Raw genomic sequence first — 50508 nt, 5'->3', positions numbered from 1 at the left:
GCGCCAGGTAGAAGCCGTCGTTCGGGGGGCTTGTACACAATTTGGGCGAACGGCCGCAACTGGCCGATTGGGTGAGGCCACCAACGGCCGCTTACCGGCATTCCAGTCCGCAAACCTGAAATTGGCTGACTGACCGGTTTAGAGCAAGTTGTCTGACCGGAGTGGGTGGCGACTGCTGCCTTATCTGGCGTCCGGCCCGAGCATCTGACGCTGCTCGCACGCGGCGCGTCTGCGCAGGCGGCCTCGAGCAAAAGCCCGGAAGCCCGCGCAAGAACGGTCGCAAGTCCCGACGACGCCGTGCTTGTGCGAACCGTCTCAGTGAGAGCATACCCAGCCCGAATGTTGCGATTGACCACAGTCATACGAAGCGTTGTCTGGGAATACGAACATTGCCCGGCTTAACAAGAAGCTTCGTCTCAGAATGCGAACGCCGCTCGGCGCAATCTGAGACGGAGCACCTAAAGTAGGGCGTCCATGAGCCGGACAATACCCTCGCAGCAGATACAGACATTGCTGATTGGGAAACGCCCCAGCAAAGGAACCCATTATGAAAGTCACATCCACTAGCACCAATACCATTTCTGGCAATTCACGGGAGAATCATTCCCAAACACCGACTGTGCAACCCAGAGCGCGGTCTCAATCATTGGGACCACTATCCGGACTCAGCGCCCGCCGTCAGAATCGGTCGACTGGCGGCGAGACGAACGCCACGATGGGGATGAACCGCACTACGGCGTTCCACGCGGGAACCCATAATGACTGTGGCTTGCACACCATCGCGTCCATGACGGGAATGTCGGAGGAAGCGGTCGTCAAAGCTCTGGGGCTGTCGCAACGGGACATCGAACATATCAGCGCGCACGGCATCGAGCCCGACCAGTTTACTGCGATGATGTCATATCTCAACAACGGCGATGTAATGCATCGCCACGGCACGGCTGCAGAACTAGTTAACGATTTCTTGCCGAACGTTCCCGACGGTCATCAGTTCGCTGTCGGGATGCAGCGCCCGGATGGAATAGGGCACCTCGTGGCCGCGGAGCGTGTAGGCGACCATCTGCAGATCCACGACAGGCAGATCGGAACACGGACTGATCTCCATAGCCAAGAGGAACTCAACGATTACATGTGGCGACAGGGTGCAACGCGTGTCCATACTTGGTACAACAAGAATTACTCAGGGACACCGAGCAACGCCGGCCACCCTCAAGCAGGCCACCCTCAAGCAGGCCACCCTCAAGCCTACCCTCAAGGAGGCCACCCTCAAGCCTACCCTCAAGGAGGTTACCCTCAAGCCTACCCTCAAGGAGGCTATCCTTACGGCGGTTGGAAGTAATTGTCAGTAAGCTCGAATTTGAGCACACCTAGAATTCCATGCTGAATGCGGGCAGGCTTGCGTCCGCAACCACAACTTGCGGACGGAACCGATAACAGAGAACTAGGTTGATGTCTTTCCGCTGCGCGTGACGGTGTTTATCCGATTGCCGAATGCTGGTGACGTTGGAGATAGCGGAGCCCGAGATGGACGATGCAGGGCTTGCTTTGTATGTCCGGTCTGCCGCTGCCGCAACCCATTGACCGCGCTGCCGCGTAAGAGCCCTGACGACCCATTGGAACTGGAGCGACTCCGCGACCAGGCATAGATCTCCGTCAGCCACGGATTGTTTCCGGGGCCGGGAAGGGCTCTGTCGCATTAACGCGGGAGAGGTAAAATTCGAGATTGAGGAAAACGCTTTGGCCACACGATGAAGAAGACACTGACGCCACGAACGAAGCTGGATCCGGGCATCGCCAAGGTGCTGAAGCGGCTGCACTATCCGCTTGAAGTGATCCTGCTGTGCGTGCGATGGTACGTTGCGTACTCGCTGAGTCTTCGCAATCTCGAGGAAATGATGGCTGAGCGCGACATTGGCGTCGATCATTCGACGGTGCATCGCTGGGTCGTCAAGGTCGTGCCGCTATTCGAAAAGACATTTCGCAAGCTCAAGCGTCCGGTCGGCAAGAGCTGGCGGGTTGACGAAACCTATATCAAGGTCAAGGGCTCGTGGAAGTATCTTTACCGGGCAGTGGATAAGGCGGGCAACACCATCGATTTTCTGTTCAGAGCCAAGCGGGACAAAGCTGCTGCGCGGCGCTTCTTCGAGAAGGCAATCGGTCGGAACGGCTCGCCCGAGACGGTAACCATCGACAAAAGCGGCTCCAATCTGGCCGCGCTTAACGCGATGAATGCCGACCGAGAGATGCCCATCACGGTTCGTCAGATCATGTATTTGAACAACATCGTGGAGCAGGATTATCGGGCCATCAAACGCCGAACCCGACCGATGCTCGGGTTCAAGGATTTCAACTGCCGCGGGTCATTCTGAGTGGCATCGAATTGATGCACATGATCAAGAAAGGACAGGTGAAATGTTCGGGCAGAACTTCGCTGTCTTCCGCCTAGCAATTTTACTCGTTGGCTTCGTAAGCTATCCTTCGCATATCACCTTTGCTTGACCCGCTTTCCTTACAGCGCCAGAACCTTGCGTGCTGCCAACCGTCGGAGCCGCCGAGCACAGGATCGGTACGGGGTTGGCATGAGGCCGAGGCCGGCCAACGGGCAGAAGGTCACCGCCGAGCTTGACGTAACCAGCAAGCAGTTGGCTGAACTCACCGCCGAACGATCGAACGATTACGGTGACCTCCTGAAAATCGCGAAGATGAAGGAGCGCCCTGAGGCGGCCTTCGTGCTCAAGGATGAGGGCGAGGTGAGCCGCGCGGCGTGCGCAATCTGCCCAACGCCTCGGACGACTACCGGGGTAGCGGCGTCCCACATCGGCAACTGGAAGCGCCATCGCCGTACCCAGTGGAAAGCCGTATCGCATGACTGAACGAAAGGCTGGCAAGGATTCCTTGCCAGCCTTTTTCTTTTGTAGCCCAGCCGTCGCGCGCGAGTCGCGCTCAAGCCGCTTTGCGACAGACCAAAGACGGCGGCGAGGACAGTCAGTTCAATGTTGACCACAAAGGAACAACGATTCCATCGCGAGCCCGCAGGCGCATAGATGCCTTCTTATGCCTATTTTCAACCGTCCGCGCGGTCCATCACCATCAGGCGCCGGGGACGACTGGCACGATTGGCCTGTTCAGCAGGGTTTACGAGATTGAAGCCGCGTCGAACGGCAGCACTAAGATTAGTCATAAGACGACGATCGATGCGGCTGCTTCCACTGAAGTAACTACCGTGCGTGATTTCCATCTTCAGCAGCCGGTCGAAGCGGGCTCGCCGAATGTCACTCCGATGAACTGTGACTCGAGCAAAAACGGCGACTGGATTTGCAATGCCGTAGTCAACAACGAATAGGCTCCCTGCACATCGGGTCCCCTTTTCATTGATCACTCGATCAAGGAACCGATATGTCCAATTCCAAAGCATCAGCTCATCTACCCGTAATCTCGCGTCGCGCAATCCGCATCGCATGCGAACGCGCCGTTGCAGTCGCCACGTTCGTTCTGCTGTCAGCGAGTGCGCCGCAAGCAGCAAGTGCGCCGCCGTGGATGAATACCGCTCTTGCTCCCGAGCAGCGAGCGGCATTGCTGGTCAGCGCGATGACATTGGATCAGAAAGCCGCGCAGTTACATGGCCAGAGCGGCACGATAGCCGAGGTGCCGGCGTGTGGAAACAGCATTCGCCACGTCCCGGGCATACCGGCGCTGAGCATTCCAACGTTTCGGATTACGAACGGACCTGTCGGTATTGGGGCGGGCGACTGCGTGCCGCAGGATCGGGCGACCGCACTGCCGATGTCGATGGCGCTGGCAGCGAGCTTCGATCCCACCCTTGCCCGAGCGTACGGCGCGCTGTTGGGCCGCGAAGCACGCATGCTGGGCACGCACGTGGTCGAGGCGCCCGGCATGAACGCAGTCCGCGTGGGACAGGGCGGCCGGAACTTCGAGTACCTTAGCGAAGACCCCGTGCTCGCCGGTGTTATCGCCGAGAACGAGATCCGCGGTGCGCAAGAGACTGGCGTCATTGCGATGTCAAAGCATTTCATACTCAACGATCAGGAGGCGAACCGTAACACTGTCAGCGCGGTCGTCGATGACCGTACGCTTCATGAAATTTATCTGCTGCCATTCGGCGTGTCCGTGAGAAGGGGCAACGTCGATTCGGTGATGTGTTCTTATAACCGGATCGGCCCGACGTACGCCTGTGAAACCCCGCGAACGCTCAATGCAATCTTGCGCGGTGAATTAGGATTCACCGGCTACGTGCAGTCCGACTTCGGCGCAACGCATTCGACTGCACCGTCGATGAATGCCGGTATGGACCTCGAGATGCAGTCGGGTATCTGGTTCACGCTGCCAAACATCAATCAGGCATTGGCGACAGGCGCGTTGACTATGGCGACGGTCAACCAGGCGCTGACGCGTCGCTACACGCAGATGTTCAAAGCGGGTATTTTCGATCGTCCGGTAGTCCGCACGCCGCTCGATTCCACGACGATCCAAAGTGACGGCGCCGAGGCCCGTGCGATCGGCGAACAGTCCGCGGTGTTATTGAAAAACAGCGGCAATCTGCTGCCGCTGTCGGGCGCGGTGAAATCGATCGCGATCGTTGGGCACAATACCTATGTGGATAATGCAATCGCTGGCGGAAGCGGTAGTTCGCTAGTGCTGCCTACCTACACGGTCGGCCCACTGCAGGGGATCACGAATGTGCTCCGGCAGCTAGGCTCCGGTGCGACCGTGAAGGTGCTCGCCGCGCCGAACGACGGGAGCATGGACGCCGCGGTCGCTGCGGCTGCGGCGAGCGCCGACGTCGCGATCGTGATGGCGGGCGTAGTGACCGGAGAGGGAACTGACCGTAGCGATCTGTCGTTACCAAAAGGGCAGGACAAGTTGATAGCGGCTGTTGCGAACAGCAATAAGCGAACGATCGTCGTTCTGAAGGACGGCGACCCGGTTCTGATGCCGTGGATCGATCAGGTCCCGGCAATCGTGGAGACATGGTATTCGGGACAGGAAGACGGCAACATTGTCGCGCGATTGCTCTTTGGACTGGCCAATCCTTCCGGCAAGCTGCCGGTGACGTATCCACGACTGGCTACGGATACTCCTACCAGCACGCCGGACCGCTACCCCGGAACGTCCGGGTCGGATCCCGTTGTGCAATATTCGGAGGGTCTACTGGTCGGTTACAGGTGGTATGACACGCGACAGATCAAACCGTTGTTCGCGTTTGGTCACGGCTTGTCGTATACCTCGTTCAAGATTTCCGACGTCCACGTTTCGCCGCGTGGCTATACCGGCAACGGCCCAATTCAGGTCGCGCTGACCGTGGAGAACACCGGGCTGCGGGAAGGCGCAGAGGTCGCACAGGTCTACCTGGGCTTGCCGCCCAACCTCGGCGAACCCGCGAAGCGGCTGATCGCGTTCCAGAAAGTGCTGCTCAAACCGGGCGAGAAGAGGGCGTTCTCGCTGTACATCTATCCGATTAACGGTTTTCACGCGCTTAGCTACTGGGACAGTCCAGCGCAGAGCTGGAAAATCGCCGCGGGGACTTATACGGTTTATGTCGGCAATGCATCCGACAACATAGTTGCACAGAGCACCTTTACGGTTAACGTGGCGATGCGCGACTCCGGCGATGGCGATGACAATGTCAGCCGTGATCCGGCTCCGTTCGGATGGGACTGGGCCCGACGGCCATGAATCGGCATGGTCGGCGCGATGGCACGGACGTCGCTTAATCGTCCGGTGAGTATGGCTGCGATAAGCTCCCGCCGATCGCTTTTCCCGCCGCAAGTCACTGCAGTGCGAGCTCGCAGCGACTCTGTTCTGGCGGTCTGTTTTTAAAGCATCTGTTGAGGCGACGATGATGCGCAGCTACGAATATGGAAGCTTCAACCTCGAGATCTGCGTTGAGTCTGATTTCAGTAGCGTCGCGGATAAGAACAAGCGCAAGCGCGTTCGATATTTCGCGATCGTCCGTATCCATGGGCCGTCCGGTACGACCGCGCCGGCGTCTCCGCTGCGTTTCGCGGATGTCGGCAGTTGGGCATTCGTAACCCAGGCCGATGCACTGATGTGCGGCTATAGTTGCCATTTGCTGCCAGTCGCCGAGACGAACATCATGTCATTCAAGTGGCTGCTGTCGTGCAAACAGAGGTCAGCCTTTTCCGAGGAAAGAGAGCACCAGCGAATGTCTCCTCCAATAGGAGAATGACCTACCCGTCCAAGTAAGCGCAGTCTGAATTAGGTGGTCGGGCAGCTGCCCGAGCGAACAAGGAAGACCGTTTTGCGATGAAGTCCCGCGTGCCTCATTTTCCCCATCGCTGCTTCACGAAGCTGGCGATTTCAGACTGCAATTCACGGTCTTCTGGCGTCATACCTCCAAAGCCGCCGTGGGGCATAGCTTCAAAGATGTGGAGGTCGGCCGATACGCCCGCCCGGCGCAAAGCACGATGCATTCGCACCGCATTGGAGAGAAACAGATCGCGTGTCCCCGATTGGATAAAGGTCGCAGGTAAGCCCGTGAGATCGCCAAACAGGGGCGATAAATACGAATGCGATAAATCTGCACCGGCCGCGTAGAGGAGGTTGTTCGACATCAGCGAGCCAGGCAGCACCACGTCGACAAGCCGATTGGTCTCGAAGCTGTCGCCGGACTCCGTTAGATCGGCCTGTGGTGACAACAGGACTAGGCCGGCGGGCAGAGGCAAGCCTTCGTCCCGTGCCCGCAGCAACGTCGCAACCGCAAGATTCCCGCCTGACGAGCGACCGCCAATGACGATGTTTTCCGGCGCATGTCGCTCCAGGACATGGCGATAAGCAGAGAGGCCATCGTCCAGGGCGGAAGGATACGGGTGTTCGGGCGGCGTCCTGTAATCGACGCCGTAGCACCGCACACCATGTTGATCGGCCTGCAACTGCGCGCCGAAGCGACATGCGTCGCCTCCACCGAACACCAGCGCACCGCCGTGGAAATCGATAAAAGCGCGGTCCATATTGAATGGCGCTTCGGGCGTGGCGACATGGATGGTGGCATGGTCGGTTCTGATGGTCTCAACGGTAGAACGTAGGCGACCCGTCAGTCCCTTTACCGCCGCCGCATACTGCTTGTTGACCGTAGCCTTGATGCGCAGCCAGCCCCCGTAATCGTCAGGTCCTGGCATAACGAAGCCTGTGTTGAGCACGGTTCCATCATTACCAACGAGCCGCTCGAGGGCGACGCGCGCCTCGATGCTTATCGAAGCAGGAAACGGGACGGTGTGTTCTGGTATAACAACGCCGCGTTTTTGATCGTCCATCAGCATGGAACCCTACCTGTGTTTACATTCTTCAAACCGCGCCGCTCTCGTCCGAGGCCTTAGGTGGACGGCGGCAAAGTGCCACGCAAGCGTGGCTCGTGTACGGTCCACCGCGGTGTCTGGCGCGGTCAACGCTTGGCGTCAGTGTGTCAGCCGCGCGATGGAAGGGTGTCGTTCATAGACCGCTTACGATCATTTGAGATCTTGTTAGCGGATCGTGTTACCACCATCGAGCCAGTCATGCGCCAGAACTCGCCGCTGGTCAGCGTCACGAAAGATTGGAACACAGCGCGATCATAGTCCTGGACGTTGACTACCGTCGCACCGTTCGACTCTTTCCAACTTACAGCGAAAAGACTGTCGCCGATCGGTGCGACCTGAATTTCAACCGTCTCGGTCCGAGCAAACCTGCCCTCCCTAATCGCGAAGGTCAGTTCGGTCGCCGATTGGATCCTCAAGTACACCTTGAAGGGCGGGTAGGAAACTTCCATCTCCTGTCCGACGGGAAAACCTTTTATCGTCATGTTCACAATTCCTTTAGCGAGAACGGCACTGACAGTCAGAAACGGCTGCGGTTTTGCTGTGTTGGCCGGGCCACGAACGTAATGCGAAGAGAATGACCCGCCACGGCCGACCGACTGACATAGGTAGTCGAGCGCGCGCTGTGTCATTCCCTCTGAGATTGGAGTCAGGCGGAAACTGGCGTGTTAAGAAGCTGTTGCTCCCAGAAATAGGCAATGCCGCTACCGGCAGCATGCTGGCTCAACACCTCAGTCATCGCGCCCGCAGTTTCGGTACGAGCCCAGTCGCGTTGCCACTCGGCTGCCAGCGCCAGCCAGGTCATCATGTTCGCCCCAGCCGCGATCATGCGCTGTATAGCGACCTGGTGCGCTTCCACCGATGTACCGCCTGATGCGTCTGTGATGACCGTGGTATCCCAGCCTTCGCCGAGCGCCTGGATGACCGGCATCGCCACACAGATTTCAGTCCACAGACCAGCGATGATCAGTTGCTTCCGCCCCGTCGCTTTGACGGCGTCAACGACTTTTTTGTCTTCCCATGTGTTAATGAGAGTTCGGTCGATCACTTCCTGGTCCGGGAAAACGTCGGTGATCTGCGGAAAGAGCAGACCGCCGCGCGCGGCGACCACACTCGTGAGGATAGTTGGAACGCCAAAGAGCTTGGCCGACTTTGCCAAAGCAGTCGAGGCGTTGACCACGGCCTGGGGATCGTGGCTGTTCAGGTTAGCGAGTTGGTATGGCTGGTGGTCGATTAAGACGAGTACAGAATCTTCCGGGCGGAGGAGCGAATTGAGGCCATTGCGAAATGCCATAAAAATCCTCGGTGTTTAAGAAAATGATGGGGGTATTCGTTGGAGACTCGCCGACAAGCAGCGGTCAATCGGATGTTGGCATTCCCTATTACGCGACGCTAGGCTACAATTCGGCGACGCTCTGTCGCGCCAAGTGGAACGCAGAATTGGACATCGAAGAACTTCAGACGTTTGTTGAGGTGGCGGACTCGGGCGGCGTTTCGCCCGCTGCGCGCCGTTTGGGGGTCTCAAAATCCATCGTTAGCCGAAGACTTTTGCGGCTTGAATCAGAGCTTGGCGTCCAACTCCTGGCAAGGACAACCCGTGGCGCTGCTCTGACTGAAGCGGGCACAGCCTTTCGCGACCACGCCGCCCGCGTCGTTGCCGAGATCGACGCTGCCAGGGAGACAATTTCACCAGCCGGCCACCTGCGCGGCCGCTTGCGAATCGCAGCACCCCTCACGTTCGGCCCGACTCATTTGTCACCTGTTCTGGCTGAAATGGCGCGGCGTCACCCGCTGCTGCACATCCACACCTGCTACAGTGACCGCGTAGTCGACCTGGTTGGCGAAGGATATGACTGCGCTATTCGGATCGGCTACCTTCAGGATTCAAATCTCATCGCGAAGTGCGTTGGACCGATCTACGGAAAGCTCGTCGCAAGCCCTGACTATGTCAAAGCGCACGGCGCGCCTGAAACACCGGACGAACTTCTCGGTCACCAGGCTCTAATGCAGGGGACGGAAAGCTGGCGGTTTACGGATGGCGACAATGTCATAACCGTTCATCCGCGGGGGCGTTTCAAGGCTGACAACGCCATCGCTATCGCTTCCGCCGCAGTGGCTGGGCTCGGCCTCGCATGGCTTCCCGACGGCGTAACGGATCAATACGTAGCTTCTGGCGCGCTCGTGCCGGTCATGTGTCGTTTCCCACCGCCGACCGCGGGTATATATGTTGTGCGCCCGCCCGGTCTTAACCCATCAGCGAAGGTCCGGGTCCTAACTGATATGCTCGTCGAATGTTTTGACCAGCACGCCTAGACGCTTCGCGTCTCTAGGCACTTCGAGGGCAGGACGCCAGCCGCACCTATGTTCCAGCTAGCGCGATGCGCTCGATCGGGATCTCCAGGAGCGCTTCCGTTGCCCGGACTAGTTGGAACAGCGGGTAGCTAACGCGGGTGCGCCGCTTGCCGGAACACGAGATGTTGGCGCAATCGTCGACCGGCGTGTACCGATGACGTGGTGAACTGGCAAAGATCCCAAAAACTTTCCGGCCGCAGCTCGGACGGCGGTTTGTCTGCACCTTCGACCAGTCCGATAGTGCCTATTGTGGCGTTATTCAGCGGGGCGAACCACTACCACGGTCGCTGCCGACGCTCGTCGTCGAACCCACTCGTGGTCCGTTCGTACCTTCTCAACGGCCGTTCGCGCCGTTGGATCGATGTGGCCGAAGTGGGTCCGTACTGAGCCAACAGCGTCATGCAGGGGGCGGCCACAATCGGAACTTTGTCAACCGCCCTTCAGAACGGCTGGACGTCCGCAGATCCGTCGACAACGGACATTGACCGGACGACGTAACCCCGATAGCGGGTCCACAGCGGCGGTTCCGGTCGCATAACAAGTACCGGTTGTGAATGCGGTTTTGCCCTCGACGTCCCGGTCGGCCAACAGCACATTCAGATTTCACGGCGGCCTTTTTCGATTGGTAAGTCGGTCCTCCTTCCACCGAGGCGACGAGTAGGAAACCAGTGATATGTCCTTCCGCGCCATCTGCGAAGCCGGACATAAACTGGCCGCTTCAGGCTTTCGCCATCACTCTCACATCAGGCCTAGCACCTAGCGTGGGATATCACCGGGTGCGCCGTCAAAGCGGACGCGCGCGGCATGGATCTCGGGATAACGACGATCGGCCCAATCGATGAGGGCCGCCATCGGTTCCAGCAGGGATTGGCCTAGCGGAGCCAGACGATATTCGACGCTTGGCGGGCTGGTGGGAAAAACATGGCGGGTGATGAGTCCGTCGCGCTCCAGATCGCGAAGTGTCTGGGTAAGCATGCGCTTGGAAATGTCCGGGATGGCTCGGTGAAGCTCACTGAAGCGCTGCGATCGCGTCGCGAGCTCCATGATCATAAGCATGCTCCATTTGTCGCCGATGCGGTCAAGCACGTCGCGAACCGCGCAGTGTGCGGGCTGGGCGTCGCCTAATTGACGTTGATATCGGCTGAATCTCTCGATCGCATTCTGGGCGGTGCTCATTCGGGTTCCCTTTAACTCTTCTGGTAACAAAAAACTGCCTCCTTACAGCGCGAGGCATAGGTCTCTATGATAGACCTGCCCTCAAACAAAGACCGTTCCCGCAGAGAGCTCTGATGTCACCCCCCTGTTCCCGCCCGCCTTCGGTACCAGACTGCGGCGGACATGTGGGGCGGGGCGTGTGGTCGAGTCGCGGGATACAAATTTCAGGAGAAACACATGTTTTTGGTAATGGGAATCACGGGACGCGTAGGCGGCGCAACGGCGCAACATCTTTTGGCGCAAGGCAAGAAAGTCCGGGCGCTGGTCCGCAATCGCGAGAAGGCGGCGAATTGGGCGGATCAGGGTGTGGCACTGGTCGACGGCGACTGGAATGATACGGCCGCCGTGGAGAGGGCGCTCGAAGGGGTCGAAGGTGCATTTGTCATGCTGCCGGCGGTCTGGGCACCCTCGCCGGATTTCGGGGAAGCAAAGAGCGTGATCGCGAACTATGTCGAGGCGCTGGCCAGGGTAGTGCCGCCGCGGGTGGTTGTGCTGTCATCGATGGGTGCGAACAGAACCAGCGGGCTGGGAATGATCACCGCCCTGTCGCTTCTGGAACAAGCACTGCGCCACCTGACGTTGCCGATCGCCTATGTGCGAGCCGGCGGATTTTTCGAGAACTTCCTTTACGGCTTGCATGTCGCCCAGGGCGGCACGCTACCCGTCTACTACAATCCGACGAGTCGGAAGTCGACCATGGTCGCGACCGACGATGTCGGCGCCGAGGTGGCGACGCTGCTGACCGGGCCGGCGTGGTCCGGGCAACGCGTCGTCGAGCTCGGTTCGATGGTCAGCGCGGACGAAATCGCGGCCCAGCTAGGCGAAGTCTTGCAGCGCGACGTCAAGGCCTTTGCCATCCCGCGGGCCGGGTGGCCGGCAGCGTTTGAACAGTTCGGCATTCCGAAGGGCCACACCGGACCGGCCGAAGCGATGTTCGATGCCGTCAACGCGGGCTGGATGGACCTCGGCGTCGCGGGCACGGGGCACGTCGCGGGCACGACATCCCCTCGCGATGTCTTTGCGGCGGCCTACAAGGCCACCACGGCATGAACAGAGCAGATCGTGTCGGCTCGTCGACCAGGCGGCCACACTGATGTTCGGCAGCGCTCTCATCGGAGAAGGTAGAACGAATGTCCAAGATTTCCTGGCGCCAAATATTACCTTTGGTTCTCGCGGCTTTTTTCGTCGTGGGATCACTCAGCAACATCGTCGCCCCGCGATCCATCTTCGACGAATACCTGGAGTGGGGATATCCGCAGTGGTTCCATTTCGTGACCGGTTTGCTGGAGCTCATGACCGCTGTTCTGCTGGCGCGAGCACGGACGCGGCTGTGGGGCTCGGCGCTCGGCTGTACCGTGATGCTGGCTGCGCTGGCAACCGTGACAGTCCACGGCGAATACGGACATGGGGTCGCGCCAGTTCTCGTGGCGACACTATCGATTGTTGCCGGCTGGATTGCATGGCGCAAGCGGCTCGCTGCCGGTTCTATGGCTCGGGCCTAAATCTTACGCGGCCTTCAAGAGCTTGAAAGCATGCTGGAAGTGCTATTGCCAACACCAGCTATCCGTTTCAAATCCGGTTGGAACAGGGGTTAACTTGTTGAATTGAACTTGGCGGTTGGTTGGTCAACGGGCGACCGAAGCACTTCGGAAGCGGTCATCGACGTCCTGTGCTCGCGGCAGGCCTATACAGGGTCGATTGAGATAGATACCGCCAACTGCGTGCGTACTACACCGACTCGACCGCCGAGATATCCAAAAGGCGAGTTGCAAGAAGAGAGCCAAAACCTGCTAAGGCGCGTGGACGCCGTCAGATTGCTCCCATAGGGTCTTCAAGTGGTCGACGAACCATTTGCCAGCGGGTCCGGGGGGCTGCGAGGGTCGGTGATATACCGACATGGTCAACATCCAGCCGCTGGGCGGCATGTCGTCCACGTCCAGAACGACCAACGTACCTGCCGCGATGTCCTTATCGACCATGTGCAAGGGCATTCCCCCCCATCCCACGCAGTCTTTGAGAAACGCATATTTCGTCGACAAGTCCGCCAGACGCCACGTGGAGGCTGACGCAACTCCGAAATCACGACCTGCGGTGAGATCCGACCTGTCTGTCAGGACCAGTTGGACGTGTTTGGCAAGTTCATGCCGTGGTATGCGATGACCCACGCCTGCGAGGGGATGGCGTGGAGAAGCAACTGCAACGAGCGGCAGTTCGCCAAGCCGCTCGCTAACCAATGACGGAAATGCCTGCGGCAGCGGGGGCAGGATGCCCAAACTGCAGCGCCCGTCCAGAACGGGTTGATAGGCCGCTCCCAAGCCCTCGACGAAAAGCCGCAGCGGCGTCAGCGGGAAATGCTCTGCGAATGCTTTGGCGACGGCACTGACCACCGACGTTGGGAAGAAAACGTCGACCACCACCGAGAGTTCCGCCTCCACTCCCGAAGTCATGAGCCTTGCTCGTGCCTTCAGCGTGTCCACCCCAGCGACGACGTTGCGGGCGTCAGCTAGCAATAGCAAGCCCTGCGGTGTGAGTTTCGGGAACCGGCCCGAGCGGTCGAACAGCACGACGCCTAATTGATCTTCCAGTCCGCCAACCCAGCCGCTCACCGCGGACTGTACACGGTTGAGCTTTCGGCCCGCAGCCGAGAAGCTGCCCTCGTCCACAGCGGCAATGAAGGTTCTGAGTTGATCCAGCGAGATCCCATCCAGCATCAGCCTCGTCATCCATCTCTAATGTAGATCGATTGTATCTCAACATACCGGCTTCTCAGATGCATGCCGCACTGCCATTATTGTTCCCAACGCAGCGACGTTTTCGTAAAGCCATCTGCAGTGCTTCACGCCACGCGGAGTGAAGCCCATCCAGCCCAGGAGTTTTTATGACCTCTTCCATTATCGGCAGCGGCAGCGTCGGTGCCGCCATCGCCCGTCAGTTCGCCCGGAGCGGCATCACGGTCGGCATCGCTAACACCCGCGGGCCGGAGTCCATCGCGTCTATGGCCCGTGAACTGGGTGACAAGGTGGTTCCCCTCACGCTACAGGCGGCGCTCGAGGCCGACGTGATCGTCCTGGCGGTCCCGTTCCGGGCCCACTGCGACGTCGCCAGAGCTGCGGCGAACTGGAAAGGCAAAGTCGTCATCGACGCCACCAATGCCTATGGCGTGCCGCTCTCCGAACTCGACAGCCTGCCATCCTCGGCGATCGTAGCGAAAGCGTTTTCGGGCGCATCCCTTGTCAAGGCGTCAATCATTTGCCCGCCAAGGTACTCGCCGAGCATCCCGTCAGCGCCGGTGGCCGTCGAGTGATCTTTCTGTCTAGCGACGACGAGGCTGCAAGCGCGACGGTGGCCACTCTGGTCGAGCGGCTCGGCTACGCGGCGGTCAGTCTCGGCAGGATCGCCGAGGGCGGTCAGCTCGTGCAGGCCCGGGACAAGAGCTGGGCGCCCCTGATTTTCCAGGACCTGTTCAAGAAGGAGCAATAAACCATGTACGACCGTGTCATCTGGCCAGAGCGCTACGACCCGAAAACGTCCGCCATCTACGCTCTCAACGACATCGATGTGAAAGCGCCTCCCGAAGTGGTGTGGAAGCTGCTCGTCGACGCGAAGAACTGGTTTAGCTATTTCCCGCCCGAGGACCAGGTCGAGATTCTGTCGGGCGAGTCGGAACTGGCCTTGGGAACCCGCTACAGCCGCGTGACGGTCGGCTTCCCGATGAGCCTCGTGGTAACCGAATACGTGCCAAACCAAAGGCTCGCTTGGGCGACCACCGTCGACGGGGACGAGACAGGTTCCAGCGCTTACCACGGTTGGGTAATCACGCCGACGGACGAAGGTTGCCACGTGCTGACGGAAGAGACGCAACAAGGGCCCTGGTTTCTCGATGTACTCGGACGGCAACATCCCGGTGGGCTCTATCGCTATCACCAGGATTGGGTCGAGCGCCTCGCGCGTGCCGCAGAGGCGGAAGTCACGAAGATCGCCGGGTGACGCGTCAGTTTCAACGCGCAGTTGCGTTGCGCGTTTGACTGTTTGCGGCGGAAGCGGTGAACCGGCTTGCTCTCAAGCGAAGTCTGGTCGCGCGCGTGCCCATATCGATGAATCGTATCGGCGGATCCATCTGCCATCCATAGCGGGAGAAAAAACTATGAAGATCGAACTCAAAGGCCGCAAGGCCATCGTTACCGGCTCGACGGCGGGCATCGGCCGCGCGATCGCAGAGGGCCTCGCCCGCGCAGGCGCATCGGTCGTGATCAACGGGCGCGGAGAGCAGCGAGTAGCCGCCGCGCTAGATGAGATCCGGGCGCTCGTGCCCGACGCGGAATTGACCGGCATTGCCGCCGATCTTTCCACGGCTGAGGGATCGGCTGCCCTCGTGGCGCAGGTGGCGGATGCCGACATCCTCGTCAATAACCTCGGTACCGCCCATCCGAAAGGTTTCTTCGAGCAGAGCGATGGCGAATGGCTCGACCTCTTCCAGATCAATGTCATGAGCGGCGTGCGCGCTGCACGGCACTATCTGCCGGCCATGGCCAGGCGCGGTTGGGGACGGGTCGTGTTCATCAGCAGCGAGTCCGCGATCATGATCCCCAAGGAGATGATCGACTACGGTATGACCAAGACGGCGCAACTCGCCGTATCGAGGGGACTCGCTGAGTTGGTGAGTGGCACAGGGGTAACCGTCAACGCGGTGCTGCCGGGGCCCACCCGCTCCGAGATTCTGGGCAACTGGATGAAAGCCACCGCTCAGGAGCAGGGCATCACGCAGGAGGAAGCGGAGCAGAACTTCCTGAAAACGATGCGACCGACCACGCTACTCAACCGGTTCACGACGACCGAAGAAATTGCGAACATGGTGGTCTATGTCTGCTCCGAGCAGGCCTCCGGTACGAGCGGCGCCGCATTACGCGTTGATGGCGGTGTCATTCGCGCGATCTCCTGAGCCAACGCCTGACAGACCTGCGCTGCGCCGTGCGCCCTGACCGCAACCGAGATTTCTGCAGTCTCCGCAAACTTAAATCAGACCCGAATCCCAACCATGAATAATATGTTCGAAGCGATCCATTGGCCGGCGGACATGGCACCCAGCCGCTCGCCCATCCATTTCACTAATGAGCTTGAGGTTGCCGTTTCGCCCGAAACTATCTGGTCTCTTCTCGTTGATCCCGAGGCCTGGCCCCGTTTCTATCCGGGTGTCAAGGATGTCCAGCTGTTAGACGGACATGAGCTGTTGCAAGCCGACACTCGCTTTGAAACTAATCTCGCTGGCCAGGACGTCTTCGCGTCGGTAAAGGAGTTCGAGCCCATCGCCCGGATCGCTTGGGGTGGCGGTCCGAAGGCTTCGAGAGAATCCAGGGCCTATCACGCCTGGATCATCACCCCGACACCCCGCGGCTGTCACCTCTGGACTGAAGAGACGATGCAAGGGCCGCTCTGGATCGAGATGGCGAAGGAAGCGCCAGATATCTTCTGGCGCACCCATGAAAAGCTTCTGGAAGACCTCGCGAAGGTCGCACTCAAGCTCGAAGCACAGGGCGACGCTGGAAGCCGTGAATAGGCGACGGCTGCGGCGTATCTGAAAAGGAGCGTGTAGGTCTGCCGGGGTATTGCTGCTTTACGACGCTCGCGATGACTGATGTTTAACGGACCGATCGGTGCGTGAGAGCGTCCGCTAACGGCTGCACACTCGCGCTGTCACCGTATTTCGTGACACGCTTCACCGAAGGCTTCAACCGCTTCGTACCTCCACGATTGCTCCGGTCGCTTCTGGCTGGAGCGGTTGCCGGGCGGGGCTTACACCCGCTGTGAAAGCGCCGCCTTTGCACGGCGCACTCCAAAAGGAGACAGTCGACGTTGCGAGGTAGATCGTTGATAGGGTGCGGAGTGGATGTCGGACCTGCGGGGTACTTCGCCGCATATGCAGTTGCGGGCGACAACTTACGCCTGGGTTGACCGTCGTCCCGGACTCGGTCAATTCGTTGAATATTACGCGTAGCGCCTGGAGAAACGTGGCGTTCGATGCAGGGGTGCAGAATTTCGAGATTGAGCTGGTTTGCTCGGACCTCGGGACGCACCATGAACGGGTCGAGGCGCGAAAGGTCGATATTCCCGGCTTTCAGTTGGCGACATGGAAGAGTGCGCTTGAACGTCAACACGAACCGTGGGAATTAGTGGACCTCGTGGTTGACAACGCAAAGGTTCCATCGAGCAGGCATTCGAAGAAATTTTGCAGTTGCAAGCCCACAGCGATGACCGGCAGTTGAGGGTCGGAAATACGGGTTGACGACCGGCCGCTTTCGGGATGCGAAACACCAATGACCGCTTCGCGGCGATGAACTCGAAGCGCCGATGGACTCAGCCCGACCCAGCTTGTGTGGAAACTGGTTTTTCGCGGAGCTTGCACCGATCGACTGTCGCGTGCGCAACAAAGCCTGTCAGGGCTTTAGCTTTCGACCATCTTCATAGCCTTCAATGTTCCCTGAACGCCGAGTATGTTCATGACCCGCTAGAGGTTGTAAGCCAACACCTGAAGGCTCATCTCCGTACTCACCCGCTTGAGCGTCCTGGTCAGGAAGTGTGCGGGGCCCATCCAGTGCTTGAGCGTGCCGAAGACATGCTCGACGGTACTTCTGCGGATGGTCATGGCGTCAGGTTTCCGGTCGAGCCGACGCTGCATCACTTCAAGCGCATTCTCATGTTCCCATCGCCGAATTCGACGATAGTCAGACGGTGAACATCGTTCCTTGAGATGGCAACGTGGGCACGCGCTGGGCCAGTAGACTCGCAGATTCAGGTCGTGCTCGACAGTCGTGAATCGATGGATCGCCCGCTCGCCAGCCGGGCATCGATACGTGTCGCTTTTCGCTACGTAGATAAAGTCGGCTTTCGTAAACAGGCCTTTTTTCCGGGAGGCCGACGTGAGCGGCTTGGGAACATACGCGCTGATGCCGTTCAGATCGCATGCCCTTATCTCCGGCCCGCTGAAGTAACCGCGGTCCGCAACAACCTTCAGCTTCGATCTGCCCATCGTGCGCTTCGCAGATATCGCCATTTTGCTGAGTTGTCCATGATCGTTCCCGACATTGGTTACTTCGTGTTCAACGATCAGATGGTGTTTCGTATCAACGGCTCTGTCAAGTTGACGGGCGTAGACTTACCTAAGCAGATCAAGCGTAGTTATCCTCATCAGATAAGCTTCTCTGCTGCGGCAGTGACAGTCCAACCATGCCACGTGGCGAAGCGTTCCTGAAGTACGGCGCGATGACATGCCGCGTTCATTTGATGTCGGGGCAACGCGAAGTGCTGCCGGATTGGGCCGAAGCATGAGAGAAACGCCTGCGTGCGACGCGCATCGCGAAAGCCGCACATCTGGCGTTCGCGCCTGCGGGTCGGCTGGTGGCTGTTCTCGGCACGGTTATTCACGCGTGCAGCCGCCTTGACGAAAACGTGCTTCACATGAGCGAGTTCAGGAATGTCAGCCTTCGCCGCCGGATAGCTACGTAACTGGTCGGTCACGATCTTGCGCGGCACCGGGTTTGAACGCAGCACCCGCCGGAAGAAGCGCTTTGCCGCGGCCTTGTCGCGCCGCTTCTGCACCAGCACATCGAGCTCAGCACTGTGCTCGTCGACCGCTCGCCACAACAGATACGGCTCGCCGCGCAACGTCACGAACATCTCGTCCAGATGCCATATGCTACCCGGCCTGGGCCGCGCCGCTTTGGCGCACCGGGCGAATCCAGCGCCGAATTTGTCGCACCTGCAACGAATCGTTTCGTACGTGACCACGACACCACGCTCGAGTAACAACTCCTCGACGTCGCGCAGGCTCAGGCTGAACCGGAAATACCACCGAACCGCGCAGCTGATGACGACGGAGGGGAAGCGGTGGCCGTGATAAAGCGATTTTGTCTTCTTCATCACCTCATTCTATCGCTGCCTCACCATCAACCTGACAGTGCCAATACGCGTCGTCGCGCGACAGGCCTTGCTGCTCGGTGAGCAGCAGCAACATATCGCGGGAAGCATTTTTGGTGGCGATGTCGAGGTCATCATCGAAGCCATGGACGATCCAGTAGTCCGGTGTTTCCAGCAGCGGCGAGGGAAATGTGAAGTCCCGCCGCAGCACGATCTGGAACATTACATTGAGCGACGCCTCGATCGCGGTGCCGCTGATCTCGCCATCGCCTTGCGATACATGTGGGTCGCCGATCGAGAATAAGCCGCCGTCCACAGCGACCGGATAATACATGGTAGAGCCCGCGCCGATGCGCCAGTTATCTATATTGCCGCCATGCGCGCCCGGTGGCACCGTGCTCACGCGGCCCGCCACATCGGGCGCGACGCCTGCCGTTCCCAGATGAGGGCGTACCGGCACGCGAATGCCTTCGAGCGCGGTTTCGCGGCAGCAGTCGCGAATCTCCGAGCGCTTGCCCGGCACGAGATATTTGCCGGGGTAGTCAAACGCATACAGCGCGTGAGCCGTATTCGATGCCTGATCGAGTTCGTAGATAGTGACGCGCTCCTTCTCGAAGTCGGTGAACAGATGACCCCAGTGCGCCGCGAGATTCGAGCCGTAGTTGAAGCGCGGAATCATTTGCAGATAACGCACCTCAAGCAGGTCGCCGGGCTTCGCGTCCTTCACAAAGATCGGTCCCGTCATCAGATGCACGCCGGGTTGGCGATCGGATTCGGGAATCGTCTCGTAGAGCGCGCGCACCTTGTCATCCATCATGAGCTCCGGGGCGTCGCCTGCGTGATGCGTTATTGCTTCGGCGCGAACGAAGTCGCCGCTCTCGACGATCAGCGCGGGCGCTAATGCCGCGTCAAAATATCCCCAGTGAACATTTTTCTGGATGGCAGGCAGGTCGTGAAGCATGCTTTCCTAAGCTCCGTAAGAGTGTGCGATCGGTGCGACGTGACCGATGACAGATCGTACGAGCGACAGAATAGATACACTTGGGCGACAGCGTACAAAAGCTTGTGCGTGGACGAATCGGCTTGCGGCGTCACCCGGCTGTCGCGGGTCTCAGGCCACAAGACTGGATTCGTTCGTGTCCCGATTCATCTCACTGACGGTCGGAAACGCGCAACCGGAATTGCGGACGTTGGCCTCGCGGCACCCCTTGCTGGCAAAGCGCTGCCTCACTCCGCGGGAAGAGCTCAAGACGTTGCGAAACAGCAAGACGAGCGACGGAGCCGCCGCTACGTTGATCCCTAACCCACATGCCGGCGCGCTCACTCGTTGCCGACGGGGGTATCCACCTTCAGCTGCTTCTTTGCGCGAATCAACACGCGTCAACCTATTTCAAGCGGTCGGTCGAAGTCCTCGACACCGGAAATCGAAGTGATCTACATGATCAGGAAAGGGCAGGTGAAGGACGACGGCGTCACCCAAACCGCTGCCGCCAAGTTCAATTCGCTGGTGGCATAAGGACTCCTTCCCGCCGCGGAATCTTCTCGACTCGCCGGGCCTTATCGCAACACAACCTCCAGCGCAGCCGCGGTTTTCATCAGCGGATACGCGACGTACCAACGCACGTCAGAATCACCTCCAGCGGATACTGCGAGACGTTCTATGCCTTGGACAGCGCGGGTTCCGCGTCTTTGTCGACTCTTTCATCGGCGACCTTGTATCGCCGGAATTCTAGCGTCCATCTTTTACTGCGACACAAACCAAAGATTGCCCGGTACCAAGTCCACGAGGCGCTCTTCTCATGTCGCTCAACTTCCAGCAGCAACCTGCGCTCCGGACGCCGCGCAAAAAAAGCGGACGCTGGATGGCAAATGTGAGACCCGCGCGTAAGCACCTCACGCTTGATATGTCCAGAAAATATCTGTTGTGTTTCTCTTTTTTGTCGTTCTAAAGTCAACCGTCGAGCGCTTACCAATTATTTGTGAGCACCTCACGGATCTGCTCTTCTTGCTTGCTTGGTGCAGGACATAAATCGACAAAGCGGCTCACTGAGATGATTAGTAATCCGACATTAACTATTTACCGAAACGGCGGCACCGGCGCAGGCGGTGGAAGCAGTCGATGTACTCGCAACGATCTCCGCACTCGACGACTGGCTGCCTCAGGTCGACTTCGTCGTTATTACGGCGCCGCTCACGCCGGAGACACGCGAGTTGCTTTCCGCCGTGCGCCTCGCGCGCATACGGCCCGGTGCGGGCGTCGTCAACCTTTCGCGCGCGGCGCTGATCGACCATGCGGCGTTGTTCGAGCGATTGCGTTCCGGAGAGTGCGGCGGCGCGCTGCTTGACGTATTCGATCCCGAACCGTTACCGGCTGACCATGTGGCGTGGGACGTGCCGGGACTCGTCGTCACGCCGCACATTTCGTGCGACGCGCCCGATTACAACCTGCGGGTGCTCGAACTCTGGTTTGGCAATTTCGCGCGATTCCTGCGCGGGGAACCGCTCGCGAATATCGTCGATCGTACCCGCGGTTATTGAGCCGGCAGATGGGACGCGATCAAGGGTGACAGACCCAGCTGAGCGAGGCTCCGGTGCAGATAGGGTCGGCGAATCGGTCAAAGTTATCGGAGCAAAACGGACTGATGACCCGCGATGACCGGGCTGAAGAGTCTCGAGATGTTCGCTGGTACCTGCGCTACAAGCTCAGCCTAAGGGATCTGACCAGCCCGCGAACGTGACAACGCCCCCGCGTCAGCTGATGGCATCGAAACAACGGCCCGACAACAACCGCATCACGAACGATCGCGCGGCATCGCCTGCAACGTATCGACGATTTCGCGCATCAGCGCTTTTCTGTCATCCGAAGCGCGCTGCACCATGCCGACCGTGCGCAGCGTCGGCGGGCTCGAAATCGGGATCACGCGCAGCAGCGGGTCGTTCAGCCAGTTGCCGCGTATCAGCAGCGGCAGCACCGCGACGCCGACTTTCTCGCGCACCAGCGCGACAATCGTCTCGATCGAATTCAGTTCGAGATACTCGTTGACCATCCAGCCCGCTTTCTCCAGCGCCTGCTCGACCACCTGCCCCGTGCGCACGCGCCGGTCGAAGCGCAGAAAGCCGTGCCCACGCAAGATGCGCTGCGGGTCGTTATCGGCGATGTCGCGGCTCACCACCAGCGCCATCGGTTCGGTGTAGAGCGTGGTCCATTTGAGCGTGTCGGGCAGCGTCTCGTCCGCGCGCGCGACCACGGCCGCGACGTCCACGTCGCCCGCTTCGACCATGCCCGCCAGTTCGTCCGACCGCGCCGACAACAACCGCACGTCGAGCCGCGGGTGCGTCGCCTTCAGCCGCGCGACGGCGAGCGACAGCGCACCGATCACCGACACCACCGCGCCGATCGTGACGGGGCCTTCCATTGCGTCGGCGGGCTTCGCTTCGAGGTCGGCGAGCAGGTCGAGGATCTGCTCGACCTTCGGCCAGATAGTCATCCCGTGCTGTGTCAGCGTGATCTGTCGCCCGCGGCGGTCGAACAACTGGCGGCCCAGCGCTTCCTCCAGCCCGCGCATCTGCAGGCTAACGGCCGCCTGCGTCAGCGCGACCTTTTCGGCAGCCGTCGAGAACGAGCCGGTGCGGGCAACGACCCTGAAAGTCTTCAGCATGCGTAGCGTCGGCATTCGTTCGATCCATGAGAAAAACTTAAGTGTCGAAAAGAAAGTTTAATATTTTTTGTACGTTGGCAGCCAGATAATCGATTTCACAACGATCTGGAAGGACGAGCCACGCAATGCGGAGTAAACAGGCATGACCGCGGCAGAACGCCGGCCGGTTCTCGATGTACAAGGCTTCTCGCTGAACTTTTCGAATTTGCCCGATGCGCCGAACGTCGTCGACCGGGTGTCCTTTCTCGTCCACGCGGGCGAGACCCTGTGCGTGGTCGGCGAGTCCGGCTGCGGCAAGAGCGTGACGTCGCTCGCGCTGATGGGGCTGCTCGCCAGCCCGCCCGCACGTCGCGTCGCGGGCACGGCGCATTTCGAGGGTGTGGATCTGTTCCAGCTGTCCGAGCGCGAACTCGCCGACATTCGCGGCAACCGCATGTCGATGATCTTTCAGGAGCCGATGACCTCACTGAATCCGGCCTACACAGTCGGCGAGCAGATCGGCGAGAGCATCCGGCGGCACCGCGGCGTCAGCCGCGCAGCGGCGCGCGAAGAGGCGCTCAAGATGCTGCGGCTCGTTCATATTCCCGCGCCCGAAACGCGGCTCGATGCGTTTGCGCATCAGTTGTCGGGCGGCATGCGCCAGCGCGTGATGATTGCGATGGCGCTCGCGAACAGCCCGCGCCTGTTGATCGCCGACGAACCCACTACAGCGCTCGACGTGACCATTCAGGCGCAGGTTCTAGCGCTCGTGCGCAATCTGCAGAAAGAGACGGGCACGGCGATGCTGCTGATTACGCACGATCTCGGCGTGGTCGCCGAAGTGGCGGATCACGTGGCGGTGATGTATGCGGGCAAGATCGTCGAGTACGGCACGGTGTCCGATCTGTTCGACGATCCGCAGCATCCGTACACAATCGGGCTGATGGGCGCGATTCCGTCCGTCGGCAAGCGAGAAGGGTCGCTCGCCACGATACGCGGCTCCGTGCCGACGCCCGAGCAGATGCCGCGCGGCTGCCGCTTTGCGCCGCGCTGTCCGTTTGCCGAACAGCGTTGCATCGACGCCGCGCCGCCCGAGCAAACGCTCGAAGGCGAGCATCGCGTCGCCTGCTGGCTCGCGCCCGTCGAGCAGCTCATGAAGCCCGCGCAGCAAAAGGAGCTGACATGAGGCCCGCGAATGCGTCACACCCCGCGTCACACATCGCGACGCCCATCATCGAAGCCAGCGCGCTCACCAAACGCTTCGGCGGCGAGCGGCAGATGTTCACGCGCACGCCCACGGTTCATGCCGTCAACGAAGTCTCGTTCGCCGTGCACACGGGCGAGACGTTCGCGATCGTCGGCGAATCGGGCTGCGGCAAGTCGACGCTTGGGCGTCTGCTGCTGCGTTTGATCGACGCGACGCAAGGGCGCGTGCTGTATCAGGGCGAGGACATCACGCATTGGCAGGGCGCGAAGCTGCGCCGCTTGCGCCGCGACATGCAGATCATCTTTCAGGACCCGTTCGCGTCGCTGAATCCGGGCATGACGGTCGGGCAGATCATCGGCGAGCCGGTTGGGTTTCACGGTCTCGCGAGCAGCGGCAGCGAGCGCCGCGAACGCGTCGCGCAACTGCTGACCAAAGTCGGCCTGCAGCCGGCGTATGCGCAGCGCTATCCGCATGAATTCTCCGGCGGCCAGCGGCAGCGCATCGGCATCGCGCGGGCGCTGGCGGGCGAGCCGAAACTGATCGTCGGCGACGAGCCCGTGTCGGCGCTCGATGTCTCCGTGCAGGCGCAGGTGATCAACCTGCTCGAATCGCTGAAGGCCGAACTCGGGCTCACGCTGATCATGGTCGCGCACGATCTCGCCGTGATCCGTCACATGAGCGACCGCGTCGCGGTGATGTATCTGGGTGAAATCGTCGAACTGGCGCAGGTCGACGAACTGTTCGACGCGCCGCTGCATCCGTACACGCAGGCGCTGCTGCGCGCGATTCCCGCCAGCAGTCCGCACGAGCGCCGCACGAAGCCCGCGCTGCAAGGCGATCTACCCAGCCCGACGGCGCCGCCGCCCGGCTGCCGCTTTCATACGCGTTGCCCGCACGCGAAACCGCGCTGCGTGCAGGAGCGCCCGCTGTCCGAAACGCTGCCGGGCGGACGGCAGGTCGCGTGTCATTTCTGGCGCGACGTGCAGAACGCGGGCGGCGGCACGCCGCTCGTCGCGAGCGTCAGCACGAAGCTCAACGAGCGCCTGGCGATCTATCGCGAGAAGCAGAACCAGACGTAGGCCGCACTGAGCGCCGAAGCGAACCGGTAACGATCACCCATGGCAACCCGAACCGCAACAAGGACACGACGCATGCGAAGAATGTTGATTGCCGCCGCGCTCGCATTGAGCGCTTCCGCCGCGACGGCGCAGACCACCATCCGCATCGGCCTGCAGGACGATATCGGCTCGCTCGACCCGGCCCGCAGCGTGCAGTTTGTCGACCGGATCGTGTTCGCGTCGCTGTGCAATTCGCTCGTCGACGTCGCGCCCGATCTGAAAATCGTGCCGATGCTCGCCACGTCGTGGACCACGGGCGACAACGGAAAATCGCTGACGTTCAAGCTGCGCCAGGGGGTCAAGTTCCAGGACGACGAGCCGTTCAACGCCGCCGCCGTGAAGGCGAACCTCGACCGCTACCGCACGCTGCCGACCAGCAACCGCAAGAGCGAATTGTCGTCGGTCGATCATGTGGATTTGATCGACGACAGCACCGTGAAAATCGTGCTGAAGCAGCCGGACGCCGCGCTGCTCGCCACGCTGTCGGACCGCGCGGGCATGATGCTCGCGCCGAAAACGCTTAGCGATGCGGCAGGCGTCGCGTCGCATCCCGTGTGCTCGGGACCGTACAGGTTCGTGCAGCGCGTGCAGAACGATCGCGTGGTGCTCGAGAAGTTCGCCGGTTACTGGGACGCGGATAAGTATCCCGTCCAGCGCGTCGTGTTCCAGCCGATTCCCGACAGCACCGTGCGTCTCGCGAATCTGCGCTCGGGCTCGCTGGATATGCTGGAGCGTCTCGCGCCGTCCGACGTCGCCGCCGTCAAGAGCGATGCGAACCTGCAGTTCAAGCCGGTGACGGGTCTCGGCTTCTACTACGTGACGTTCAACATCAACAACGGCCCGCGCGGCAACGGTCCGCTGAAGGACAAGCGCGTGCGGCAGGCGTTCGAGCTGTCGATCGACCGCGATGCGATCGACCAGGTGATCGGTGCGGGCATCTTCACGCCCGCGAACCAGGGCATTCCGAAATCGAGCCCGTACTACAACGCGTCGCTGCCGACCTCGAAGCGCGACGTCGCGAAGGCGAAGGCGCTGCTGAAGGCGGCGGGCCAGGAGCATCCGACCATTGAATTCGCGTATCCGAACAACACGGTCGCGAGCCAGATCACGCAGATGCTGCAGGCCATGCTCAGCGAAACGGGCATCACGCTAAAGCTGCGTCCGAGCGACTACGCGACGGAACTGAACGCAGGCCACACCGGCGACTTCGAAGCGATGTACACGGGCTGGTCGGGGCGCCTCGATCCCGACGGCAACCTGCATCAGTTCAACACCTGCGCGGGCAACCTGAACTACGCGCACTACTGCAACCAGCAGGTCGATTCGCTGCTCGATGCGGCGCGCACCAAGCAGACCCAGGCCGAGCGCAAGTCCGACTACGACGCCGCGGGTAAGATCCTCGCCGACGACGATCCCATCGTCTACATCTACGCGCAGCCCTGGCCGTTCGTGCTGTCGAAGAAAGTGCAGGGCTTCACGCCTTACGCCGACGGTCTGGTGCGCCTGCGCGGCGTGTCGATCAAGGGCTGAGCGTCATGCTGCCAATCATCGCGAATCGCCTGCTCGTGGCCGTGCCGACGCTGATCCTGGTGTCGATGCTGATTTTCGGCTTGCAGAAGCTGCTGCCGGGTGACCCGGTCCGCGCGATGGCGGGCGAGGATCAGGACCCGCAGCTGATCGCGACGCTGCGGGTCAAGTATCACCTCGATCAGTCCGTGCCGACGCAGTACGCGCTATGGATGCGCGATGTCGCGCACGGCGATCTCGGTTCGTCTTTGCGCACTGACGTGCCCGTGCGCGCGTTGATCGCGCAAAAGCTGCCAGTCACGATCCAGCTCGCGGTGATGGCGATGATTCTCGCCATTGGCATCGGCATTCCGGCGGGCGTGATTTCGGCGGCGAGCAGGGGCGGGCCGCTCGACTACGCGGCAAACATCTTCGCTCTGTCGGGCATGTCGATACCGAATTTCTGGCTCGGTATCATGCTGATATTCATCGTGTCGGTGCGCTGGCATCTTTTGCCGTCGTCGGGTTATGTGTCACCGGGCGAGGATTTCTGGCTCAGCATCAAGACGATGCTGATGCCCGCGTTCGTGCTGGGCGCCGCGCTCGGTGCGCAACTGATGCGCCATACGCGCAGCGCAATGCTCGGCGTCTTGCGCACCGACTACATCCGCACGGCGCGCGCGAAAGGGTTGCTGCGCGGCGCCGTGGTGGTCAAGCACGCGTTCCGCAATGCGCTGATCCCCATCGTCACCGTGCTCGCGCTGCTGTTCGGCGAACTGCTCGCGGGCGCCGTGCTGACGGAGCAGGTGTTCACGATTCCCGGCTTCGGCAAGCTCGTCGTCGATGCGGTGTTCAATCGCGATTACCCCGTCGTGCAAGGCGTCGTGCTCGTCACGGCGGTCGCGTTCATCGTCGTGAACCTGTGCGCGGATGTGCTCTATATCCTGCTCAATCCCCGACTGAGGCGTAGTTAATGGCTACTTCAATCGATGCCCGATCGGCGTCGGCGGCCGTCGCGTTGCCGCGTCGCAAACGCCGGGGGCTCACGCGCTTCATGCGCAATCGCGCGGCCGTGTTCGGTGCGTTTCTGGTGGCGCTCATCGTGATCATGGCGCTGTTCGCGCCGTGGCTCACGCACTACGACCCCGTGCAGGCGAGCTTCATGACCGTGCGCCAGGCGCCGTCGGCAGCGCACTGGTTCGGCACCGACGAACTCGGCCGCGACGTGCTGAGCCGCCTTTTGTACGGCGCGCGTGCGTCGTTGCTGGCGGGCGTCGTGTCGGTCGGCATTGCCGTCGTGCTCGGCGTGCCGCTGGGGTTGATCGCCGGTTACTTCGGCAGGTTCGTCGACGGCGTGATCTCACGCATCGCCGATGCGCTGCTGTCGATTCCGTTCCTGATTCTCGCGATTGCGTTGAGCGCGTTTCTCGGCCCGAGCCTGACGAACGCGATGGCCGCGATCGGCATTTCGGCGATGCCGCGCTTCATTCGCCTCACGCGCGGCCAGGCCATCAGCGTGAAGGCCGAAGAATATGTGGAAGGCGCGCGCGCGATCGGCCTCGATCACGCGCGGATCATGCTGCGCTACATTCTGCCGAACGTGCTGCCGCCCATCATCGTGCAGGCGAGCCTGACGGTGGCGAGCGCGATCATCGCCGAAGCGAGCCTGTCGTTTCTCGGGCTCGGACAATTGCCTCCCGCGCCGTCGTGGGGCTCGATGCTTAACACGGCAAAAGACTTCGTGAGCCAGGCGCCGTGGATGTCGATCTTTCCCGGCATCGCGATCTTCCTGGCCGTGCTCGGCTTCAACCTGCTCGGCGACGGCCTGCGCGACGCACTCGATCCGCGCGAATCGTGATGCTTTTCGCGCGCTACGGCTTTCGATGGCGCGCGGTCGAACCAGCAAAACCACCAGAGTGACAACATGACAAGCTTCAACTGGCAGAACCCTTATCCGACGCTGCGCATGCCCGTGTTCGCGCGCAACATAGTGTCGACGTCGCAGCCACTCGCCGCGCAGGCCGGGTTGCGCATGCTGTGGAAAGGCGGCAATGCCGTCGATGCGGCCATCGCGGCAGCGGCGGCGATCACCGTCGTCGAGCCGGTGTCGAATGGACTTGGCAGCGACGCGTTCGCGCTCGTGTGGGACGGCAGCAAGCTGCACGGGTTGAACGCGTCGGGCGTCGCGCCCGCTGCGTGGAACGTCGGTTACTTCAGGCGCAAATACGGCGAAAACAACGGCGTCGCCGTGCAGCCCGTGCGGGGCTGGGACACGGTGACGGTGCCGGGCGCGATAGCGGGCTGGGAAGTGCTGCATCGGAAGTTTGGCTCGCTGCCGTTCGCCGATCTGATGGAGCCCGCCATCGAGATCGCCGAGCGCGGCCATGCCGTGGCAAACGTCGTCGCGCGCAAGTGGGCGGCCGCCGTGCCCGAACTGAAGAACCAGCCGGGCTACGCCGATACGTTCATGCCGCGGGGCCGCGCGCCCGAAGTCAGCGAACTGGTGAAGATGCCGGGCCACGCCAAGACCTTGCGCATGCTGGCCGAACACGGGCCGCGCGCCTTCTACGAAGGTGAAATTGCCGAACGCATCGCGGCGTTTTCCCGCGATTGCGGCGCGGCAATGACGCTCGACGATCTGCGCAACTACCAGCCCGATTGGGTCGAGCCGATCGGCAAGAACTATCGCGGCTACACGGTTCACGAGATTCCGCCGAACGGGCAGGGCATCGCCGCGCTGATCGCGCTCGGCATTCTCGAACAGTTCGACGTGGCCGCGCTGAAGCTCGACGGCATCGAATCGCAGCATCTGCAGATCGAGGCGATGAAGCTCGCGTTCGCGGATGTGTACCGCTACGTCGCCGATCCGCGCTCGATGGAAGTCGCGCCTGCGCAAATGCTCGACGACGCCTATCTGAAATCGCGTGCGAAGCTGATCGATCCGAAGCGCGCGACGCACTTCGGCTTCGGCATGCCGAAGGCGGGCGGCACGATTTACCTGTCGGCGGCCGACGAGCGCGGCATGATGGTCAGCTTCATCCAGTCGAACTATATGGGCTTCGGCTCGGGCTGCGTCGTGCCTGAGATGGGGATTTCGCTGCAGAACCGTGGCTGCGGTTTCTCGATGGACCCGAAGTCGCCGAATGTGGTCGAGGGCGGCAAGCGGCCGTTCCACACGATCATCCCGGCGTTCCTCACGCAGCAGGTGGACGGCAAGCAGGAAGCGGTCATGAGCTTCGGCGTGATGGGCGGCGACATGCAGCCGCAAGGGCACCTGCAAACCGTGGTGCGCATGCTCGATTACAGCCAGCAGCTGCAGGCGGCATGCGATGCGCCGCGCTGGAAGGTCAACCGCGATTTCTCCATAGATATCGAATCGACGCTCGATCCGCAGACCTCACGCGCGCTCGAAGGCCTGGGCCACACGATCAAGTCGATCGATGATCCGTATATGGATTTCGGTTCGGGCCAGTTCATCTGGAAGCTCGATCGCAACGAGCCTGAGCGCGGCTATGTCGCTGCAAGCGACAGCCGTCGCGATGGGCTGGCCGCTGGGTTCTGAGCGTCGCATCGGCGCCCGGCACATCGGCGCATCGCGTCGCGCGCCGACCGTCCCTGCGGCAAACCGCGAAGGCGTCACCGGACGCCTTCGCGGCGTCGCCTGCGGCGCCATTCGTCAGCAGGAGGATAGGCACGCCTTCGATTCGCGGCTCCGCTCTCAGGGCCGCGCACGGCACTGTCAGGTTAATGGGGAGGCGGCGGTAGAATGAAGTGATGAAGAAGAAAAGATCGCTTTATCACGGCCACCGCTTCCCTGCCGTCGTCATCAGCTGCGCGGTTCGCTGGTATTTCCGGTTCAGCCTGAGCCTGCGCGACATCGAGGAGTTGTTGCTCGAGCGTGATGTCGCGGTCACGTACGAAACGATCCGTTGCTGGTGCGACAAGCTCGGCGCTGGATTCGCACAGTGCGTCAAGGCGGCGCGGCGCAAGCCCGGCAGCACATGGCATCTGGACGAGATGTTCGTGAGGCTGCGCGGCGAGGCGTATCTGTTGTGGCGAGCGGTCGACGAGCATGGTGCCGAACTCGACGTGCTGGTGCAAAAGCGGCGCGACAAGGCTGCGGGAAAGCGCTTCTTCCGGAGGGTGCTGCGTTCAAACCCGGTGCCGCGCAAGATCGTTACTGACCAGCTGCGCAGCTATCCGGCGGCGAAGGCTGACATTCCCGAGCTCGCTCAGTTTTCGTCAAGGCGGCTGCACGCGTGAACAACCGTGCCGAGAACAGCGACCAGCCGACCCGCAGGCGCGAACGCCAGATGTGCGGCTTTCGCGATGCGCGTCGCACGCAGGCGTTTCTCTCATGCTTCGGCATGATCCGGCAGCACTTCGCGTTGCCCCGACATCAAATGAACGCAGCATGTCATCGCGCCGTACTTCAGGAACGCTTCGCCACGTGGCATGGCTGGACCGTAACGGCCGCAGCAAAGAAAGTCATCTGATAACGACAACTGCTCTTTATCCACGCAGGTGGCCTGCGCCCGCCAACTTGACAGAGCCGTTTGCGCAGATCGCGCGTCTTCCACCAGACTAAACGGCCGATCACAATTCCTGCTCCAAGAACCACTGCCAACAGCACAAGCGAAACGGCGAACTGAGCTTCCCTCGGTTTTTCGCCTTCCAGAGGCCCGGGGTTATGCAGCCGTATCCTTTGTCCGCTGAGCCGCAAGCCAGTCTTGCATGAACTGGGTTGGCGACATGAAGCCAAGCGATGAATGACGACGACTGCGGTTATAAAACACTTCAATGTATTCGAACAAGTCCGCCACGGCTTCGCGATGCGTGCGGTACTTCGTGCCGTGTACCCGCTCGTTCTTCAGGCTGTTGAAGAAGCTTTCCGTCGGCGCGTTATCCCAGCAATTTCCTTTGCGGCTCATCGAGCAGCGCATCCCGTAGGAGGCCAGCTTGCGCTGGAATTCATGGCTCGCGTATTGGGCGGATTCAACCGGTTGTCGCAACACCTTTGATCAAGGAGGTGTGTATGGGACGACCAGCGGGGTGGATGCATAAGTTGACAGGGCGAGGAGCGATGCGCTCGCCAGGCGCGCCGTCGCATCGGCGCGAGATCGAGCGGCGATTCTGGAAGCAAATCGCAACTGGCATTACAAGTGAGAAGGCTGCAGAAGCGGTTGGCGTGTCGCAGGCAGTAGGCGCTCGGTGGTTCCGCCATAATGGTGGCATGCCACTTTCCATGTCGAGCCCAATATCCGGACGGTACTTGTCGTTCGCGGAGCGAGAAGAGATTGGACTACTTTCGTTCCAGGGCGTCGGGGTACGCGAGATTGCTCGCCGTATCGGACGCAGCCCATCAACGGTCTCCCGGGAACTGACGCGTAATGCTGCAACTCGTAGCGGCCGGCTCGAGTATCGAGCTTCGGTTGCGCAGTGGAAGTCGGAGCTGGTTGCCAAACGACCCAAACCTTCGAAACTGGTGACCAACCCACGGCTACGCCACTACGTGCAAGACCGTCTGGAGGGCAAGGTTCGCCGCGCTGATGGCCGTGAGATTTCCGGGCCCCGCCACGCGCCGTTTAAAGGGAGAAACAAACCGCATCGCGGTGACCGTAAATGGGTCAATGGCTGGTCGCCCGAACAGATTTCCAACCGGTTGCAGATCGACTTCCCGGATGACGAGTCCATGCGCATCTCTCACGAAGCCATTTACCAGGCTCTCTATATCCACAGCCGAGGTGCTCTCAAGCGCGAGCTGGTCAGCTGTCTGCGCACGGGGCGGGCGTTGCGCGTGCCGAGGTCCCGGGCACAAGCCAAGGCATGGGCGCACGTTAGCGAAAATGTAATGATCTCCAGCCGCCCTGCGCAGGCGGAAGATCGTGCTGTGCCGGGGCATTGGGAAGGTGACCTGATCATCGGCCTGAACCGGTCCGCGATCGGAACGCTGGTCGAGCGATCAAGCCGATTCACCATGCTTGTCCACCTGCCTCGCGAGGAAGGCTACGGGCTGATTCCCAGGACAAAGAATGGCCCTGCGCTGGCTGGCTACGGAGCTATCACGATGGCCAACGCACTCAAGAAGACCGTGACTGACATGCCTGCCCAACTGTGGCGGTCATTGACCTGGGATCGTGGCAAGGAACTATCCGATCACGCCCGCTTCACGGTCGAGTCCGGGGTGAAGGTCTTCTTCGCTGACCCGCACAGTCCTTGGCAGCGCGGAACGAACGAGAACACGAACGGCCTTCTGCGGCAATACTTTCCAAGGGGCACAGACCTATCCCGCTGGAGCGCTGGAGAGATTCAGGCCGTTGCCAATACGTTGAACACCAGGCCTCGGAAAACGCTCAACTGGAAGACGCCTGCCGAAGCTCTGGACGAGTACCTAAAATCTGTTCAACAATCTAGTGTTGCGACGACCGGTTGAATCCGCCTTGGCTGCCACGGTCCGAGTGATGCAGTGCACCGGGCGCAGGTCGGCGGCGGAACCATGCCATCGTCAATGCGTCGGTCACGAGGTCCGCCGCCATGCGCGGCTTGACGGACCAGCCCACGACCTCCCGGTTGAACAGGTCCAGCGTAACCGCCAGATACAGCCAGCCTTCGTCGGTCCAGATATACGTGATGTCCGATGTGAACACCTGGTTAGGCTCGTCCGGCGTGAACTGCCGGTTCAACACGTTCGGCGCGACCGGAAACTGGTGCCGAGAATCAGTTGTCACGCGATAACGGCGCTTATGGCGGGCTCGGATACCGTTGGTGCTCATCAGCCGTTCCACACGTGCTTTGCTGGCCGGAAAGCCGCGAGAGCGCACCTCGTCGGTCATGCGTGGCGAACCGTAGGCACCTTTGAACTTGGCATGAATCGTTCGAATCAACGTGAGCAACTGGGCATCGGTCAGTCGCTGCCGCTCGGGTGTGCCGCCGCGCTTCCAGGCGCGATAGCCATTGACGCTTACTCCAAGGACCTCGCACAGCGCCGACAGTGGATAGTGCCGGCACTGCGTGTCAATCCAGGCGAACTTCACAGGAGGTCCTTCGCGAAGAACGCCGCCGCTTTTTTTGCGATTTCGAGCTCCATCTGCAAGCGCTTGTTCTCCGCTCGCAGGCGCGAGAGTTCCATCTGTTCTGCCGTGACGACCTTCGCTCCGGGGCCGTTCAGCTTGCCCGTCTCGGAAGCCTTGAGCCAGTTGCGCAAAGTCTGCAACGACATGCCTAGCTCGCGAGCCACGGTGCTTATGCCTTGCCCGTCCTTGACTCGTTGCACGGCGGCTTCCTTGAACTCCGCCGTGTACACCTGGTGCGGTACCTTGAACATTTCTTCTTTCCTTCCTTTCGGTCGAGTTTATACGCGACCTGCTGGAAGGCGAAATTTCAGGGGAAGCTCAAACCCCACGATGAGCAGGGCAGCGCCGATCACCACGGCCAATGCCTTTGCCAGCAAGCTCAGCGGGCCAGGACGCATAGTTACGCCACTTTGCCTGAGTCTTTTTGTTGCTTGTCCAGTTGCATCGCACCTCCATCGCGGTTTTCCCGGGGCCGTATCAGCATGAAGCGCAACAGCGAAATCAATATTTCGAGGTTCGGGGTTGATTCGCTGATACGACGGTCGCCCCTTAGGAACAAAGTCGATTTGTTGTCGCTCAGTATGCGCCGAAGATCCGGTCGAGCGCCGCGAGGATGGCCTCGCGTCGATCTGAAAGGGAACCAATGCACTTGCCGAGAGCCTTCAAGGGGACGGCGCTCATGGCAGGGGTATCAAGGAAACATTCTTCGCCGTGGACTTCGAAGACGGGAAGCAGGTCGGATGGTCTGCCGGAGAAGGCGAGATGCCGAACAGGTCGCAGCGGAATTATGATGCGCGTCGGCAAAATGCCGACATGGGCACTTTGCACGTCGAGCAGGTAAGGTGCAAGCTTGCGCGTCTCAATGTCGGGGTTGGCGTAGAGATCAAACCGGGCCATCAAAACGTCCTGTATTTCGCGAGCGGAAGCCCGTCGCGATCGACCATCGCCGTGTAGGCGGCGACCAGCTCGGCGTTTTCATCGGCCCACCGACGCGCCTCTGCCTCCTGGATTTCCTCGCGTACACCGCGCTCGCTCGCGCGCGAAAGATTAATGCCAAGCTGTTTGGCCCGCTCCAGCACCTCGGGAGGCAAGGTGACGTTGGTGGATCTACGCGGTCGAACTTCGAGTGCTTTGCCCATGTGCGGCTCCATGTTGCATATTATGTGCATTATGGTGCACATCATCGACGGATCGCAAGCGCGGTGGCGGCCGATGGGGGCTACGCGGAAATTGTTAGGGCGCAGTCGAACGAGGTCCTTCCGGATTTCCTCAATATTTGGCCGTTGGTTTGCATAAATTTGTTCCTGCTTGAGCCCCGTCTGTACGGACGCTCCCGGATTCAAGGAACAAATTTGCTTCCATCAGTTAGTTGCAAGCAGATTTGTTTCGTTGAGCGACAGCAGAGCAATTTCGTAGTGTTCCCGCGCTAGACTGACGCCTTGGCCGGGTCTCGCGAAAGGCACTGCTTACAGCGCACTACCAATATAAGCTTTCTTATCCTGACAGCCGCGTTCATCCACCAAACTGCCGTGCTCCAAATCGTGCCGCGCACGCCCCAAGCCGTGTTTTCCCGATGCTTCCGGTCCGTAGCGTCATGCGCCGATGTGCTGTCCGACCGAGTGCAACGAGTTATTCTCCGCCTGCAAGCCTCGATTCCCGTCTTGGGGCTGGGAACAACATTCTGCAAGCAGGCGGGAACAAATTCATGCAAACCGTCGGGGTAGTCCGAGGTGAGCAAGTCGGCGAAACAATTTGACATAATATAAATTATCAACTATTTTTTTGTTAGTCCAAAGTTCAGATGTCGTGTTTCCGCTAAATTGAAATGTCGTGTTTGCGGGTTCAGGCTGGTGGCCAGCATGCCTTGAGGAGCGCTGGCCATGAACGCATGCGGGACGATCACCATGTTGATGACCGAGCTGGATCGGTTGAAGGTTGTACAAGCCGTTTGCGAGCGGCGTCTGAAGCCAGGTCAGGCAGCGGACCGCCTTGCGCTGAGCGTGCGGCAGGTCGAGCGCCTGGTGCAGCGCTATCAGGCCGCGGGCGTTGCCGGACTGGTGTCAGGCAAACGCGGGCGACCGGGCAACCATCAGTTGTCCGATGGCGTGGCGCGACGCGCGCTGGCGATCATTCGTGAGCGCTACGCGGATTTCGGGCCGACACTGGCGTGCGAGAAGCTTCGGGAATGTCACGGCATCGGTCTGTCGGTCGAGACGGTGCGCGCGCTGATGATGGCCGCCGGTCTGTGGATTCCTCGCAGGGATCGTCCAGCCAAGGTTTACCAGCCCCGGAACCGTCGTGCGTGTCTGGGCGAACTGATCCAGATCGATGGTAGCGACCACCGCTGGTTTGAGGAACGGGCGCCGGCCTGCACCCTGCTGGTCTTTATCGACGACGCGACCGGCCGGCTGATGACGCTGCATTTCACGTCGACGGAATCGACGTTCAGCTATTTCGAGGCGCTGGGCAAGCACCTGGCAGCGCACGGCAAGCCGGTCGCGTTCTATAGCGACAAGTTCAGCGTGTTCTACGTCAAGGACCGTGCAAGCACGGCCGGCAAAGGTGTCACGCAGTTCGGGCGCGCCCTGTACCAACTCAATATCGAGGCGTTCTGTGCGAACACGAGCCAGGCCAAGGGGCGGGTCGAGCGGGCCAACCTGACGTTGCAGGACCGACTCGTCAAGGAACTGAGGTTGCGTAACATCAGTACGCGCGAAACGGCCAATGCGTATGCGCCCTCCTTCATCGCTGACTTCAACCGGCGATTCGGCAAGCCACCGAAGAGCGACCACAACGCGCATCGACCGTTGCGTGATGACGAGGACCTGAAGCAGGTCCTGGCCTATCGCGTGGCGCGCAAGGTCTCCAATGCGCTGACGGTGCAGTACGACCGGGTGATGTACCTGTTGCAGGACACCGAAGCCAACCGGCGTCTCATCCACGAGTACATTGAAGTGGTCGAACACCTGGATGGTGCGATCGAGATTCAGGCCACGGGTCGCGTCCTGCCGTATCGCGAATATGACCGGATCACGCAGATTGATCAGGGCGCAGAGGTTGAGAACAAGCGGCTGTCCGCGGCGCTGGAAGTCGCCCGGCGGGTGCAGGCGCAGCGTGATGACCGGCGGATTTCGGGCTCGCCTTCCCGTACCCATATTGGCGAGGACGTCCGGGCGAAGAAAGCGCTGGTGGGCCTGAAGAAACAACGGGCGATCACGCTAGCGGATGTCACTCAGGCCGTGCATGAGGTAAGCATCAAAAAACATGAAGAACGGGGGGTGGGCGGCTGCGCCGCCCACCCCAAAAACATAAGAAAAAGCACAGCAAAACCCGACATTTCAATTTAGCGCAGACCCCGACATTTGAACTTGGCGGGGACATTTACGGGGCGGGCGCTATAATCAGCGCGCGCCACTGGCGCTACCTTGTCGATTGTCGGTGGCCCCACAATAATTTCTCTTCCGAGCGGTACCAGTTCATGCGCGAAGTACCGGAATCACTCGAGACGGATTTACCCAACCTTGACCAGATCGAGGCGGAATTACGGCCCGATCTTCCTGACCCAGGCACGTAGTATTTGTCAGCGCCCCGCCATCCTCTCAACCAACCGCGAGACAACCGCCGGTTACCTGGCCACAAAGTCGCTCGCGTTCAGCCACAGCGGCTCGTCAGGTCGTGCCAGTAGTTTTCTTTGCGCAGCTGCGACGATGCGGTTGCGACCGTTTTCAAATGCTTTGAGGGTACGCGCCGGGTCAGCGCTATGCGGTAACCAGAAATAATCTTCGAGTGCGTCACGCGCAATTGCGCCTTCGACCTCGCGGCCGAGAATCGACAACATGAAAACCACGGCGCGTCCGTCGGGCGAGACGGCGGGCGCGCGATTAAGAACTTCCATGACGTACCTCGACGATACAATTGCGGTCTTTGTATTTGTACTGCGTCGCTCAACGATAAATCTACCAGAAGTTCAAAGCAGCGCGATCGTCTATTTCTCAACGGCCCAGCCTAACCGTTATCCGCTATTGCTAACCCGAGTGGCAATGCTCGTTTGGCTAACTTTGAGGCGCGCCGCGCGTTGAAGACGACGTTCGGTTTTGGATGAGGTAACCGGTGCGGACGGAGCTGCACACTGGAAGCCAACATTCTTTTCTATGGTGAGCTTTTTCGGGAACGAGCATATGCCACCGCGTGACGAGTAGTCCGACTGTTGCAAATGCCTACCTTCGTCAGCATGTGCCTGCGTCGCTTCAACAACGTATTCGAAAATCCCGAATGCTCTCCGGGACAAGCGCCGCAAATGGTACGCTGCAGAAGCCAGCCCAGATAGGTGACACGCTTCAATTCGATGACACGTCGTGCGTTTGCATAACCGCGACGACACGCAACTAGTGCAACGTGATTTGAAGTACCGTTCGCTTGCCGACGCCCGATTCATCGGCAACTGGCGCGTCTTGGTCGGCGGGTTCTGGCGACCGGGACTCCCGAATGGGTTGGTCCAGAAGACACAGATGCCGACGTTGCGGGAACAGATTGTGGCCAGCCAGACTATGTGGCGGAGAGCGTCGGCTCCCGTCGCGAGGAAACACTTGCATCCTCCCCGCCTCTTCGCTCTCCTGAGCATCTTTAATCCAGCCACCGGATTTCGCCCGACGATGGATTGCAGGCCAGTTTGCCTACTCCTGATGGGGATTGGCAGCCACTTGTTTACAGACGGTGTTCGAAGTTGCCGACCAGTAGGCCGCGCAGGACAGTTAGTTGCGCTGTTAGGTGACACACAGCACTGAAAGATGAGCTATTTCGCGGAGAGACAAAGCGTTGGAAGCGGCCTACGACATCGACCCTGGCAGCTTCGCACCGCGCGTCAACGAAATGACGGACTTCAATATGTGGACGTGGAATGCGCGTGTGTTCCCCGGCATCGACCCGCTCCCCTGCGCGCCGGGGACCGGGCTCGTATTCGTTTCGGTAACCTTACTATGACGAATCGCCCGATTTATCTGCACGGTTACAGCTTCGAGGTAGCCGGCACCGACGGCGGATGGATACCCTCTTCAGCGCGCTGGCCCGAGGTGACGGTAGAAGTCGCTGCCGGTCAGATGCGCGCCATCGAGTTCACCGCGAACCGTCCCGGCGACTGGGCGTTTCACTGCCACAAGTCGCATCACACGATGAATGCGATAGGCCATCAGGTGCCGAATCTGATCGGTGTACCGCAGAAAGACCTCGCGAAACTCATCAACAAGCTGGTTCCGGACCACATTGCAATGGGCAGCACCGGAGGTTCGATCGGCGCGATGGAAATGCCGCTACCGGAAAACACATTTTCGATGATGACCGGCACTGGTCCCTTCTGCGGGCTGGAAATGGGCGGCATGTTCAGCGTCGGGAAGGACTCGGGAGCAACGACTACCGCGATCCAGGCTGGTTCGGGCACCCCAAAGGGACCGTGGCGTTTGAATACACCGGGGACTGGCCCGATAGCTGAATACACGAGTGCCGGCTGTGACCCGGCCACCGATTTCGCTACATGACTGTGGAAAAAGCAGATGAAACAAACACTGATCTCAATTGCGATGGGCTGCCCCCTTGCTTTCCCGGCTGTGTCGTATGCCGCCGCCGACCGGCGCAGGATGGAGATAAACGGCGAGGCCGCACCGGGCGCCGAGGCGAAGCACGGTATGTCGCATAGTGAAATGAAGAAAGTCGATTTCGCCGCCGGCGAACTGACCATCAAGCATGGCGCACTCGAAAAGCTCGGTATGGACGCGATGACGATGGTCTTCAAGGTCAAGGCCCCGGAGATGCTCTCGCAAGTCAAGGCCGACGACCAGATCGACTTCGTGGCCGAGGAAGTCAACGGCACGCTGACTATCATCGAGCTGAAGGAACCGCGAGCGCATTAACTGCCATATTTTTCTCTTCGCATTCTCATCTCGTGCCTGAAACCGGAAATAACGGAAAGCTACTGGCTTGCGAGCACTTTGCAGCACGGACCACGGCCGGCGCAACTGGGCGGGCGCCAGTGCGCGCGCCGCATGTTGCAAGTCGGTGCGCAAATGCACGAACACAAGGCCAAAAGACTTCCGTGGTGCACCACGGATTGCGGCGACCGCAATTCGTGAGTGCTGATCGGGCGCCGATCCCGCGAGCAACGGGCAGGCAACGGAAAACAGATCGTTGGCATACCACTTGCATTGATGCTCAGCGATTCGTCCGTACCCACACGAATGATCGCTTTGCCGGTCATCATCCGGTGAGCGCATGCTCGCTCAAGCGTTGTATGCGCTCGCCGCCACCAAAGGGGCCTCTCCATGTCAGTCCGCATTATCCGCCGCGATCCGGTTCACTCGAAACAGCGCACGGCCGTCACACTCTTTCGCACGTGCGCGCTCGCGCTCATCGCCACGTTCGGCATCAGTCATGCGGCGCACGCCGCGAGCGCCGAGGAAATCAAGGCGCGGGGCTATATCACCGTCGCAACAGAAGATGACTACACTCCGTTCGAGTTCGTCGCCGACGGCAAGAACACGGGCTACGACAACGACCTTCTCGCGCTGGTGCGCAAGAAGATCGGCGTCGAAGTGAAGCAGCAGGTGATGCCGTGGTCCGGCATCCTGCCCGGCGTGACGACGGGTAAGTACGACATGGCGCTGAGCGCCGTGCTCGTCACCGACGAACGCCGCAAGACCTTCGACTTCGCGTCGCCGACCTGCGAGGCCATCACGTTCTATGCGACCAAAAAGGGCTCATCGATCAAGGGGCCGGACGATCTCGTCGGCAAGGTGGTCGGCGCGGAAACCGGCAGCGCGATGCTCACGGACCTGAAGCTCTTCAACGAGGAGCTGAAGAAGAAGCACGGCGGCAGCGGAATCAAGCAGATCGTCGAATACCAGTCGTATCCGGAAGCCTATCAGGACCTGGCCTTGGGACGCGTCGACGCGGTGGCGAATACGCAGATCAGCCTGAACTCGCTCGTCAAGACGCGTCCCGATACGTTTCTGATCGGCCAGCCGATCGGCAAGCCCACCTACATTGCGTGGGCTGTCAAGAAGGGCAACACCGACGTGCTGAAGATGGTCGATGCCGCGCTGCTTGAATTGCGCAAGAGCGGTGAGATGTATCAGCTTCAGCAGAAGTGGCTGGGCGCGAGCTACAAGGACATGCCGCAGTCCGTCAATTGACGCCATACCGTCTGTCAGACTCTATGATCCCGCATCGATGAACGCCTTTGATTACTGGAGTATCGTGCAGGGCGCGCTCGCGACCGTGGTTCTCTCGGTCGCGAGCATCGCCCTCGGCATACCGTTGGGTCTGGGCCTCGCGCTGATCCGCTGGGCGCGCCTACCCTTTTTCCACCGCATCGTCGTGGCATACGTGAGTCTGATCCGCTCGTGTCCCGCCGTGACGCTCACATTGCTCATCTTCTTCGCGCTGCCGCAGTTCGGCATCTCGCTCGATCCGACGCCCGCTGCGATCCTCGCGCTCACGCTCAGCACCGCCGCGTTCAACTGCGAAATCTGGCGCGCTGCCCTGATCAACTTTCCACGCGATCAGTACGACGCCGCCCTCGCCTTCGCCATGCCGCGAAGGCTGCGGTTTCGCCGCATCGTGATGCCGCAGATCTGGCGTGCGGCTTTGCCGGGTCTCGTCAGCGAAATGACGTTGCAGATCAAGTCGACGCCCGCGGTCGCCGTCATCGGCATCGTCGAGATCACGCGCGCGGCATTGCGGGTCGGCGCGCGCACCTATGATCCGCTGCCTCCCTTCGTTTTTGCGCTCGTGCTATACGGTCTGATCGTGTTCGTCCTCATCAGGGCGCAGCGCGTGATCGAGCGCCGTCAACCCGTCGAGGCCCGCGCATGATGGAGCACTTCCTGATCGTCTGGCAGCAGCGAGCGGATGTGCTGTCGGGTCTGCTCGACACACTCGGTCTGCTTGCGGTCGCGGCCCTCGCCTCGCTCGTGCTCGGCGCACTGCTGACGCCCGCGCTGATGTCGAGGCGTGCGGCCATCGCGCGGCTCGCGACGCTTTATGTCGACGCAATGCGCTGCGCGCCTTTTCTGCTGTTCGTCTATCTGATCTATTTCGGGCTGCCGACGGCCGGAATCCGGTTGTCGAACTGGTGGGCGGGCGCGATTGCGCTGGTTCTCTACAACACGGCCTACATGGCCGAACTGCTGCGAGGCGCCTGGGCCGGTCTGCCCGCGCCGATGATCGAAGCCGCGCGCGCATATGGCTTCTACGGCTTCAGCCTGGTTCGCCGCATCATTCTGCCGCAGGTCTTCACGGTTTCCTTGCCGATGATCGGCAACCAGCTTGTGCAGATCGTCAAGGACAGCGCGTTTCTCACGGTGATCGCCGTAGGCGAACTAACGCATCAGATGAACGGCATTCAGGCTACTTACTTCATTCCGTTCGCGGCCTTCATCACGGCGGTGGTGCTGTACTGGGCCATCTGTCTCGTGATCGAAGGCGGCAGCGGGTTATTGTCCAGATTCGCCGAGGAACGCAGAGCATGAACACTTCCAACGACGCCGCGCTCACGATGCTGCGCGAGGCCGCCGCAGACGGGACTGCATCCGCGCCGTCCGCGGCAGCCGCGGCATCCGGCAACACTGCCCGTCCGGCGACGGATACCGTCCTGCACCTCAACGGTATTTCCAAGTCCTTCGGCGAAAACCATGTGCTGCGCGATGTCTCGCTGACCGTCCACAAGGGAGAAACGGTCTGCCTGCTGGGGCCCTCCGGTTGCGGCAAGTCCACGCTGCTGCGCTGCGTGAACTGGCTGGAAATTCCCGACGCGGGCACGGTCCATGTGTCGAACCGGCGAATGGGTGTGCGCGAAGGCTCGTCCATCAAAATGAGCGATGCCGAGCTCGCGCGTTCACGCGCACGCATCGGCATGGTCTTCCAGCACTTCGCGCTCTGGCCGCATCTGACCGTGCTGCAAAACGTGATGGAAGCGCCGCTGCACGTGCTCGGCCGCCCACGCGACGAAGCACGCGCGGATGCGGAACGCCTGCTCGAACGCGTCGGCCTTGCGGGCAAAATGGGGGCATTTCCGTCGCGCCTCTCGGGGGGACAGAAGCAGCGCGTCGGCATCGCGCGCGCGCTTGCCATGAAGCCCGACATTCTGCTGTTCGACGAGCCGACCAGCGCGCTCGATCCGATGCTCGTCGGCGAAGTCCTGAACGTGATGCGCTCGCTCGCGCAGGAAGGCGCGACCATGGTAATCGTCACGCACGAGATGGAATTCGCGCGGCAAGTCGCCAGCCGCATTGTCTTCATGGACGCAGGCCAGGTGATCGAAAGCGCGCCGCCCGAACAGTTCTTCGGCGCGCCGCAGACGCCGCGCGCCCGGCAGTTCCTCGCGCGTTTCCGTTCTCCGCATCAGCCTTTCGACGACACCGCTGGCGACGCTCCGAAACTCCTGTAAGCGCAGCACCCGCCGCGGCATTGTGCATGCCGCGACGGGTGCTTCGCCATTTACTGCGGGGCGATCATGTCGGCGGCCTGCCTGACTTCCCCATCCTTGTACTTGCCCCAGGTTTGCGCAAGCTCGCTCATCGAGCGCGGATCGCAATCGTACTCCGGCAGCGTGTCGGCATCCCAGTGACCGAAGCGGTCGGCGCCGCGCACCAGCGTCGCGCGACGGCGGCCCATAGCCGAGCGCACGTGCGCCGGCACATAGAAGAATGCGAAGCCGATGCGCCTGTCGTCCGAGCGGTTGGGCAGCGAACTGTGCGCGGTGCGTTCGTGATGCATCGAGAACTCACCGGGCTGAAGCGGCATTTCGACAGCAAGGTTTTCGTCGATGCCGACGAGCGTCTGCCCCTTTGCAAGCATGTTGTCTTTTGCATAGGTTTCGACATGCTTCAGGTCGGGGCCGCGGTGCGAGCCCGGCAACACGCGCAGAACACCGTTGAGCGAGTTCGCGGGCGTGAGCGCGACCCAGACGGTCACCTCCTCGTGCGGCGTGAGGCCGAAGTAAGTGGAGTCCTGATGCCACGACACATAGCGCGGATCGCGGCCATTCTTCGCGAAGATCGACGCGCCGAAAAGCATGATGTCAGGCCCGATGATATCCTCCACCGCGTCGAGGATAGCGGGGTGACGTCCGAGTTCGACGATCGCCGGCAAGGCCAGATGACCCTTGATTTTCAGGGTCCTGTTGACGTCCTCGCCGGTCGTCGCCTCGTACTGTTCGATGATGCGACGATAGTCCGCCGCTTGCTGCGCGTCGAGCGCGCGCATGGGATACACGTAGCCGTGCTGCCTGAAATGCTCGACCTGCGCTTCGGTCAAGTGCTTTGTCATGGACGCTCCTTTGAGTGTGCTGCGATGGAAAAGACGCTTACTGCTCATCAAAAACGCGAGGCGCCGTCCTGGCATAAGGCTAGACGCCGGCATCCCGCATCACGTCGTGCACCGCGCGCGCGGCGGCCAGCACGCCCTCGTCAGCGCCGCGCGCGCCGATGACCGAAAGGCCGACGGGCGCGCCGTCAAAGCGAGTCCAAGGCATGCTCACCTGCGGCAGACCCGCCAGGCCCGCCGCGCACAGCATCTGTTGCGACCGCGCGCGCACGTGGTCGAGCGTTTGCGCCGATGCGTCCGCGCGAGGCGCGACGCCCGGCACGGTCGGCACCAGCCAATATGTGCGTTCGGGCAGCGCGTGGGCCATCGCACGAATTGCTTCAGCGCGAATACGCTGTGCATCGGCGATCTGTTCGCGCGTAATGCCGAGGCTCATGGCGAAGCGCGCGCCCACATCGGCACCGAAGCTCGCGGCATGTTCACGCGCCCATTGCCCGTAGCGTTGTGCAATCTCCGCGGCCTGCAACACGCGGAAAGCCTGCGCCCAATCGGCAAGCGATGCTTCAGGCGCGACGAACCTCGCGCGTTCGCCGAGCGCCGGCAGCGACGCCTCGAAGCGTGCCGCGACGTCCGGGTCCACGCAGGCAAGCAGGTTGCGCGGCACGTGCAGCGCGAACGCCGCCTGATCCGCTGGGACGAGGCTGCGCGCCAGCACTTCAAACGTGTCCGCGAGCAGGCGCGCGTCGCGCGCGAACCAGCCGACCGTATCGAAGCTGTGCGCGAGCGTGAGGCAGCCGTCTGCCGCAATGCGGCCATGCGTGGGCCGCATGCCCCATACGCCGCAGTAGCTCGCAGGCAGGCGCACCGAACCGCCGCAATCGGTGCCGAGCGCGATATCGGCGTGGCCCGCCGCCACCGCGACGACGGATCCCGACGACGAACCGCCCGGAATGCGCGCCGGGTCCGAGGGATTCACGGGCGTGCCGTAGTGCGCGTTGACGCCGGCGAGACTGTAGGTCAGCTCATCGGTGACGGTCTTGCCGAGCCATTGCGCGCCCTCTTCGAGCAGCGCGCGAACGGCGAGCGCGGTCCGCGTGGCGACAGGCTGTTCGTCGCGCCACGCCAGATTGCCGCTACCCGTGCGAAGCCCGGCGACATCGAACACGTCTTTTACTGCCAGCCGCTCGCCCGCCAGCTTGCCGCCGGTGCGAAGCGGCAAGGCGGCGGCGGGCAGCGAGTCGAAGCCATCGGCCACGAACGAGCCATGCAGGCCCGCTTGCAGCAAATCGTTCTGCATCATGCTGGGTCCATCCAGCTGACATGGGCCGCGACGACACGCCATTGCCCGTCGAAGCGGGCCCACGTCTGCGATTGCCGTCCGATGCGCGGCTCGCCTGCGCGTGAGAACGTGATATTGGCGACGGCGAAGTCCTCGCCAAAGGTGGTTATCGAGCGATCGATCACGGTGCGCATCAGCCCCTTGCCCGGACGCGCGGCGCGGAAAGCGCGGATCGCGTCGTAACCTTGCAGGTTTTCCGTCGCGCCATAGCGCAGTGTGTGCGGGCTCTGCCAGAAGAGCGCATCGAGAACGGCAACGTCGTTGGTCGTGAGCGCGCGCTCGTATTCGTCGAGCGCAGCATTCACGGCTGAGAGCGTCGCGGGATCGTTGATCGGCTGGGCGCTCATGCGTGCGGATCCGGCAGATCGGACATGGCCCGCGCGAAGAGTTCGAGCGGCGCCGTATACAGCCCGCGTCCTAGCAGGCCCGCGCGTCCGTCGGCGCCGATCATCGCGATGGCGGCAAGCGGCGCAATGCCTTCGCGAACCACGCGCGCGGCATCGAGCACGCCGGGCAACCGCCCGAATGCGGGATGGGCAGCCGTATGGATGCGCGCCTGCCGCCCGCGCCAGCCGGTGGGCAAAAAGGCTTCGAACGCGTGCGCCGGTTCGGGCGCGAAAAGAAGCGCCTGCGCGCCGAAGCCGGCGGCGTCGATCACGCCGCTGTCGCCGGTGAGCGGCGCCGCGACGGCCTGCTGCTGCGAATCGATACGCGGACCTTCGGGCGCGCCTGCCTGCGCTGTGATCCAGCGCTCAGGCGCGCCAGCGAGACGGATGCCCACCCGCTCGCCGTTGCCAGCCAGCGCCACGACAAGCGTCGACCCGGACCGATCTGCGCCCGCCGCCGACAGCATCAGGGCGCACGCGGCCATCCATAGCGTGAGGAAAAAGAGCGGTGTTTGCGCGAGCATCGTATCGATGCCGGTATCTTCGATACGCGGAGCAAGCAGCGCGCGCAGCGCGGCCGTCGCTCCCGTCGTGCGGGCATGCAGATCGTCGCCGCTCTCGATGCCGGCCTGCGCCAGCGGGAAAAGATCGAGCGAGCCCGATCCGAGCGCCTCTCCAAGCGCGAGCGCGAGCACTTCGTCGCGCCATTTCATGCGGTCGAGGACGCGCCGGTCGCGGCTGCCGAAGCGAATCTGCGGACCTGCGCCGCTGCCCAGCAACGACCACGCGCACGCGGCGGGATCGTTGGCGTCCGTGACTTCGACCAGCATCGTGCGCGGCGAGACGACCGCCGCGAGCGGCGTTACCACCCCGTACGACTGCGCGCATTCCAGGCGCACTTCGCCTTGCGCGATCAGCCGCTCAGCGTGCGCCTCGTCCTGCGCCCAGCCCTCGTACAGACAGCACAAGACCGCCGACGAGGCCACAGGTGCGGAAGGCGCACGGGCATCGTCGAACGGCGGCCCAGCATGCAGCAGCGTAAAGTCCGGCAGTCCCACGGCGTCGCGCGCGGCGACCACATTGCGCCAGTGCGGCCGTACCGCATGGACACGGCCCAGGGCGAGCGAGTTGGCATCGTCGCTGAGCATGATCAGCGGCCCGCGAAGCTAAAGAGGCTGCGCAAGCGCGACCACAGCATCTTCCAGAACAGATTGCCGACATCGAGCGGCGCGTTCGCCGGCTGGGGGCGCACGACGGCACGCGGCGGGTTTTGGGGCCGGGCTTGCGCTTCCGGTTGCGCTTTCGGTTGCTTGTCCGCTTGCACGTGGGCTCGCGCTTCGCGCGCGGATGCCTGCGCTTCGGGCATCGACGCTTGCGCTACAGCAGCCTGCTGCACGACCTGCGCCTCCCGTGCCTCCCGCACCTCCCGCGCCGTATGCGTCGCCTCTGCCGTATCGTCGACGCTCGCCGATGTTCCCGCTTGATCGAGCTTCGCCTTCAGGTTGGACGCAAACGCTTCAGTCATGCGCGTCGCCAGTTCCTTTACGATGCCGCCGCGCGAGAACTGCGCGAGAGTGCCGCCTATCGTGTAATCGACCTTCACGTCGACGCGTGTCTCGCCGGCCCCCGCCTCTTCGAGCGCGAACGAAGCCACACCCTTCACGCGCGACGAACTCTTGCGGTCCACGCCCGCTCCGGTGATGCTGCCGCTGTAATGCGCGTCGTCGAAAGCGATCTCGCCGTCGCCTGCGAACGAGGCGACGATCGGCCCGAGCTTGACGGTCATCGTGAGCTTGAGCATGCCGTTCTCGACGGGCGCGGCGAGCGACGCCCCCGGCAGGCACCCGACGATGCCGGGCGTATCGTGAAAGCGTGCCCACACGAGTTCGCGTGGATACGGCACGGTAAAACTTTGTTCGATTTCCATTGCGTATCAGTCCGTATCCGATGGTTCAGGCCGTTGCCGCGTCCGCCGCTAGCGGCACGGCCGCGCGCGCACGGCGTGCATCGAGCACGCGACGGATCGCGCGGACGATGCCGACGTAGCCGGTGCAGCGGCACAGATTGCCGGAGAGTTCGAGGCGCACGCGCGCGTCGTCGGCATTGGGCAGGCGCGTGACGATGTCGCGGGCGGTCATCAGCATGCCCGGCGTGCAGTAGCCGCATTGCAGCGCGTGCTCGGCGGTGAAGGCCGCGCGCAGCTCGTTCATGGTGGCGTCGTCGTCGAAGCCTTCGATAGTGCGCACCGCGCTGCCAGCACAACTGATTGCCGGCGTGATGCACGAGCGCGTCGGCACGCCGTCCACCTCGATCGTGCATGCGCCGCATACACCCTGTTCGCAACCGATGTTCGTGCCGCACAACATCCGCTGTTCGCGCAGAAAATCCGCGAGACTCGTGCGCGGTTCGACACGCTCCGCGACCGTCCCCTGATTGACGACCAGTTCGATCGTCCTGATGAATGCGTCGCTCATGATGCGTTCCCGTTCTGATTGCGGATGATCCCCGCCGCGCGCACGAGCGCGACGCGATGCACCTCATGTTCATAGCTTCCCGCCTCGATGCCCGCCGCTTCGAGATGAGCATCGAAGCACGAAGTCCGCGGATCGGCGTCGTGCAGCAAGCCGCGGGCATCGTCGATTGCGTAAGGCGGCGCGTCGATCGCGCCGATGACTGCACGGCACACGCCGCGAGCCGCGTCGTCGATAAAAACGGCAATGGCTTCCGCGAACTCGCCCGGCTTGCGGTTGAACTTGTAATAGCTCCAGCGGGCTGTCGGTGACAGACGGGTGAAGCGCACGCCAGTGAGAATTTCATCGGGTTCGAGCGCGGTCGTGAACGCGCCGGCCATCCACTCACCGCTTTCGATCACCCGCGCGCCGGTCGGTCCTTTGACCAGGTATTGCGCATTCAGCGCGCACATGGTGTTGATCCAGTCGGCGGCGGGATCGGCATGCGCGAGACTGCCGCCGAGCGTGCCGCGATTGCGCACCGCGCGATAGGCGATGCCTTGAGCGACATACTCCATCAGACCGCGCGTGCCGGTTTCTATCTTGCCGTCTTCGATCTCCGCATGCGTGATGCACGCGCCTAGCTCGACGGCTTCACCTTCTGTTCGGCAGGCACGCAAGGCAGCGATGCCGCGCAGATCGACGAGCATTTCCGGCTGCGCGAGGCGCAGGTTCATCATTGGTCCGAGCGACTGACTGCCGGAGACGAACTTGCCCATTCCGCCGGTCGGCGCGACGAGCGCGATGGCCTCGTCGCAGGCGAGCGGACGGGCGTAGTCGTAGGCTGCGGCTTTCATGCGGGCATTTCCTTCGGCGCGTTGGCCTGCTGTTTGCGCTGTCTTGCGAGCGCTTCCACGATCAGGCGCGGCGTGATCGGCAACTGGTCGATGCGCACGCCGAGGCCGCGCAGTGCATCGTTGACGGCGTTCGCGAGCGCGGCGGGCGGCCCGATCGCCCCGCTTTCGCCAATGCCCTTCTGCCCGAACTCCGTGTACGGGGCGGGCGTTTCCATGTGTTCGATGCGAATCGCAGGCACCTCCGTCGCGCCCGGCAGAATGTAGTCAGCGAGCGTCGAGGCGAGCGGCTGCCCGTCTTCGCTATAGGGCATCGCCTCATAGAGCGCGGTGCCGATACCCTGGGCCGCGCCGCCGTACACTTGTCCGTCGACCACCATCGGGTTGATCAGCACGCCGCCGTCCTCCACGATCGCATAATCGAGAATCTCGGTCTTGCCGAGCGCCGGGTCCACTGCGACCACCACCGCATGACATGCGTAGCTGAACGTGCCCGAATCGCGCTTCGCCTGATACGAGGTTGACACTTCGAGGCCGCGCGGATCGACATCGGGCGGCAGAAGTTGCGGTGCGAGATACCAGGTGCGGGCCAGTTCCCGCAAACTGCGCGAGCCATGCTTGCCGACTACCGATCCGCTTTCCCAGCGCAAATCGCCCAATGGCTCGCCAAGCAGATGCGCGCCGATTTTCATCAGGCGTTCCTTGAGTTCCTTAGACGCACGGCCGACCGCGCCGCCCGCCATCACGATCGAACGCGAGCCCCAGGTGCCGGTGGAATACGGCGTGACGCCGGTATCGCCGAGCACGATGCGCACGCGGTCCGTATCGATGCCCAGCACCTCGTGAGCAATCTGCGCGAGCGTGGTCTCCATGCTCTGCCCGTGCGAATGCACGCCGGCGCGCACTTCCAGCACGCCGTCGGGCGTCAGGCGAATCACCGCGGGCTCGTGGCCCGGCACCATTGGAATGCCCCAGCCGTGATACACCGACGTGCCGTGCGCGCCCTGCTCGCAAAACACCGAGATGCCGACACCAATGCGCCTGCCGTCCGGTTCGCCGCGCCGTTGCCGCGCGCGCACTGCGCCCAGATCTATGGCCGCCACCGCGCGGCGCACCGCCTCGGGATAATCGCCGCTATCGAAATGCTTGCCGGTGATGTTGTCGTAGGGCATTTCGTGCGCCTCGACGAGATTGCGCAGCCGTACCTCGTAAGGCTCGATGCCCGCTTCGAGCGCGATCGCATCCATGACGGTTTCGATCGCGTAGCACACGCCCGTGCGCGCGACGCCGCGATACGGCAGGATTGGCGGCTTGTTGGTCGCCACCGACCAGGTGCGGCAGCGAAAGCGCTCCATCTTGTATGGGCCGGGCAGGATGCTGCCAACCTGCGCCGCTTCCAGGCACGCGGAGAACGGATACGATGAATACGCGCCCGAATCCACGTGGGCATCGCATTCGAGTGCAAGCAGGCGGCCGTCGCGATCCGCGTAACCGGTGATATCGTAGTGGTGCTCGCGGCAGTTCGCGTTGGCCGTAAGTTGCTCGCGACGGTCCTCGATCCAGCGCACGGGTCTGTCCAGTTGCATCGCGAGCCAGCCGCAGCAGACTTCCTCCGGCAACAGAATGCCCTTGTAGCCGAAGCCGCCGCCGACATCCGGCGCGATTACGCGCACTTGCCCTTCGTCGAGCCCCAGACATTCGGCGAGCCCGGTACGCGTGATGTGCGGCATCTGCGCGGACGTATGCACGATCAACTGCGAGAGGCGGCGATCCCAATGCGCGACGACGCCGCGCCCCTCCATGGGCGCCATGCT

48 protein-coding genes and 5 pseudogenes are annotated in these 50508 nt (G+C 61.6%); 31 read left to right on the top strand and 22 right to left on the bottom strand.

The features are described from left to right. The first annotated feature begins 547 nt into the window (after positions 1-547). The 6 genes from BCA01S_RS38830 (at position 548) to BCA01S_RS36620 (ending at position 6208) form a co-directional block, all read left to right on the top strand. Positions 548-1339, top strand: a complete 792-nt coding sequence (locus BCA01S_RS38830; protein WP_156955125.1) for a hypothetical protein — start codon at positions 548-550, stop codon at positions 1337-1339. Positions 1340-1748: 409 nt separating this feature from the next. After that, positions 1749-2446 (top strand): IS6 family transposase gene (locus BCA01S_RS35685; RefSeq protein WP_156955123.1). Its coding sequence is split into 2 segments (ribosomal slippage): positions 1749-2355 and positions 2355-2446, totalling 699 coding nucleotides; the frame shifts between segments, so codons are not numbered across the junction. A 196-nt stretch (positions 2447-2642) separates the two neighbouring features. After that, positions 2643-2873 (top strand): hypothetical protein, encoded by a 231-nt coding sequence (locus BCA01S_RS30725; protein ID WP_156955121.1) that lies wholly within the window; start codon positions 2643-2645, stop codon positions 2871-2873. An 80-nt stretch (positions 2874-2953) separates the two neighbouring features. Beyond that, positions 2954-3343, top strand: coding sequence for a hypothetical protein (locus tag BCA01S_RS35680; protein ID WP_042319985.1), 390 nt, complete (start codon positions 2954-2956; stop codon positions 3341-3343). A gap of 53 nt (positions 3344-3396) precedes the next feature. Continuing rightward, positions 3397-5694 carry a beta-glucosidase family protein gene (locus BCA01S_RS35675; protein ID WP_063831984.1) on the top strand — a complete coding sequence of 766 codons (2298 nt, stop codon included), beginning with the start codon at positions 3397-3399 and terminating at the stop codon, positions 5692-5694. Between the two features lie 163 nt (positions 5695-5857). Then, positions 5858-6208, top strand: a complete 351-nt coding sequence (locus tag BCA01S_RS36620; RefSeq protein WP_156955119.1) for a hypothetical protein — start codon at positions 5858-5860, stop codon at positions 6206-6208. 94 nt (positions 6209-6302) lie between these two features. Here BCA01S_RS36620 and BCA01S_RS30705 read toward each other — a convergent pair whose 3' ends face one another. The 3 genes from BCA01S_RS30705 to BCA01S_RS30695 form a co-directional block, all read right to left on the bottom strand. Further along, a complete protein-coding gene (locus BCA01S_RS30705; RefSeq protein ID WP_244146085.1) occupies positions 6303-7298 on the bottom strand; it encodes an alpha/beta hydrolase in 996 nt (331 codons plus the stop codon). 143 nt (positions 7299-7441) lie between these two features. After that, positions 7442-7816 carry a MoaF-related domain-containing protein gene (locus BCA01S_RS35665; protein ID WP_042319984.1) on the bottom strand — a complete coding sequence of 125 codons (375 nt, stop codon included), beginning with the start codon at positions 7814-7816 and terminating at the stop codon, positions 7442-7444. Between the two features lie 164 nt (positions 7817-7980). Next, on the bottom strand, positions 7981-8625 hold the full coding sequence (locus tag BCA01S_RS30695) for a hydrolase (protein WP_027780178.1): 645 nt from the start codon (positions 8623-8625) through the stop codon (positions 7981-7983). Positions 8626-8771: 146 nt separating this feature from the next. Here BCA01S_RS30695 and BCA01S_RS30690 point away from each other — a divergent pair, with 146 nt between their 5' ends. Continuing rightward, the gene (locus tag BCA01S_RS30690; RefSeq protein ID WP_027780177.1) at positions 8772-9644 is read left to right on the top strand and encodes a LysR family transcriptional regulator; all 873 of its coding nucleotides are present in this window, start codon (positions 8772-8774) and stop codon (positions 9642-9644) included. Positions 9645-10439: 795 nt separating this feature from the next. Here BCA01S_RS30690 and BCA01S_RS30685 read toward each other — a convergent pair. After that, on the bottom strand, positions 10440-10859 hold the full coding sequence (locus tag BCA01S_RS30685; protein WP_027780176.1) for a winged helix-turn-helix transcriptional regulator: 420 nt from the start codon (positions 10857-10859) through the stop codon (positions 10440-10442). A gap of 216 nt (positions 10860-11075) precedes the next feature. Here BCA01S_RS30685 and BCA01S_RS30680 point away from each other — a divergent pair, with 216 nt between their 5' ends. Together BCA01S_RS30680 and BCA01S_RS30675 are read left to right on the top strand one after the other, a co-directional pair. Next, on the top strand, positions 11076-11948 hold the full coding sequence (locus BCA01S_RS30680) for an NmrA family NAD(P)-binding protein (RefSeq protein ID WP_027780175.1): 873 nt from the start codon (positions 11076-11078) through the stop codon (positions 11946-11948). Between the two features lie 80 nt (positions 11949-12028). After that, the gene (locus BCA01S_RS30675; RefSeq protein ID WP_027780174.1) at positions 12029-12400 is read left to right on the top strand and encodes a DoxX family protein; all 372 of its coding nucleotides are present in this window, start codon (positions 12029-12031) and stop codon (positions 12398-12400) included. 288 nt (positions 12401-12688) lie between these two features. On the opposite strand, the gene BCA01S_RS30670 is transcribed toward BCA01S_RS30675, so the two are convergent. Beyond that, positions 12689-13609: a LysR family transcriptional regulator gene (locus BCA01S_RS30670; protein WP_027780173.1), complete on the bottom strand. Its 921-nt coding sequence runs from the start codon at positions 13607-13609 to the stop codon at positions 12689-12691. Positions 13610-13776: 167 nt separating this feature from the next. Between BCA01S_RS30670 and BCA01S_RS35660 the strand changes: the two genes are divergently transcribed. The 6 genes from BCA01S_RS35660 to BCA01S_RS38750 all read left to right on the top strand — a co-directional run bounded on the left by BCA01S_RS35660 (position 13777) and on the right by BCA01S_RS38750 (position 17158). Beyond that, entirely contained in the window at positions 13777-14202 is a 426-nt protein-coding gene (locus BCA01S_RS35660) for an NADPH-dependent F420 reductase (RefSeq protein WP_425176929.1), read from the top strand. Continuing rightward, positions 14199-14378 carry a hypothetical protein gene (locus tag BCA01S_RS39660; RefSeq protein ID WP_425176930.1) on the top strand — a complete coding sequence of 60 codons (180 nt, stop codon included), beginning with the start codon at positions 14199-14201 and terminating at the stop codon, positions 14376-14378. Before BCA01S_RS35660 ends, BCA01S_RS39660 begins: the two co-directional genes overlap by 4 nt. 3 nt (positions 14379-14381) lie before the next feature. Next, positions 14382-14885 carry an SRPBCC domain-containing protein gene (locus BCA01S_RS30660; RefSeq protein ID WP_027780172.1) on the top strand — a complete coding sequence of 168 codons (504 nt, stop codon included), beginning with the start codon at positions 14382-14384 and terminating at the stop codon, positions 14883-14885. Between the two features lie 157 nt (positions 14886-15042). After that, positions 15043-15837 carry an SDR family NAD(P)-dependent oxidoreductase gene (locus tag BCA01S_RS30655; RefSeq protein ID WP_027780171.1) on the top strand — a complete coding sequence of 265 codons (795 nt, stop codon included), beginning with the start codon at positions 15043-15045 and terminating at the stop codon, positions 15835-15837. Between the two features lie 96 nt (positions 15838-15933). Continuing rightward, the gene (locus BCA01S_RS30650) at positions 15934-16452 is read left to right on the top strand and encodes an SRPBCC domain-containing protein (RefSeq protein WP_244146086.1); all 519 of its coding nucleotides are present in this window, start codon (positions 15934-15936) and stop codon (positions 16450-16452) included. Between the two features lie 451 nt (positions 16453-16903). Further along, the gene (locus tag BCA01S_RS38750; protein ID WP_052369542.1) at positions 16904-17158 is read left to right on the top strand and encodes a P-loop nucleotide/nucleoside kinase family protein; all 255 of its coding nucleotides are present in this window, start codon (positions 16904-16906) and stop codon (positions 17156-17158) included. Positions 17159-17337: 179 nt separating this feature from the next. On the opposite strand, the pseudogene BCA01S_RS35650 reads toward BCA01S_RS38750, so the two are convergent. The 3 genes and pseudogenes from BCA01S_RS35650 to BCA01S_RS35645 all read right to left on the bottom strand — a co-directional run. Continuing rightward, positions 17338-18024, bottom strand: a pseudogene (locus tag BCA01S_RS35650) (transposase); the annotation flags it as partial. A gap of 56 nt (positions 18025-18080) precedes the next feature. Then, a complete protein-coding gene (locus tag BCA01S_RS30635) occupies positions 18081-18812 on the bottom strand; it encodes an IS6 family transposase (protein ID WP_027780169.1) in 732 nt (243 codons plus the stop codon). 4 nt (positions 18813-18816) lie between these two features. Further along, positions 18817-19770: an acetamidase/formamidase family protein gene (locus tag BCA01S_RS35645; protein WP_244146087.1), complete on the bottom strand. Its 954-nt coding sequence runs from the start codon at positions 19768-19770 to the stop codon at positions 18817-18819. A 1145-nt stretch (positions 19771-20915) separates the two neighbouring features. Here BCA01S_RS35645 and BCA01S_RS35640 point away from each other — a divergent pair. Then, complete coding sequence (locus tag BCA01S_RS35640; RefSeq protein WP_244146088.1) at positions 20916-21347, top strand: NAD(P)-dependent oxidoreductase; 432 nt, start codon at positions 20916-20918, stop codon at positions 21345-21347. A gap of 254 nt (positions 21348-21601) precedes the next feature. Here BCA01S_RS35640 and BCA01S_RS30615 read toward each other — a convergent pair whose 3' ends face one another. Then, complete coding sequence (locus tag BCA01S_RS30615) at positions 21602-22483, bottom strand: LysR family transcriptional regulator (RefSeq protein ID WP_027780168.1); 882 nt, start codon at positions 22481-22483, stop codon at positions 21602-21604. A gap of 127 nt (positions 22484-22610) precedes the next feature. Between BCA01S_RS30615 and BCA01S_RS30610 the strand changes: the two genes are divergently transcribed. The 7 genes and pseudogenes from BCA01S_RS30610 (at position 22611) to BCA01S_RS35635 (ending at position 30774) form a co-directional block, all read left to right on the top strand. Continuing rightward, positions 22611-23633 (top strand): ABC transporter ATP-binding protein, encoded by a 1023-nt coding sequence (locus BCA01S_RS30610; RefSeq protein WP_027780167.1) that lies wholly within the window; start codon positions 22611-22613, stop codon positions 23631-23633. Beyond that, on the top strand, positions 23630-24733 hold the full coding sequence (locus BCA01S_RS30605; RefSeq protein ID WP_042319979.1) for an ABC transporter ATP-binding protein: 1104 nt from the start codon (positions 23630-23632) through the stop codon (positions 24731-24733). The genes BCA01S_RS30610 and BCA01S_RS30605 overlap by 4 nt, the downstream gene beginning before the upstream one ends. A 72-nt stretch (positions 24734-24805) precedes the next feature. After that, the gene (locus BCA01S_RS30600) at positions 24806-26302 is read left to right on the top strand and encodes an ABC transporter substrate-binding protein (protein ID WP_027780165.1); all 1497 of its coding nucleotides are present in this window, start codon (positions 24806-24808) and stop codon (positions 26300-26302) included. Between the two features lie 5 nt (positions 26303-26307). Beyond that, positions 26308-27252 carry an ABC transporter permease gene (locus tag BCA01S_RS30595; protein ID WP_027780164.1) on the top strand — a complete coding sequence of 315 codons (945 nt, stop codon included), beginning with the start codon at positions 26308-26310 and terminating at the stop codon, positions 27250-27252. Next, positions 27252-28136, top strand: coding sequence for an ABC transporter permease (locus BCA01S_RS30590; RefSeq protein ID WP_027780163.1), 885 nt, complete (start codon positions 27252-27254; stop codon positions 28134-28136). The genes BCA01S_RS30595 and BCA01S_RS30590 overlap by 1 nt, the downstream gene beginning before the upstream one ends. 66 nt (positions 28137-28202) lie before the next feature. Beyond that, entirely contained in the window at positions 28203-29840 is a 1638-nt protein-coding gene (locus BCA01S_RS30585) for a gamma-glutamyltransferase family protein (RefSeq protein ID WP_027780162.1), read from the top strand. 212 nt (positions 29841-30052) lie between these two features. Further along, positions 30053-30774 (top strand): annotated as a pseudogene (locus BCA01S_RS35635) (IS6 family transposase). Between the two features lie 192 nt (positions 30775-30966). On the opposite strand, the pseudogene BCA01S_RS30570 reads toward BCA01S_RS35635, so the two are convergent. Then, a pseudogene (locus tag BCA01S_RS30570) lies at positions 30967-31269 on the bottom strand (IS3 family transposase); the annotation flags it as partial. 65 nt (positions 31270-31334) lie between these two features. On the opposite strand from BCA01S_RS30570, the gene BCA01S_RS30565 reads away from it, so the two are divergent. After that, complete coding sequence (locus tag BCA01S_RS30565) at positions 31335-32711, top strand: IS30 family transposase (protein ID WP_084167015.1); 1377 nt, start codon at positions 31335-31337, stop codon at positions 32709-32711. Between the two features lie 7 nt (positions 32712-32718). On the opposite strand, the pseudogene BCA01S_RS35630 reads toward BCA01S_RS30565, so the two are convergent. From BCA01S_RS35630 to BCA01S_RS30545, 3 genes and pseudogenes are all read right to left on the bottom strand, one after another. Next, positions 32719-33602, bottom strand: a pseudogene (locus tag BCA01S_RS35630) (IS3 family transposase); the annotation flags it as partial. Between the two features lie 325 nt (positions 33603-33927). Further along, on the bottom strand, positions 33928-34248 hold the full coding sequence (locus tag BCA01S_RS30550) for a CcdB family protein (RefSeq protein ID WP_027780157.1): 321 nt from the start codon (positions 34246-34248) through the stop codon (positions 33928-33930). Further along, positions 34248-34490: a type II toxin-antitoxin system CcdA family antitoxin gene (locus BCA01S_RS30545; RefSeq protein WP_027780156.1), complete on the bottom strand. Its 243-nt coding sequence runs from the start codon at positions 34488-34490 to the stop codon at positions 34248-34250. The genes BCA01S_RS30550 and BCA01S_RS30545 overlap by 1 nt, the downstream gene beginning before the upstream one ends. Before the next feature lie 741 nt (positions 34491-35231). On the opposite strand from BCA01S_RS30545, the gene BCA01S_RS30540 reads away from it, so the two are divergent. After that, positions 35232-36698 (top strand): ISNCY family transposase, encoded by a 1467-nt coding sequence (locus tag BCA01S_RS30540; protein WP_027780155.1) that lies wholly within the window; start codon positions 35232-35234, stop codon positions 36696-36698. Between the two features lie 278 nt (positions 36699-36976). Here BCA01S_RS30540 and BCA01S_RS30535 read toward each other — a convergent pair whose 3' ends face one another. Continuing rightward, positions 36977-37246, bottom strand: a complete 270-nt coding sequence (locus BCA01S_RS30535) for a DUF1488 family protein (RefSeq protein ID WP_027780154.1) — start codon at positions 37244-37246, stop codon at positions 36977-36979. Between the two features lie 920 nt (positions 37247-38166). On the opposite strand from BCA01S_RS30535, the pseudogene BCA01S_RS35625 reads away from it, so the two are divergent. The 6 genes and pseudogenes from BCA01S_RS35625 to BCA01S_RS30500 form a co-directional block, all read left to right on the top strand. Continuing rightward, a pseudogene (locus BCA01S_RS35625) lies at positions 38167-38836 on the top strand (multicopper oxidase domain-containing protein); the annotation flags it as partial. A 61-nt stretch (positions 38837-38897) separates the two neighbouring features. Next, a complete protein-coding gene (locus BCA01S_RS30520) occupies positions 38898-39254 on the top strand; it encodes a copper-binding protein (protein ID WP_027780152.1) in 357 nt (118 codons plus the stop codon). 408 nt (positions 39255-39662) lie between these two features. Further along, a complete protein-coding gene (locus tag BCA01S_RS30515; protein ID WP_027780151.1) occupies positions 39663-40532 on the top strand; it encodes a transporter substrate-binding domain-containing protein in 870 nt (289 codons plus the stop codon). A gap of 37 nt (positions 40533-40569) precedes the next feature. Continuing rightward, positions 40570-41214, top strand: coding sequence for an amino acid ABC transporter permease (locus tag BCA01S_RS30510; RefSeq protein ID WP_027780150.1), 645 nt, complete (start codon positions 40570-40572; stop codon positions 41212-41214). After that, positions 41211-41870, top strand: a complete 660-nt coding sequence (locus tag BCA01S_RS30505) for an amino acid ABC transporter permease (RefSeq protein WP_027780149.1) — start codon at positions 41211-41213, stop codon at positions 41868-41870. The genes BCA01S_RS30510 and BCA01S_RS30505 overlap by 4 nt, the downstream gene beginning before the upstream one ends. Continuing rightward, complete coding sequence (locus BCA01S_RS30500) at positions 41867-42787, top strand: amino acid ABC transporter ATP-binding protein (protein WP_027780148.1); 921 nt, start codon at positions 41867-41869, stop codon at positions 42785-42787. The genes BCA01S_RS30505 and BCA01S_RS30500 overlap by 4 nt, the downstream gene beginning before the upstream one ends. A gap of 50 nt (positions 42788-42837) precedes the next feature. Here BCA01S_RS30500 and BCA01S_RS30495 read toward each other — a convergent pair whose 3' ends face one another. The 8 genes from BCA01S_RS30495 to BCA01S_RS30460 form a co-directional block, all read right to left on the bottom strand. Next, positions 42838-43668, bottom strand: a complete 831-nt coding sequence (locus tag BCA01S_RS30495; RefSeq protein ID WP_027780147.1) for a phytanoyl-CoA dioxygenase family protein — start codon at positions 43666-43668, stop codon at positions 42838-42840. A gap of 79 nt (positions 43669-43747) precedes the next feature. Next, entirely contained in the window at positions 43748-44965 is a 1218-nt protein-coding gene (locus BCA01S_RS30490) for an amidase (protein WP_027780146.1), read from the bottom strand. After that, positions 44962-45351, bottom strand: coding sequence for an oxalurate catabolism protein HpxZ (hpxZ, locus tag BCA01S_RS30485; RefSeq protein WP_027780145.1), 390 nt, complete (start codon positions 45349-45351; stop codon positions 44962-44964). The genes BCA01S_RS30490 and hpxZ overlap by 4 nt, the downstream gene beginning before the upstream one ends. Then, positions 45348-46538 carry a YlbE family protein gene (locus BCA01S_RS30480; RefSeq protein WP_027780144.1) on the bottom strand — a complete coding sequence of 397 codons (1191 nt, stop codon included), beginning with the start codon at positions 46536-46538 and terminating at the stop codon, positions 45348-45350. The genes hpxZ and BCA01S_RS30480 overlap by 4 nt, the downstream gene beginning before the upstream one ends. 2 nt (positions 46539-46540) lie before the next feature. Next, positions 46541-47317, bottom strand: coding sequence for an SRPBCC family protein (locus tag BCA01S_RS30475; protein WP_027780143.1), 777 nt, complete (start codon positions 47315-47317; stop codon positions 46541-46543). Between the two features lie 25 nt (positions 47318-47342). After that, a complete protein-coding gene (locus tag BCA01S_RS30470; RefSeq protein WP_027780142.1) occupies positions 47343-47864 on the bottom strand; it encodes a (2Fe-2S)-binding protein in 522 nt (173 codons plus the stop codon). Next, positions 47861-48697 carry an FAD binding domain-containing protein gene (locus BCA01S_RS30465; RefSeq protein ID WP_027780141.1) on the bottom strand — a complete coding sequence of 279 codons (837 nt, stop codon included), beginning with the start codon at positions 48695-48697 and terminating at the stop codon, positions 47861-47863. Before BCA01S_RS30465 ends, BCA01S_RS30470 begins: the two co-directional genes overlap by 4 nt. Then, positions 48694-50508, bottom strand: a 1815-nt coding sequence (locus BCA01S_RS30460; RefSeq protein ID WP_027780140.1) for a xanthine dehydrogenase family protein molybdopterin-binding subunit, incomplete at its 5' end; no start/stop codon positions are given. The genes BCA01S_RS30465 and BCA01S_RS30460, both read right to left, overlap by 4 nt.

The sequence above is a fragment of the Paraburkholderia caledonica NBRC 102488 genome, assembly GCF_000685095.1.
GTDB lineage: Bacteria > Pseudomonadota > Gammaproteobacteria > Burkholderiales > Burkholderiaceae > Paraburkholderia > Paraburkholderia caledonica.
The sequence above is the reverse complement of the archived record's forward strand: the minus strand, read 5'-3'. Positions and strand labels throughout refer to the sequence as shown.

Coding starts and splice junctions, on each gene's coding strand:
- BCA01S_RS38830 (WP_156955125.1), top strand. CDS start 548: ATGAAAGTCACATCCACTAGCACCAATACCATTTCTGGCAATTCACGG.
- BCA01S_RS35675 (WP_063831984.1), top strand. CDS start 3,397: ATGTCCAATTCCAAAGCATCAGCTCATCTACCCGTAATCTCGCGTCGC.
- BCA01S_RS36620 (WP_156955119.1), top strand. CDS start 5,858: ATGATGCGCAGCTACGAATATGGAAGCTTCAACCTCGAGATCTGCGTT.
- BCA01S_RS30705 (WP_244146085.1), bottom strand. CDS start 7,298: ATGCTGATGGACGATCAAAAACGCGGCGTTGTTATACCAGAACACACC.
- BCA01S_RS35665 (WP_042319984.1), bottom strand. CDS start 7,816: ATGACGATAAAAGGTTTTCCCGTCGGACAGGAGATGGAAGTTTCCTAC.
- BCA01S_RS30695 (WP_027780178.1), bottom strand. CDS start 8,625: ATGGCATTTCGCAATGGCCTCAATTCGCTCCTCCGCCCGGAAGATTCT.
- BCA01S_RS30685 (WP_027780176.1), bottom strand. CDS start 10,859: ATGAGCACCGCCCAGAATGCGATCGAGAGATTCAGCCGATATCAACGT.
- BCA01S_RS30680 (WP_027780175.1), top strand. CDS start 11,076: ATGTTTTTGGTAATGGGAATCACGGGACGCGTAGGCGGCGCAACGGCG.
- BCA01S_RS30675 (WP_027780174.1), top strand. CDS start 12,029: ATGTCCAAGATTTCCTGGCGCCAAATATTACCTTTGGTTCTCGCGGCT.
- BCA01S_RS30670 (WP_027780173.1), bottom strand. CDS start 13,609: ATGCTGGATGGGATCTCGCTGGATCAACTCAGAACCTTCATTGCCGCT.
- BCA01S_RS35660 (WP_425176929.1), top strand. CDS start 13,777: ATGACCTCTTCCATTATCGGCAGCGGCAGCGTCGGTGCCGCCATCGCC.
- BCA01S_RS30660 (WP_027780172.1), top strand. CDS start 14,382: ATGTACGACCGTGTCATCTGGCCAGAGCGCTACGACCCGAAAACGTCC.
- BCA01S_RS30655 (WP_027780171.1), top strand. CDS start 15,043: ATGAAGATCGAACTCAAAGGCCGCAAGGCCATCGTTACCGGCTCGACG.
- BCA01S_RS30650 (WP_244146086.1), top strand. CDS start 15,934: ATGAATAATATGTTCGAAGCGATCCATTGGCCGGCGGACATGGCACCC.
- BCA01S_RS30635 (WP_027780169.1), bottom strand. CDS start 18,812: ATGAAGAAGACAAAATCGCTTTATCACGGCCACCGCTTCCCCTCCGTC.
- BCA01S_RS35645 (WP_244146087.1), bottom strand. CDS start 19,770: ATGCTTCACGACCTGCCTGCCATCCAGAAAAATGTTCACTGGGGATAT.
- BCA01S_RS30615 (WP_027780168.1), bottom strand. CDS start 22,483: ATGCCGACGCTACGCATGCTGAAGACTTTCAGGGTCGTTGCCCGCACC.
- BCA01S_RS30610 (WP_027780167.1), top strand. CDS start 22,611: ATGACCGCGGCAGAACGCCGGCCGGTTCTCGATGTACAAGGCTTCTCG.
- BCA01S_RS30605 (WP_042319979.1), top strand. CDS start 23,630: ATGAGGCCCGCGAATGCGTCACACCCCGCGTCACACATCGCGACGCCC.
- BCA01S_RS30600 (WP_027780165.1), top strand. CDS start 24,806: ATGCGAAGAATGTTGATTGCCGCCGCGCTCGCATTGAGCGCTTCCGCC.
- BCA01S_RS30595 (WP_027780164.1), top strand. CDS start 26,308: ATGCTGCCAATCATCGCGAATCGCCTGCTCGTGGCCGTGCCGACGCTG.
- BCA01S_RS30590 (WP_027780163.1), top strand. CDS start 27,252: ATGGCTACTTCAATCGATGCCCGATCGGCGTCGGCGGCCGTCGCGTTG.
- BCA01S_RS30585 (WP_027780162.1), top strand. CDS start 28,203: ATGACAAGCTTCAACTGGCAGAACCCTTATCCGACGCTGCGCATGCCC.
- BCA01S_RS30565 (WP_084167015.1), top strand. CDS start 31,335: ATGCATAAGTTGACAGGGCGAGGAGCGATGCGCTCGCCAGGCGCGCCG.
- BCA01S_RS30550 (WP_027780157.1), bottom strand. CDS start 34,248: ATGGCCCGGTTTGATCTCTACGCCAACCCCGACATTGAGACGCGCAAG.
- BCA01S_RS30545 (WP_027780156.1), bottom strand. CDS start 34,490: ATGGGCAAAGCACTCGAAGTTCGACCGCGTAGATCCACCAACGTCACC.
- BCA01S_RS30540 (WP_027780155.1), top strand. CDS start 35,232: ATGAACGCATGCGGGACGATCACCATGTTGATGACCGAGCTGGATCGG.
- BCA01S_RS30535 (WP_027780154.1), bottom strand. CDS start 37,246: ATGGAAGTTCTTAATCGCGCGCCCGCCGTCTCGCCCGACGGACGCGCC.
- BCA01S_RS30520 (WP_027780152.1), top strand. CDS start 38,898: ATGAAACAAACACTGATCTCAATTGCGATGGGCTGCCCCCTTGCTTTC.
- BCA01S_RS30515 (WP_027780151.1), top strand. CDS start 39,663: ATGTCAGTCCGCATTATCCGCCGCGATCCGGTTCACTCGAAACAGCGC.
- BCA01S_RS30510 (WP_027780150.1), top strand. CDS start 40,570: ATGAACGCCTTTGATTACTGGAGTATCGTGCAGGGCGCGCTCGCGACC.
- BCA01S_RS30505 (WP_027780149.1), top strand. CDS start 41,211: ATGATGGAGCACTTCCTGATCGTCTGGCAGCAGCGAGCGGATGTGCTG.
- BCA01S_RS30500 (WP_027780148.1), top strand. CDS start 41,867: ATGAACACTTCCAACGACGCCGCGCTCACGATGCTGCGCGAGGCCGCC.
- BCA01S_RS30495 (WP_027780147.1), bottom strand. CDS start 43,668: ATGACAAAGCACTTGACCGAAGCGCAGGTCGAGCATTTCAGGCAGCAC.
- BCA01S_RS30490 (WP_027780146.1), bottom strand. CDS start 44,965: ATGATGCAGAACGATTTGCTGCAAGCGGGCCTGCATGGCTCGTTCGTG.
- hpxZ (WP_027780145.1), bottom strand. CDS start 45,351: ATGAGCGCCCAGCCGATCAACGATCCCGCGACGCTCTCAGCCGTGAAT.
- BCA01S_RS30480 (WP_027780144.1), bottom strand. CDS start 46,538: ATGCTCAGCGACGATGCCAACTCGCTCGCCCTGGGCCGTGTCCATGCG.
- BCA01S_RS30475 (WP_027780143.1), bottom strand. CDS start 47,317: ATGGAAATCGAACAAAGTTTTACCGTGCCGTATCCACGCGAACTCGTG.
- BCA01S_RS30470 (WP_027780142.1), bottom strand. CDS start 47,864: ATGAGCGACGCATTCATCAGGACGATCGAACTGGTCGTCAATCAGGGG.
- BCA01S_RS30465 (WP_027780141.1), bottom strand. CDS start 48,697: ATGAAAGCCGCAGCCTACGACTACGCCCGTCCGCTCGCCTGCGACGAG.